The organism is Mesorhizobium sp. M2A.F.Ca.ET.043.02.1.1, from assembly GCF_003952405.1.
Lineage (GTDB): Bacteria > Pseudomonadota > Alphaproteobacteria > Rhizobiales > Rhizobiaceae > Mesorhizobium.
In genome coordinates this window covers 1,971,928-2,017,500 of the sequence record NZ_CP034445.1, presented here as the reverse complement: position 1 = coordinate 2,017,500, position 45,573 = coordinate 1,971,928, and the positions used below count along the sequence as shown (strand labels likewise).

Below are 45,573 nucleotides of genomic sequence, written 5' to 3'. Positions count from 1 at the left end.
GAAACCCACCTAAGGTACTTGGAAAATCAGAGCGGCAGGTTGCGACGATCTCTTTGAGGTCGCGCTGTTTGCCGCTGTGGTTTCCAAGTATCGCTAATAGGTAACTTATCCTGAATCCATAGGGATAAAGTGGCGAACGCGGGGAACTGAAACATCTAAGTACCCGTAGGAAAGGACATCAACCGAGACTCCGGAAGTAGTGGCGAGCGAACCCGGACCAGGCCAGTGGCGATTGAGAGACAAGCGGAACCTTCTGGAAAGTAGGGCCATAGCGGGTGACAGCCCCGTACGCGTAATGCGATCAATCGTCCTCGAGTAAGGCGGGACACGTGAAATCCTGTCTGAAATTGGGAGGACCACCTTCCAAGCCTAAGTACTCGTGCATGACCGATAGCGAACTAGTACCGTGAGGGAAAGGTGAAAAGCACCCCGACAAGGGGAGTGAAAGAGTACCTGAAACCGATTGCCTACAAACAGTGGGAGCCCGCAAGGGTGACCACGTACCTTTTGTATAATGGGTCAGCGACTTAGTGTGACGAGCAAGCTTAAACCGGTAGGTGTAGGCGCAGCGAAAGCGAGTCTGAACAGGGCGTTCAGTTCGTCGCATTAGACCCGAAACCGAGTGATCTAGCCATGAGCAGGCTGAAGGTAAGGTAACACTTACTGGAGGGCCGAACCCATAACTGTTGCAATAGTTCGGGATGACTTGTGGCTAGGGGTGAAAGGCCAATCAAACTCGGAAATAGCTGGTTCTCCGCGAAATCTATTTAGGTAGAGCGTCGACCGAATACCCCAGGGGGTAGAGCACTGGATGGGCTAGGGGTCCTCACCGGATTACCAAACCTAACCAAACTCCGAATACCTGGGAGTACTAGTCGGCAGACACACGGCGGGTGCTAACGTCCGTCGTGAAAAGGGAAACAACCCTGACCTACAGCTAAGGTCCCCAAGTTATGGCTAAGTGGGAAAGGATGTGAGGATCCCAAAACAACCAGGATGTTGGCTTAGAAGCAGCCATCATTTAAAGAAAGCGTAACAGCTCACTGGTCTAAATAAGGGTCTTTGCGCCGAAAATGTAACGGGGCTAAAGCCATACACCGAAGCTTAGGGTTCGTGAGCAATCACGAGCGGTAGCGGAGCGTTCTGTAAGCTGATGAAGCCGTACCCGTGAGGGGCGGTGGAGGTATCAGAAGTGCGAATGCTGACATGAGTAACGTAAGGGGAGTGAGAGACTCCCCCGCCGAAAGACCAAGGGTTCCTGCTTAAAGTTAATCTGAGCAGGGTTAGCCGGCCCCTAAGACGAGGCGGAAACGCGTAGTCGATGGGAACCACGTTAATATTCGTGGGCCTGGAGGTAGTGACGGATCACACAAGTTGTCCAATCTTATCGGATTGAACGGGCAGCGGAGTGGTTCCAGGAAATAGCTCCTCCTTATAGACCGTACCCGAAACCGACACTGGTGGTCAGGTAGAGTATACCAAGGCGCTTGAGAGAACTATGCTGAAGGAACTCGGCAAATTGCACGCGTAACTTCGGAAGAAGCGTGACCCTTTTCTGCGCAAGCAGGGGAGGGTGGCACAGACCAGGGGGTAGCGACTGTTTATCAAAAACACAGGGCTCTGCGAAGCCGCAAGGCGACGTATAGGGTCTGACGCCTGCCCGGTGCTGGAAGGTTAAGAGGAGGGGTGCAAGCTCTGAATCGAAGCCCCAGTAAACGGCGGCCGTAACTATAACGGTCCTAAGGTAGCGAAATTCCTTGTCGGGTAAGTTCCGACCTGCACGAATGGCGTAACGACTTCCCCGCTGTCTCCAGCATAGACTCAGTGAAATTGAATTCCCCGTGAAGATGCGGGGTTCCTGCGGTTAGACGGAAAGACCCCGTGCACCTTTACTATAGCTTTACATTGGCATTCGTAGTGGCATGTGTAGGATAGGTGGTAGGCTTTGAAGCCTGGGCGCCAGCTCAGGTGGAGCCACCCTTGAAATACCACCCTTATTACTATGGATGTCTAACCGCGGCCCGTTATCCGGGTCCGGGACAATGTATGGTGGGTAGTTTGACTGGGGCGGTCGCCTCCTAAAGAGTAACGGAGGCGCGCGATGGTGGGCTCAGAACGGTCGGAAATCGTTCGCTGAGTGCAATGGCATAAGCCTGCCTGACTGCGAGACTGACAAGTCGAGCAGAGACGAAAGTCGGTCATAGTGATCCGGTGGTCCCGCGTGGAAGGGCCATCGCTCAACGGATAAAAGGTACGCCGGGGATAACAGGCTGATGACCCCCAAGAGTCCATATCGACGGGGTTGTTTGGCACCTCGATGTCGACTCATCGCATCCTGGGGCTGGAGCAGGTCCCAAGGGTATGGCTGTTCGCCATTTAAAGCGGTACGTGAGTTGGGTTCAGAACGTCGTGAGACAGTTCGGTCCCTATCTGCCGTGGGTGTAGGAATATTGAAAGGATCTGTCCCTAGTACGAGAGGACCGGGATGGACGGATCTCTGGTGGACCTGTTGTGGCGCCAGCCGCATCGCAGGGTAGCTATATCCGGACGGGATAACCGCTGAAGGCATCTAAGCGGGAAACCCACCTTGAAACGAGTATTCCCTGAGAACCGTGGAAGACGACCACGTTGATAGGCCGGGTGTGGAAGAGCGGCAACGCTTGAAGCTTACCGGTACTAATAGTTCGATAGGCTTGATCGTTCTCATTACTTATATCCATCAAGGCGCAATCCGAAGGATTGTCGCCATTCTCACTCACGCTTGTTCCGCCCTTCGGGCGGCGCTACGTGGGTGCGGCGCATCGGCGCCGACGGTCGGTCGACCTTGCGAAGCTTCGCTTCGAAAGGCGCCGGGCTGAAATGAACATCCAGGGCACAACAAAGACCAGCGAATAGCTTGGAAAGCAGCAAATAGGGTCCCCTATTGGCTACTCACTATCGGCTATTCGCTCAAAAAAAGCTTCTCGATTTGAACATGCGTTTTGCCGACCTGGTGGTTATGGCGGAGCGGCTGCACCCGATCCCATTCCGAACTCGGCCGTGAAACGCTCCAGCGCTGATGGTACTTCGTCTCAAGACGCGGGAGAGTAGGTCGCTGCCAGGTCTGCCAAGCGCATGTTCACCCTCACATCCGGATCAAAAACCCGGATCGAGCTAAATCTTCTCTCTACGATAAAGGCCCGCCAACGGGACCACGGGCCGCGAAAGCGGCCCTTTCATTTGGTGAGCCATCTACCTATCTGTAGGCCAGCCTATTCCCAGGCTTGCGCTTACGTCCAACAACGCAAGCAAACGCTTGCTCGTAGTCGCAAGCAAACGCTTGCTCGTAGGTGACGCGGGGTGGAGCAGCCCGGTAGCTCGTCAGGCTCATAACCTGAAGGTCACAGGTTCAAATCCTGTCCCCGCAACCAAACAAACGCCCGCGAAAGCGGGCGTTTTGCTTTTTGGTGCCCGTCGCCGGATTGGAGCAGAAGGCAAATCCTGTTCCGCAGTCACTGATACGAGCACCCCGCGAGCCCAACTCGGAGATTTCCCTTTTATCGCCCTTCCAGCCGTTCGCTGCTTGATCCAACCGAGGATCTTGCAGTTCCCATAGAGTACCGGCCGCTCTCCTGCCCGCACTTCAGCTTGCCGGCGTCAAACGCTCTCGAGATAGGTCTCGATCTCGAAGTCGCTGACATTCAGCGCGAACGTGTTCAGTTCCTGGCGCTTGCAGGCGACAAAGGCGTCGCGCAGCACGTCCGGGAAGATCTCGGCGACACGCGGGCCAGCCTCGAAGGCGGCGATCGCCGAAGCCCAGTCCGGCGGCAGCTTAGCGAGCGTCAGCCCCTGGCCTTCGCCGCCGGTCGGCTCGCCGGGCGAGAGCTGGCGCTCGATGCCGATCAACGCCGCGCCGAGGATCGCCGCCAGCACCAGATAGGGATTGGCATCGGCGCCGGAGACGCGATGCTCGATGCGGCGCGCAGCCGAAGGTCCGCCTGGAATGCGGATCGCCACCATGCGGTTCTCGTAGCCCCAGGCGACGGCGGTCGGCGCGTAGGATCTCGGCCGCAGCCGGCGGTAGGAATTGAAATGCGGCGCGAATACCAGCGTGCTTTGCGCCATCGCGTCAAGCAGGCCACCGACCGCGTGGCGCATTGTTTCGGAGCCCTGGTCGGAACCGTCGTCGAAGATGTTGCGGCCCTGCCTGTCGAGCACGCTGAAATGGACATGGAAACCGTTGCCGGCGCGCTCGCCATAGGGCTTGGCCATGAAGCAGGCGGCGAAGCCATGCTTGCGGGCGATGCCCTTCACGGTACGCTTGAAAAGCACCGCATCGTCGGCTGCGCGCAAGGCGTCGGGCACATGGTTCAAATTGATCTCGAACTGGCCGACGCCGTTCTCGGCAATCGCAGTGTCGACCGGAATGTCCTGCATGCGGCAGGCTTCGTAGATATCGTGGATGAAGGCTTCGAAATCGTCGACCTCGTCGATCGAGAGCGCGGCGTCGGAATCGAGGCGCCTGCCGGTGACCGGCGAGACGGGGCCGACTGGCCGCTGCGAGGTCGGATCGACAAGATAGAATTCGAGCTCGGTCGCGGTGACGGGCGTCAGGCCGAGCGCGGCGTAGCGGTCGAGGATGCGGGCCAGCGCGCGGCGCGGATCGCCGAGATAGGGCGCGCCGCCGTCATCCGCCAGCCAGAGCGGCAGAAGCGCGGTCGGATGGGCCGTCCAGTTGACCGGCAGTATGCCGCGTCCGGTCCAGTGGCAAAGCCCGTCGGCGTCGCCGGTCGAGAAGACCTGGGCGTTGCCTTCGATGTCCTCGCCCCAGATGTCGAGGCCGATGGCCGAATAGGGCATGCGCAGCTTGCCTTTGAGCGCCTTGCGCGCCTGCTCGACCGGAATGCGCTTGCCGCGCATGATGCCGTTCAGGTCGCACACCGCCGCCCGCAGGCTCTGGATGTCCTTCCTGCTTTCAAGCCAGTTCAAAACGTCCGTGATTGCGTCGCTCAATTTCCAGCCCCTTTTTAGGTGCTGTAGCCCTTGCAGGCTACGATATCCAATTTTCAGCTTGTGAGTTTACGAAGGCCGCATCGGCTGGCGCCGAAAGGCTTTTCTTCATCTTTTCAAGTCACTAGCTGGGATATCGGGCGGCATTTTCCGGTTCATTTTCGCGATCTGCGATCGCAGCATAGCGATATGGTCAGCGAAAGCCAAGCCGGATTCGGCGTGTCGTCATCTTAGCTACCCGCGATTGATCGCGCAGTTACGCTGATAAAGCGTCCTCATGCTATCGAGCAAATGGGCTCAATATTCCACTGCCCCCGGGTCCCCGTGAGCACCTGGGTCTAGTCTTGATCGCTGGTTAATAGAGCGCTCATGGTATACTCGGTCTGAAATAATGGTTCTGCCTCGCGTGATTTTCGTTCACAATGAGTAATCCAAAAGGTCAACACTTTATTCCGCGCTTGCATCTCCAGCACTTTGCTGGGGTGCAGCCGAAAGGTCACGTCTGGACATATACGAAGGCCGACGGCAAGAAATTTTCCCGCATGCCCGAAGAGACGGCCAAGCAAACTCATTTCTATTCCGTTGAAGCGCCGGATGGCAGTTATGACCTTCGCATCGAAGAAATGCTGGCTCGGATCGAAAGCACGTGCGCTCCAATCTACATGCGGCTGATCAACGGCAAGATTCCGGAGCACCAGGACAAGATGGACATGGCGCAGTTCCTAGCCGTGATGGTGGTGCGTACACCTGGTTCCAGGAAAGACGCGGCCGAGATGGTTGGCCGCATGATTCAGATTCGGAACTATGCGACTGGTGTACACGACCGGGCCTTCAATTCGCTGGTGCATCGGATCGAGCAGGGCGAAGGCAGGCAGCTTACCGAAGAGAGCAGAACTTCCCTTCGGAGGAGCCTGATTGACCCTAGCGGCTACCGGCTCGAACTGGGGAAGGAGTGGGCGTTGCAGCACCTCACTGCTGCCGACAAGCTGACACCCGTACTTTTCCAGATGCGTTGGCGGACCATTGGGGCCGCTCAGGGTTTCTTTATCACCAGCGACGACCCGGTTGTTCGTTGGGTAGAACCTAAGACTTGGCACCCGATTTACGGCGACCACGGCTATCTGAACAAGACAGCCGTTGTGACCTTTCCACTCACACCGAAGGTCATGCTGGCAATGAGCTGGGAGGACGAAGGCGCCAATGCCTTCGCGGGTAGGCGAGGCGTAGATAGGCTGAATAGACTGCGTGCATTGCAGGCGGATTAGTACCTTTATGCTCATCTCGATCACGAGGTCATCAGGCGTATGGCAGTCGCGACCAAAGGCTCGCGTCCACGTATGACGACTGAGGGCTTCGGACCTAAGAAGTTTGCTGCGACGACTTTACGGCGAGGTCGAGCAAATCGGCCGAGTTGAGGAAGTGCCGAGAATCATCGAACAACCCGCCTGCTTACTCTAGTGGCGCATCTCCGGAAACTTCACCTGCCCGAGGATATGCGTGGCGCCCTCCTCGATGTCACGCACGATCGCCCGACGCGCCCGCTCGCCGTCGCCGGCCTCGATCGCCGCCACGACCTCCTCATGGTAGTCGATACCCAGAATGCCGGCGAGATCATCCTCGAAACCGATATGCAGGTTTCGCAGGAAAGGCCCAACCTGCATCCACACCGTCTCGATGAGGAAGATCATCTGTTCGTTGCCGCAATGGCGATAGACCCCGAATTTGAAGTCGTGGTTCTTGCGCAGATAGTTTTCGATGCCGCCATTGCGGGCGGCCTCGGTGAGTTCGGCGCAGTGGCGCCGGATCGCGCGCAGATTGTTGCCGTTGATGCGTTTCGTCGCGAGCTCGGTCGCGGTGCCCTCGAGGATGGTGCGCACCGCGGTCAATTGCGAGAAGCGATCGGCGGAGATCAGAGGCACCTCGACGCTGCCGTTCGGCATCGGGCTCAGCGCCCGCAGCGCTTGCAGTCGGGTGAAAGCGCTGCGCACCGGCATGTCGCTGGTGCCGAGTTCCTTGGCAAGCTTGCGCGAGGTCAGCTTCTGGCCAGGCTGCAACTGTCCGGACATAAGGGCCCGAACGAGCTCCAGATAGACTTTCTCATGCAGGGGAACGGTATCGACAGCGGTCAGTCCGATTCGCGATTTGTCGGCCATTGGCTCTGCGTTACTCGTCGTCCTGAAAGCTGCTTCGTCGCTGCCGCGGGGACAGGTTCCGATGGCATTGGGACGCACGATAGACGGTTAACGCGCGCTGCCGCAAGGGAGCGCGCGCCCGTCGCCCAACCGCGTCATTGCGACTGCGACGTTATCGAACCCCGATGCCCGCCAAAAGGCCGCCATCTATCCTGTAGTCGGCCCCGGTGCAGAAGCTTGCCTTGGACGAGCATAGGAACGCGATCAGGTCCGCCACTTCCTCCGGCTCGCCGATGCGGCCGAGCGGATGCGCTTCGCCGAAGCGTTTGAAGGCCGCCTCGACATCCGCATTGCGATCTTCGGCGCGGGCGGCGCGTTCGAGGATCGGGGTACGCACGGACCCCGGGCTGACGGAGTTCACGCGGATGCCTTTTCGGGCATAGTCGAGCGCCAGCGAGCGCGTCAGCGTGTGGATCGCGCCCTTGGTGGTGGCGTAGGCTGCGACATTCTCCTGGCAGGCGGTGCCCTGCACCGAGGCGACGTTTACGATGGCGCCGCCGCCGCGCTTGATCATCTCCGGTATGCCGAAACGGGCGGTGAGGTAGATCGATCCGACATTGACCGACATCGCCCGGTTCCAGGTCTCGAAATCCGTCGTCGTGGCCGTGCCGTAGGGATGCACGGCGGCCGAATTGACGATGACGTCCAGCCCGCCGAATTTCTCGACGCCGGAAGCGATCGCCCTCTCGACCTGGTCGGGCACGGCAACGTCCGTGGCGAGCACGAGGGCGGCGGCGCCCGCGCGGTTGAGCTCGGCCTGCAGCATCGCGTTGGCGGCTTGGTCGATGCCCAGCGCGATGATCGCGGCGCCGCCCTCGGCAAGACGGCGCGCGGTTGCCTCGGCGATCCCGGTCGTTCCCGTCACCAGGGCAACCTTGCCGTCGAAATCGTTCATGGACAAAACTCCTGCAATGATGAACGAAAGCGCCTGTCGGTGGTTCGTCGGAAGGCGCCGCGATCCCCTGATTTGACGGCCATTGTCATCCGACAATATGGTCGATCGCAACCACGCTGAAGCGCTCGCGCCGAAATGGGTTCGGTCCGATGCGGCTTTACGTCTTTGTTTTGATGCATGGCGGCCGTTCAGATACGACACGGATGAAAACGCATGCTTTGGGAGGCAGTCATGGAACAATGCTGGCGCTGGTACGGCCCGAACGACCCGGTCACACTCGACCACATCAAGCAGGCCGGGGCGACTGGTATCGTCACGGCGCTGCACGACATCTATGACGGCAACGCCTGGCCGCTCGACGCCATTCTCGAACGCAAGCGCATCATCGAGGCGGCGGGGCTGACATGGTCGGTGGTGGAGAGCATTCCGGTCCACAATTCGATCAAGACGGGGACGCCCGAGCGGGAGCGCTACGCCGGCTGGTACAGGGATACGATCCGGGCGCTGGCGAAGGCCGGCATTTCGACGATCTGCTACAACTTCATGCCGGTGGTGGACTGGACGCGCACCGACCTCATGTACCGGTTGCCGACCACCGGCTACGCGTTGCGCTTCGATGCGCTCGACTTCGCCGCCTACGACGTCTTCGTGCTGAAGCGGCCGAATGCCGAGGCGAGCTACGGTCCGGAGCGCCTTAAGGAGGCGGAAGCACGACTGAAGACTCTGAGCAACGACGACATCGAGAAAATAGAGCGCAATCTGATCGCCGGCCTGCCGGCCACCGAGCGCACCTACAATCGCGAGACGATGCGTCAGGCGCTTGCCGATTACGCCGCGATCGGCCCGGCCGAACTGCGCGCCAACCTCGCCTGGTTCCTGAAGGAGATCATTCCGGTCGCCGAGGAAGTCGGCGCGCGCATGTGCATCCATCCCGACGATCCGCCCTTCTCGCTCTACGGTTTGCCGCGCGTGGTTTCCACGGCGGACGACGCGCGCTTCATCGTGGGAACGGTCGACAGCCCGTCGAACGGACTGACCTTCTGCACCGGCTCCTACGGCGTGCGCGCCGACAACGACCTGGTCGCGATGATCGAGGAGTTCGGACCGAAGATCCATTTCGCGCATCTGCGCAACGTGACGCGCGAGGCGGATGGCTCGTTCTACGAGGCCGAGCATCTGGAAGGCTCGACCGACATGGCCGAAGTCATCCTGGCGCTGATGAAGGAGGAGGCGCGCCGGCGCAAGGAAGGCCGGTCCGACTGGCGCATCCCGATGCGGCCGGACCATGGCCATCTGCTCGCCGACGATATCGGCAAGACGAAGATCAATCCCGGCTATTCGCTGATCGGCAGGCTGAAAGGCCTTGCCGAGCTGCGCGGCATCATGCGCGCCGTGGAGCGGTTCGAGCTGGCCTGAGAGGCGGACGCCGAAGCGCTTGGCATGGCGGCCTGACCCGACGAGGTCGCCGCTGAACCGGGCCGCCGCTCAGTTGGAGGGAACGCTCTCCAATCTGCGTTGAGTCTCGTTCGTCCTGGCGACGTAGCTGCGCCAGCCGCCATAGGCCGAGATGTCCGTCGCCGCCAACAGGCCGACGCTCTCCGCCAGGAAACCCTTGGCCGAGGTGCCGTCGTCGAGCTCGATGGTGCCGATGCCGAGCGGCGGCGGGATGGCGGCGACGAAACGGCCGAAGGCATCGGCGCAAAGGCGCCAGACCTCGATCTCGATGGCGGTGCCGCCGTGGCCGACCCGGACAAGCCCGGGCTTGGGCGGGGTCTGGCCGGCGAGCTCATAGAGCTTGTAGGACGGCGTCGTCCGCGCCGACCTGCTGAAGCTTGCGCCGGCCTCCTTCAATTGGCCGTTGAGCGGCATTCCCGAAAGATGGGCGCCGACCACCACCAGTTCGATCGTGCCATCATCGGCCGGCGCGCCGACAGGCTGCGCGCTCGACTGCGGCCATCCGGTCGCGCCGAGAGCGAGGCCGCTCGCGGCATGGAGATCGCGTGCCACCGCTGCGACGAGGCCGTCGCGTCCTGCGGCGGCAAGCAGGGTCACGCTCATCGGCAGGCCGTCGTCGCGCGTGCCGGTCGGCACGGCGATGCCGCACATGTCGAGCAGATTGACGAAATTGGTGTAGGTGCCCAGCCGGCTGTTGGTGACGATCGGATCGGCGAGCACGGCATCGACGCTGTAGTGGGTCGGCGCCGTCGGCATGCAGAAAAGGTCGACGGAGGCGATGACGGGGGCCAGGCGGGCCTTGTAGGCCTGCAAGGCGTAGAGGCCGCGGAAAGCATCGGCGGCCGACAGGTTCCTGGCGCCACCGATGATCTTGCGCGTCACCGGATGGAGGGCTGCTTCATTCGCTTCGAAGAAATCGCGGATCGCCGCATAGCGCTCCGCCACCCAGGCGCCTTCGTAGAGCAGGTCGGCGGTGGCGTAGAAGTCGCCGAACGGGATTTCGACAAGCCGGGCGCCGAGCGTTTCCAGGGATGCGAGAGCTGCCTCGAAGCCTGCCTGCATCGATGCGTCGCCGAAGAACTTCAGATCGGCCTTTGCCGGGATGCCGATGGTCAGCACCGGCGGTCGGGCGGCGAGGGGCTGGACGGCGATGGCGCGCGAATAGGGATCGGCGGCGTCATGCGCGGCAGCGACCGAGAACACCGCATAGGCGTCATCGACCGTCAGCGCGAAGACCGAGACGCAGTCGAGGGTCCGGCAGGCCGGAACAACGCCCGTCGTCGACAGCGCTCCGACCGTCGGCTTCAGCCCGACAATGTTGTTAAGGCCGGCCGGAATGCGGCCAGAGCCGGCGGTGTCGGTGCCGAGCGCGAAGGAGACGATGCCGCGCGCCGTCGCAACCGCCGAGCCGGAGGAGGAGCCGCCGGGCACGAGTTTCGGATCGATCGCGTTCCTTGGGATCGGCCAGGGTGTGCGCACGCCGACAAGGCCGGTGGCGAACTGGTCGAGATTGGTCTTGCCGACGACAAACGCGCCGGCGGCCCTGAGCCTCGCCACGACCGTCGCGTCTTTGTCCGGCGTGTAGGCATATTCCGCGCAAGCCGCCGTGGTCGGCATGCCGGCGACATCGATGTTGTCCTTGACGGCGAAGGGGATGCCCCAGAGCGGCTTCGCCACGGGGTCAAACGAGCCGAGCGCCTCGGCCTCGGCCAGCAACTCCGCTTTCGTCGCTAGGTGGATGAAGATGCCGGGGTCGCCGGCCGCATCGATGCGGGCAAGGACCGTATCGATCACCTCGGCGATGCCAAGCCCGCTTTGGTAGGCCGCGCGCAGGCTGCCGATGTCGAAGCGGATGTCGTTCATTTCGTCTCCCCCAGGATGATCACCGGCAGGTCCCACTGGATCAGCACCACGCAGCCGTCCTTCGTCCACACAGAATGCTCCGTGCCGACCGGATTGAGGATCACGCTGCCCGCTGGATAGTCGCCGTTCTCGTCGCTCTGGGTGCCTTCCAGCACGACGATGGTTTCCAGCCCGGCATGACGGTGGCGCGGCACGCCGGCGCCCGGCTGATATTTGAGCAGCGCGACCGACGGTTCGACCGGGCCGCCCTTGAGCAGCCAATGCACGGTGACGCCGTCGCGGAAAGGCTCGAACGCCAGATCGCGCCAGCCGCCGTCAAGGAGGCCGGCAAAGGCAAGATTAGGCATTCGCAATTCCCTCGAGGACCTGATCGGTGGTCGCCGTCCAGCCGACGATGGCGCCCTGCGCCCGGATCATCGCGAGCGCGGCCGCCTTGAATTCGGGAAAGTAGCTTTCCGTCGCATCCTCGGCGACCAGGCATTCGTAGCCGCGGTCGTTGGCCTCGCGCATCGTCGTCTGCACGCAGACCTCGGTCGTCACGCCGGCGAACACCAGTTGCCGCGCGCCGAGCCGTTTCAGGTCGTCGCCGAGGCCGGTCGCGTAGAAGGCGCCCTTGCCGGGCTTCTCGATGACAATCTCGCAGGGCAGGGGCGCGAGCTCGTCGAGGATCGCGGTGCCCGGCTCGCCGGCGATCAGGACGCGGCCCATCGGGCCGACATCGCCGATCCGGATCGAGGGATTGCCGCGGTCGCGCTTGGCGGGAGGCAGGTCTGAAAGGTCGGGCTTGTGGCACTCCATGGTATGGATCACCGGCAGGCCCGCGGCGCGAAAGCCTTCGATCAGCCGCTTCACCGTCGGCACGATCGCCGTGACCCGGCTGACGTCGTTGCCGAGACTCGCTCCGAACCCGCCCGGCTCGGCAAAGTCGCGCTGCATGTCGATGACGATGAGCGCCGTCGTCTCGGGCCTGAAGGCAAAGGCGAAGGGCTGCGCTGCGATTTCCGCCATCAGTGATGCCCCGCCATGTGCTCGCCGATGGTCTGCACGCTCGCCTGCGCAATCGGCGTCTCATAGACCAGCGCGCCGTCGGACATGACGAGGATGCGGTCCGAGAGTTCCAGTAGCTCGTCCAGGTCTTCCGACATCAACAGCACCGCGGCACCTGCGTTGCGCGCCTTCATGATACGGGCGCGGATCTCGGCGACGGCGGAGAAATCGAGGCCGAAGCACGGGTTGGAGACGATCAAAAGGTCGACCTCGCCGGTGAGCTCGCGGGCGAGCACGGCGCGCTGCACATTGCCGCCCGACAGCGAAGCGATCGGCGAAGACAGCGATGCGGTCTTTACCTTGAACTGCTCGACCAGCCGGGCGCTGAAGGATTTGATGGCACCGGCGCTGATCCAGCTCACCGGCTTGCCGTTGCCGTCCACGTCGAAGGTGCGGAAAGCGATGTTCTCGGCCACTGTCATCCTCGGTGCACAAGCATTCTTCAGCGGCTCCTCCGGGATGAGGCGGACATTGAACGTGCGCGCTTCGGCGCGCGTCGCCGCGTAGGCGGCGCCGCGCACCATCACCTCGCCGCCATTGCGCGGGCGCTGCCCGGCCAGCACTTCCAGGAACTCCTTCTGGCCGTTGCCCGAAATGCCGGCGATGCCGACGATCTCACCGGAGCGCACGCCGAGATCGGCGATGTCGATCGACTTGAGCCCGGTGCGGTCCGGCGCCTTCAGCGCCTTCACTTTGAGCACGATCTCGGCGTCCTGCTTCTGCGCCGCGCGGCTGTCGAGCGCGGCGATCGGCTGGTCGCCGATCATCATCGCGGCCATGGCCTTGTGGGTGAGATCGGAGACCTTGCCGGTTCCGGTGAGCCTGCCCTTGCGCAGCACGGTGATGTCGTCGGCGAATGCGGTGACCTCGTGGAATTTGTGCGAGATCATCAGCACGGTGAGATCGCCGGCCTTGGTCATGCCGCGCACCAGGCCAAGCACTTCCTGCGCCTCGCCCGGAGTGAGCACGGACGTCGGCTCGTCCAGCACCAGGAAATTGCGGCCGAGATAAAGCTGCTTGATGATCTCCAGCTTCTGCTTCTCGCCGGCGGCTAGCTCGGCCACCTTGACGTCGAGCGGCAGCTTGAAGGGCATGCGCTCCATGAATTGGGCAAGCGCCGTGCGCTCCTTGCGCCAGTCGATGACGCCCGGCACTTTTTCGCGCGAGATGACCAGGTTCTCGGCGCCCGTCAGCGATGGCACCAGCGTGAAATGCTGGTAGACCATGCCGAGGCCGAGCGCCGAGGCATCCCTGGGGCTGGCGATCGCGACTTGGCGTCCATCGACCAGCATGTCGCCCGATGTCGGGTGGTAGAAACCCATCATGCATTTGACCAGCGTCGACTTGCCGGCGCCGTTCTCGCCGAGCAGCGCGTGGAAGGAGCCTTCCGGCACCTTGATGGAGACATCGTCCAGCGCGGTGAAGGCGCCGAAGCGCATCGTCATGCCGATGGTCTCGACGCCGGTCGCCTTTCCTTGCGTTCCGCTCATCGCCGGCTCCTCACGGCAGCTGCGCGACGAGCGCGGCCGAATTCGACACCGCGCCGAACACGCCGCCCTGCATCTTGATCATCTTGATCGCCGCCAAATGGTTGCCGTAGTCGGTCGCCCCGCAGCAATCCTCCAGCATCACGCATTCGAAGCCGCGGTCGTTGGCCTCGCGCATGGTGGTGTGCACGCAGACATCGGTGGTGATGCCGGTGAGCACGATGTTCTCGATGCCGCGCTGGTTGAGGATCAGCTCGAGGTCGGTGGCGCAGAAGGAGCCCTTGCCGGGCTTGTCGATGATCGGCTCGCCCTCGGTCGGATAGAGGTCGGGGATGATGTCCCAGCCCGGCTCGCCGCGTACCAGGATACGCCCGCACGGACCCGGATCGCCGATGCCGGCATTGATGCGGCGCGAGCGCCAGCGCTTGTTGGCCGGCAGGTCTGCGAGGTCAGGGCGGTGGCCCTCGCGCGTGTGGATGATGGTGTAGCCCTTGGCCCGCATGGCGGAGAGCACCGATTTGATCGGCTCGATCGGCGCGCGGACCAGCGACAGGTCGTAGCCCATATGGTCGACATAGCCGCCAGGCCCGCAGAAGTCGGTCTGCATGTCGATGATGATCAGCGCCGTGTTGTCGGGCCTGAGATCGCCATTGTAGGGCCAGGGATAGGGATCGGCGTCGATGTAGCGCTGGGTGATCTCGGCTCTGGCGTTCATGGCGAAAACTCCGGTCTCGCGAGCGGTGCGTGGTGCGCGGTCATTTGGTGATCGACAGTTCGCCGGGCGCGCCGGCGAGCGTGCGGCTCGGCGACGAGGTGGCGATCATGATGATGAGGGTGAGGATGTAGGGCGCGGCGTAGAAAAGGTAGTAGCCCTGCGTGACGCCCACCGACTGCAGCGCCGGGCCGAGCGCGCCGGCGCCGCCGAACAGGAGCGCTGCGGCAAAGCAGCCAAGCGGATTCCAGCGCGCGAAGATGACCAGCGCCACCGCCATCAGTCCTTGGCCCGACGAGATGCGCTCGGTCCAGCTGCCGGGATAGTAGAGCGACAGGTAGGCGCCGCCGATGCCGGCCAGCGCGCCGCCGACGCCTGTGGCGAGCAGCCGCACCGTGTTGGGATTGAGGCCCATGGCGCGCGCCGCGTCGGCGCTGTCGCCGACCACGCGCACGATCAGGCCGACGCGCGTGTTGCGGAAGGCCCACCAGAGGAAGACGGCAAGTGCGGCACCGATCAGGAACAGCACGTTGACGTTGAGCGCCGCCTGCACCTGCGGGATGTCGGACCAGTTGCCGAACCGGATCGCCGGCAGGTCGGGCGCCGAAGGCTGGATGAACGGCTTGCCGAAGAAGAAGGCGAGCCCGGTGCCGAACAGCATCAGGGCGATGCCGATGGCGATGTCGTTGACCTTCGGGAATTTGCAGATCCAGCCGTGGAAGAGGCCGAAGCAGAGGCCGGCGAGCGCCGCGGCCAGAAGGCCGAGCCATGGCGAGCCGGTCATTACCGCGATCGCGTAGGCGCTCATGGCGCCGAACACCAGCGTGCCTTCGAGGCCGAGATTGATGCGGCCGGAACGCTCGGTGATGGCCTCGCCGAGCGAGACGAAGATGAAGGGGGTGGAGACGCGGATAGCCCCGCCCAGCATGGCGAGCGGCACGCCCCACAGTCCGATGTCGGTCGTTTCCATCAGACATTTCCCTTCAAAAAATGGGGCCTCTGCCAGAGGTCCGGGTTGAAGAGCTTGAAGCGGCCGTAGAAGGTCTCGCTGAAAAGGATGACGATGAACAGCATGCCCTGCAGCACCAGGACAGTTGCGTCGGGCAGGTCCATGCGGCGCTGGATCAGTCCGCCGGACGCGTCGATGCCGCCAAGCAGGATGGCGACAGGGATGATGGCAAGCGGGTTGTGGCGGGCGAGGAAGGCGACGAGGATGCCGGTATAGCCGTAGCCGGCGGCAAGCGAGCCGTTGGCGCTGCCCTGCACCGCCGCGACCTCCAGCATGCCGGCGAGGCCGGCGAAACCGCCCGCCAGCGCGGTGAAGCCGACGATCAGCGGTCCGACGGCAAGGCCCTGGACCTGCGCGGCCCTGACATTGCCGCCGGCGATGCGGGCGGCAAAACCCCAGCGGGTCTTCTCGATCAGCAGCCAGGAGAGCACGCAGGCGAGGATGCCGACCACGAGACCCCAATGCACCTCCATGCCCGGTATGTTGCCGATGCGGTAGATGTCGGCCAGCGGCTGGGTCGAGGGTTTATTCAGCGAGGCCGGGTCGCGCAGCGGCCCTTCCACCAGATGGTTCATCAGCGCGATGGCTATATAGGCCATCAGCAGGCTGGAGATGGTCTCGTTGACGGCTCGGTAATGGCGGAGCGCGCCGACGACACCTATCCAGATGCCGCCGGCGGCTGCGCCCCCCACGCCCATGAGGAGGATTACGAGGAAGGACGGCGCGCCGTTCAGCGCGACGCCGATGGCGGCCGCGGCGACGCCGCCCAGCACGATCGCGCCTTCGCCGCCGATCACGACCAGACCAAGGCGCGCCGGCAGCGCCACGCACAGCGCCGCAAGCAGGAGCGGCGCGCCGCGCGACAGCGAGTTCTGGATCGAGAACCAGGAGCCGAAGCCGCCCCGCCACATCGTCTCATAAAGCTGCACCGGCGACTTGCCGACAGCCAGGATGAACAGGCTGAACAGCACCATGCCGACGACCAGCGCCGCGAGCGGAATGACGAAGGCCTCCGCCCGCCTCGCGGTCCATTCGAGCGCCGCCCGGTATCCTCCGGCGTCGAGGATGGTCCGCACGTCCGGGCTGCTCACAGTGTCCGCCATATCCCGTCTCCCTCGGCCTGCTTGAAGCGTGCCTCAAGCTCTTGCTCGGATGCATGTCGTCATCCCAAAACCGCCGCGCAGTTTTGGGCGACACGCAATGCCTCAGGCCGTCGAGCCGACGATGCCCTCGACGAGATAGTCCATGCTTTCGAGCTCGATGGCGGTCTCGACGAAGGCCTGGCCTTCGGTCGCGACGACGGCGCCCTTGTTGCTCTTCAACGGTCCCTTGATGACGGAGAAGCCGCCCTTCATCATTTCGGCCAGCGTGGCGTCGAACTGCTTGCGTGCCGCTTCGCCGACGGCGGGGCCGAGCGGGCTCATCTTGACGAAGCCGTCGGCCAGTCCGCCACGCGTGAAATTGGGCAGCGGCTTGCCGGCGATCAGGTCGTCGACGAACATCTTGTAGACCTTGGCCCAGTTCCATTCCGCGCCGGTCAGGTATTTTTCCGGCGCCAGCGGGCTCTGGTTGGCGTGGTAGCCGCAGATGAAAGCGCCGCGACCGGCGGCTGTCTCGACCACCACCTTGGGGCTGTCGACATGGCAGGTGACGACGTCGGCGCCCTGATCGATCAGCGCATTGGTGGCCTCGGCCTCCTTCACCGCCAGCGACCACTCGCCGGTGAAGATCACCTGGCAAGTGATCGCCGGATCGACTGAGCGGGCGCCGAGCAGGAAGGAGTTGATGTTGAGCAGGACCTGCGGGATCGGCTTGGCGGCGACGAAGCCGAGCTTCTTCGACTTGCTGGTGTGGCCGGCGACGACGCCGTTCAGATACTGGCCCATGCCGATATAGCCGAAATAGGAGCCGGCGTTCATCGGGTGCTTGTCCTTGTTCCACATGCCGCCGCAATGGCGGAACTGCACGTCGGGGAACTTGGCGCACATGGCCAGCATATGCGGATCGAAATAGCCGAAGGAGGTCGGGAAGATCAGCGAGGCGCCGTCGAGATTGATCATCGATTCCATCGTCTTCTGGACGTCGACCGTCTCGGGGACGTTCTCTTCCTCGACAATGGAGATGCCTTCGACCCCCTTCAGCGACGCCGCGCCTTCGGCATGCGCCTGGTTGTAGCCATAGTCGTCCTTCGGACCGACATAGATGAAGCCGACGGTGGCGGCGGCGGCGCGCGCCGCGCGGATCGGAAAGGCCGCCGAGGCCAGACCGAGCGCCGCCCCGGCGGCGGAGGTCTTGAGCAGATTGCGGCGGCTAAGCATGAATTTTCCGGTCATATCGAATGCTCCCCTTTCTTGGACCCTGATGGGGTCGGTTAACACCTCGTCAAGAAAGTGCATGCAATCGCTGTGCCAGTTCCTTTTTTTGATTTTCCGTAATAAAATCAATAAATGAATTTAGAGGGCATGCATAAACTAAAGGCAAGTGCATGCACTTTTTGCCTGATAAATGATCAATTTGACATTGAGGTCAAAATCTAGGCATACAGGGATGCGGCCTTGAGTCGAAACAGCCCGTGGACCGTCCACCTCGCGGGCCGTCGACAATAAACTGGGCGGAGGAGACGTGTCGGGAAAGCGTGGCTTGGTCAGGTCGGGCACGACCGTGGATCAGATGGTGCGGGCGATCGCGGACCGCATCGTCACCGGCTATCTGCGTCCCGGCGAAAAGCTCGACGAGGGCTCGCTCGCCGCCCGCTTCGACGTTTCGCGCACGCCGGTCCGGGAGGCGCTCAGCCAGTTGAGCGCCATTGGGCTGGTCGAGAGGCGGCCCAACCGAGGCGCCATCGTCGCCGTGGTCACGCAGGAGCATCTGGCCTCGATGTTCGAGAGCATGGCCGAGCTGGAGGCGATCTGCGCGCGCTTCTCCGCCGAGCGCATGACCGGCGCCGAGCGCCGCTCGCTGGAGATGGAGCATCAGGCGTCGGCGCGCATGGTGCAGCTCGGCGCCGAGGAGGACTACGAGTATTTCAACACCGAGTTCCACAGCAGGCTTTATCGCGGCGCCCACAACACGCATATCCACGAGCTGACGGTGGCGACCCGCAGCCGGCTGGCGCCGTTCCGGCGCGCGCAATTCATGCTGCCGGGCCGGCTGGCCAAGTCCTGGCAGGAGCATGATGTGATCGTCACCGCGATCATGCGCGGTGACGCGGCGGCCGCGGGCAAGGCGGCCCGGGATCATGTCTCGATCGTCAGCGAGGCGAGCGCGGTGTTCGCGACCGTCGATCCAATGGAGTCGAGGCTCAGCCGATCCGCGCGTCGATGATCTCGACCAGACAGGCGCTGGTGGTTGACGGCGGCGAGAGCATCGGCTGATCTGGTCCAGCAAAGCGGACTTGCGCCGGCGGCGATGATCGGTCAAATCATAAGCTCACTTTGACAGGATCAGTCATGCAAGCTGCAAAACAGCAATACCGCGCCAGGCATTTTGTCGCCTGCGGTATTTCTTTTGCGCGCGCCGGATATCACTGATCATGCGCTGCTGCCGCCACGAGAACCTGCAGCGCGCGGAGGAGACCAAGGTCGGCTCGCATGTCGTTCGCGACGGCTGGACCGAAGGGGTGCAAGGGACGCTGCACCCGGCCTTTCGGCCGGCCATCAGGCGGGCGTCCGTCCTCGGATAAGCAGCTTAGATAACGCCCTACCGGGAACGGACATGCCCGCCGAAGCGATTTCTCCTTCGTACGGACATGACCAATGCCTGACAATCTGAACACCTCATTCCCCGGCGCGGACACGCAAAGCTGGCTGAAGACGCACGCGATCAACGAAGTCGAATGCTTCGTGCCCGACGTCAACGGCGTGTTGCGCGGCAAGACCTTGCCGGTAGCCAAGTTCCTCAAGTCGCTCGACGACCGAGCGCTGTATTTACCGAGCAGCGCCTTCCTGGTGGCGATCGACGGCCGCTATTCCGGCTCCATCGATGAGGCCTTTGCCTATTCCGACCCGGACATGCGCATGGTGCCCGACGTTTCGAGCCTGTGCCTTGCGCCAGGCAGCGCCGGCCGAGCCTATGTTTTTGCCGATACGTTCCACATGGACGACCGGCCGTGGATGGCCTCGCCGCGCCATGTGCTGAAAGCCGTGCTCGGGCTTTATGAGCAGCGCGGCTGGCGCGCGGTGGTGGCGCCGGAGCTCGAATTCTACCTCACGGCGCCGAATCCCGACCCGGATCGTCCCATCACTGCGCCGGTCGGGCGCAACGGCCGGCCGGAAAACGTGCAGCATCCCTACGACATGCAGGCGATGGAGGAGTTCGAAGCGGTGACGCGGCGGCTCTATGAACATGCCGCCGTCGTGGGCTTGCCGGTGGAGACGCTGATCCATGAATCCGGCACGGCGCAGCTCGAGATCAATCTGCTGCATGGCGATCCGCTGACGCTCGCCGACCAGGTGCTTCTGTTCAAGCGCCTGGCGCGGCAGATCGCGCAGGCGAACGGCATGCACGCGACCTTCATGGCCAAGCCGATCGCCGCGCAGGCCGGCAGCGCCATGCATCTGCACATGTCGATCGTCGACCGGAAGGGCGAGCCCCTGTTTGCCGGCGAAGACGGCGAGGACAGCGCGATGTTCTCGCATTTCATCGGTGGGCTGCAGAAATACATCCCCGAAATCATGCCGCTGTTCGCGCCGCATGCGAATTCGTACCGCCGCATCCGCCCCGGCCACAGCGCTCCGGCCAACATCGAGTGGGCGCATGACAACCGCTCCTGCGGCCTGCGCGTGCCGCTGGGCGGGCGCGCCGCGCGCCGCATCGAGAACCGTCTGCCTGGTGCCGACGCCAATCCCTATCTAGCGATGGCCGGCTCGCTGATCGCCGGCTATCTCGGCATCGAGGAGAAGCTTGCGCGCTCGGATGAGGCCTTCGGCAATGCCTATAAAAACAAGAGCACGCTGCCGAAGACGATGGAGGAAGCGCTCGATCGTTTCGCCGCCTGCGAGCCCGTGCGGGCGCTGCTCGGCGAGGATTTCTTCCAGACCTATCTGCGCGTGAAGAGCGTCGAGCTAGACCTGTTCCAGAGCGTCGTGACGTCCTGGGAACGCGACCACCTGCTGCTCAAGGTGTGACCATGACTTTGCGTTCGACAGGTTTCAATTCCGGTCTCGGTATCGGCAAATCCTATTACGTCGCCACCGCCAATTCGGAGCCCGACCATCCGGCACTTGCCGGCGATGTCGAGGCCGATCTGGTGGTGGTGGGCGGCGGCTGCACCGGCCTTTCGACGGCGCTGCATGCCGCCGAGCGCGGTCTTAAAGTGGTGCTGCTCGAAGGCGGCAAGATCGGCTGGGGCGCCTCGGGCCGCAATGGCGGCCAGATGATCCCCGGCCTGCGCAAGGGCGCCAAGGGGCTGGTCAAGTCCTTCGGGCCGGAACGGGCGAAGGCGCTGTTCGACCTCGCCTTCGAGGCGCGCGGGCTGGTGCTCGACATCATCGAGCGCCACGGCATCGAATGCGACTTGCGCCTTACCGGCCACCTGGTCGGCGCGGTCAGCGCTTCGGATGTGCGCGACTTCGAGGAAGAGGCCGAATGCCTCGCCAAGGTGATGAAGTTCACCGATGTCGAGATCCTGTCGGCGGCCGAGGCGCGGCAGATGGTCGACACGCCCTATCAGGGCGCGGTCTATGAAAGGCTCGGCGGACACATGCATCCGCTCAACTACACGCTGGGGCTTGCGCGCGCCGCGGTTGGCGCCGGCGTCGTCATCCATGAGAACTCGGTTGCGGTGCGGCTGGAGCGGGAGCCGTCGATCCGGGTGTTCACCGACAACGGGGCGGTCCGCGCCAGGCATGTGGTGCTGGCCGGCGATGCGCTGCTCAAGGGACTGGAGCCGCGCGTCAATAGCCGCATCATGCCGGTCGGCAACTACATCGTCGCCACCGAGCCGCTGGGCGAGCGCAATGTCATCCCGGCCAATGTCGCGGTCTCGGACACGCTGTTTGTCGTCAACTACTACCGCATGTCGGCGGACGGCCGCCTGCTGTTCGGCGGCGGCGAGCGCTACACGCCGTCGCCGCCGGCCGACATTGCCGGCTTCGTGCGGCCGCATATGGAAAAGACCTTTCCGCAGCTCAAGGGCTGCCGCATCGACCACGCCTGGGGCGGGCTTGTGTCGGTGACGACGTCGCGCCTGCCGCACATCGGGCACTATGGCGAGGTCTATTTCGCGCATGGCTATTCCGGCAAGGGCGTCATCCTGTCGACGCTGTCGGGCAAGCTCCTGGCGGAAGCGATCACGGGCGATGCCTCGCGGCTCGACCTGTTCTCGATGCTGACGCCGCTGCCGTTTCCCGGAGGCACGGCGCTGCGCGGCCCGCTCTACGTGCTTGGCATGTTGTGGTATGCGATGCGCGATCGGCTGCGTCACTGACGCTGGTTTCCTTTCCCTGGCGTAGCTAATGTCTCTGCGACGGGAAGGAAATCCCGAGAAGGAAAAGCGGATGAACATCGAGCCGGGCCGACTGACGAAGAAGGAGCGCCATGAGCTGATCCTGTCGGAGGTCCGGCGCTCCGCCTCGATCCGCATCTCGAAGCTTGCGCGCCGCATCGGCGTGGCCGGCGAGACCATCCGCCGAGATCTCATCGAGCTCGGCGAGGCGGGGCTGCTCAACCGCACCTATGGCGGCGCCACCATTTCGCTGGTGACGTCGGAACCGGTGATTGCCGAGCGCGGCCTCACAATGGTCGAGGAGCGGGCCCGCATCGGGCGTGGTGCGGCCGGACTGGTGGAGAAAGGCTCGATCGTGATGATCGACGGTGGATCGACCACCTACGAGGTGGCGCGCAGCCTCTCGCAGCACGGCCGGGACCTGACGATCATCACCAACTCCATCGGCGTCGCCTCTGTGGCCGGCGCCAATCCCGGCTTCCGCGTCATCCTCTGCCCCGGCACCTATGACAGCCGCGAGGCCGCGGTGCTCGGCGAGGACACGGTCGAATTCGTGCGCCGCTACAATGCCGACGTCGCCATCATCGGCGCCTCGGCGCTGAACGCCGAAGGGCCAAGCGACATGATCTCGGGCGCGGCGGCGGTGAAGCGGGCGATGATGAGGCGGTCACTGTCGACGATGCTGGTCGTCACCAACGACAAGTTCGGCCGCAGCGGCCTGGAGCGCGTCTGCGCGCTGAGCGAGATCTCGGACATCGTCACCGACAGCGAGCCGGCAGCGGAACTGCGCGCCGCGATCGACGAAGCAGGCGGCGAGCTGCACGTCTTTGCCGAAGGTTAGGCTGTACCGGCTAGTCTCTTTGTTTTTGCGCAATTCCGGACGGAAAACCGCTGCGCACTTTTCCTGGAATTGCTTAGGCGTCGCGATTGGTCAGCGCGATGTGGCAGCAGCCGGAGCCGTGGCCCGGCGTCCATGTGACATTGGCGAAGCGAACGCCGGTCGCCTCGAACAGGCCGCGGTCGAAGGCGCCGGCGATGCGGCAGAGCGTGGCGAGTTTCTCCTCGCCGACGCCTGCTTCCACCCACGCATCCTTCAACGGGCAGCGCTTCACCTTGAAGGCGATGTGGTCCGGACCGCGCTCGATGTCGGTCGGATACATGCGCCCACCATCCGGACTGACGGCGAGGAACGCCTCGCCGATCGCCGGCGCGTCGTTTGGACCGAAGCCGGCGAAGGCCGCCGCCGCGACTTCCCGGCCGCGCTTCTCGATGCTGCGGATCATCACCGCCTCGGCCTGCTCGGCGCCGAGCTCGGCGGTCAGTTCGTCGAGGAAGAGGCGGTAGAGGTCGGCGCGGTTGCGGAAGGCGGAATCGAGCTCGCGCGACAGTTTCTCGGCTCTGGCTGCTTCGGGATCGGTCATCGTGCGTCCTGATCTTGTTGTTTGACCATGATCTTGTCCGCAAATCGGTTGCCACTTTGCGGGATCATGGCCGGTTCCTGTTCAATCTCGGTGCCGCCTCGACAAGGGCCTTGCCGACCGGCGATTGCGGGTTGGCGATGACGGCGCGGGCATCGCCGCTCTCGGCGATCCGGCCGGCGTCGAGGATGATGACGCGATGCGCCACGGCGCGGATCACGCCGAGGTCATGCGAAATGAACAGATAGGCGATCCGTTCCCGCCGTTGCAGGTCGAGCAGCAATTCCAGGATCTGTCCGCGCACCGAGACGTCGAGTGCCGACACTGCCTCGTCGAGGACGATCAGCGACGGCCGCGTGGCGATGGCGCGAGCGATCGCGACGCGCTGTCGCTGGCCGCCGGAAATCTCGTGGATGGCGCGCGCGGCGAGGCCGGTATCGAGGCCGACGCGCTCCAAAAGCGCCGCGATGCGGCGCGGACGCGCGGCACGCGGGGCGATGTTGTGGATGCGCAAAGGATCGTCCAGCACGCGAGCCACAGTTGCGCGCGGGTTGAAGGCCGCGAGCGGGTCCTGGAATACCATTTGCAGGCGGGCACGGCGGGCGCGCAAAGCGGCGCCCGACAAAGCGAGGAAGTCGCCGCCTTCGAAGTCGACGCGGCCGGTATCGGGCTCGACCAGCCGCAGCACCAACCGTGCGAGGGTCGATTTGCCGCTGCCGGACGGGCCGGCAAGCGCCAGCGTCTCCGCCGGGCCGATCTCGAAGGATACGTCATCGACCGCCGCGAAAGCCTTGCCGCCGCGATGGTAGCGCTTGGTGAGATTGGAGACGGCAAGCAGGATCATGCCGAGATGCCCTGTCGGTCAAGCGGAGGCTCGGCGTCGAGGCCAAGATGAGCGTCGAGCAGGGCGCGCGTATAGGCATGCTGAGGCGCGTTGACGATTTGACTGGTCTCGCCGAGCTCGACCAGTTCGCCATGGCGCAGCGCCGCGATGCGATTGGCGAGCGAGGCGGCGAGCGCGATGTCGTGACTGACGAAGATGAGCGTCATGCCGTCCTCCGTGACCAGCCTGCGGATCAGGGCGACGATCTCGGCCTGGACGATGGTGTCGAGCGCGCTGGTCGCTTCGTCGGCGATCAGGAGTTTCGGTCCGGCGGCGATTGCCGCAGCGATGGCCACTCGCTGCTTCTGCCCGCCGGAGAGCTGGTGGGGGTAGGCGTGGAGAGTGGCGTCGGGATTGGGGAGGCGGACGCGTTCGAGCAGGGTTTTGGCCTTGGCGATGGCTTCGCGCCAAGTGAGGTCGAGATGGGTGCGCGCCACCTCGGCGATCTGCTTGCCGACTGGCATGACCGGGTCGAGACTGGAGGAGGGGTCCTGGAAGACAAAGCCGATGTCACGGCCGAGGAGGGGGTGGCTTGTGGCAGGTGCGGACGGTTGGCGATCCTTCGCCCCCCTCTTTGTCCTGCCGGACATCTCCCCCGGGGAGGAGATTAGGTCGTGATCTCCGCCTTCGCCAATTTTCAAGGTCGCAAGATGAGAGCCGGCGACGGAGCTGCCAATCTCCCCCCTTGAGGGGGAGATGGCCGGCAGGCCAGAGAGGGGGGCCTTGGCGCCAACCCTAGCCGGCAGGGACCAATCCATGCGCCCGCCAATCTCGGCACCCCGCGCCAACAACCCCGCAACCGCCAGCGCTAGCGTGCTCTTGCCCGAACCGCTTTCACCGATGATCGCCAGGCGCTCGCCTTCGAGAACGTCCAGGCTCACACCTTTCAGCGCCACCACCTCGGCGCCGTCGCGCCGATAGGCAACTCTCAGATCGCGAATGGAAAGCAACGCCGTCACGACAGGCTCCTGCGCACCGCGGTGCTTTCCACCACACCTTCGCCGGCGAGATGGACGCCGAGCACCGTCAGCACGAGCGCTACGCCCGGAACGATCGACAGGAACGGCGCGGTGCGCAGCACCGTGCGGCCTTCGGCGATCATGCCGCCCCAGGTGACGCGGTTGGGATCGCCGAGGCCGAGGAAGGAAAGCGCGGCCTCGGTGAGGATCGCAGCCGCGACGATCACCGAGGATAGCGCCAGCACCGGCGGCAAGGCATTGGGCAGCACCTCGCGAAAAGCGATCTCAAGCGGGTGCATGCCGATGACGCGGGCGCCGGCGACGTAGTCGCGCTCGCGGATCGACAGCACTTCCGCGCGGGCGACGCGCGCGGGTCCGGTCCAGGCGCTGAGCGCGATCGCCGCGACGACCGCGCCCAGCGAAGGCCCGACGATGCTTACGAAGGCGAGCGCCAGCAGGAAGCTCGGCACGGTCTGGAAGGCGTCGGTGATGCGCATCAGCACCTCATCGATCAGGCCGCCGGCGAAGCCGGCCAAGGTGCCGACCACGGCGCCGATCAGGAGCGCGGCGGCAGCCGCCGCCAGGCCGACCGCCAATGAGGTACGGGCGCCGTGGAACAGCTCCGCCAGCACGTCGCGGCCGAGCCGGTCGGTGCCGAGCGGCAGCCGCCAGTCCTGGAACGGCGGCAACAGCGCTGGGCCAGCGATCGCCTGCGGGTCGCCGGGAAAGAGCATCGGCGCCGCCAGTGCCATGACGACGAGCAAGGCGAGGATCGAGGCACCGGCGATCGCTTCCGGGGTGCGCAAGAAACGGCGCAGGCGGTTCATGCGCTTGCCTCGCCGGCGCCGACGCGTGGATCGAGGACAGCATAGGCGAGGTCGACCAGGAGATTGATGACGACGACCAGGACGGCGCTGACCAGGATGATGCCGAGCAGCAGCGGCGTGTCGCGTCCGGCGACGGCCTCCTGCGCCAGCCGGCCGAGGCCGGGCACGGCAAAGACGCTTTCGATGACGACGCTGCCGCCAAGCATTTGCGCCGATTGCAGGCCGAGCATGGTGACCAATGGCAAAAGCGCGTTGCGGGCGACATGGGCAAGCACGACGCGGCGGCGGGGCAGGCCCCTGGCGCGGGCGGCGAGGACAAAATCCTGCCGCCAGGCTTCGGCCATGCCGGCGCGCATCATGCGCAGATAGAGCGCGAGATAGATGAAGCCGAGCGCCGAGACCGGCAGCACCAGATGGGTGGCGATGTCGGCGGCGCGGGAAAATCCGGTTTTGCCGGAGGCTATGGTCTCGATGCCGCCGATCGGCAGCCAGCGCAGGTCGACGGCGAAGACGACGATCAGCACGAGGCCGAGCCAGAAGCCCGGCACGGCATAGAGCGCCAGCGAGCCGATCGACAGGAAGCGGTCGCGGAAGCTGCCGGGCGCAGCGCCGGCATAGATGCCGAGCGCCGAGCCGAGGCCGAAGGAGAGCGCGGTGGCGCTGCCCATAAGGACCAGCGTGGTCGGCAGGCGTTCGAGGATCACGTCACGGATCGGCCGCGAGAAGGTAACGGATTGGCCGAGGTCGAGATGCAGCAAGGCCCAGAGGTAGTTGGCGAGACGGGTGAGCTCCGACTGGTCGAGGCCCCAACGATGGCGCAGCAGTTCGATCATGCCGGCGTCGCCGCCGGTCGAGACGATGTAGGCGTCGACCGCGTCGCCCGGAGCGGCTTCGAGGAGGAGGAAGCTGCCGATGACGACGATGAGCAGCACGAAGAGGCTGCCGACAAGACGGCGACGCAGGAGGGTGAGGGCGCGGGTCATGCGCGCCTCGAAGGGTTGGCGATACGCTGGCTATTGAAAAAGCCGAGCCCAGGCCGGGGGTGACGGAACGCGGCCTCCGACCAAATTCCGATTTGTTCGCGAATTTTCATCCGCGCGAATGTGTCACGATTCCAAATAAGTGTCCGCCCAGTTCGACACAGCCCAGCGCGGGTTGTTGGCGATGTTGCCCACCGTATCGCGAGCCACGCTAATGAAACTCCACTCCGCAACGTTGATCAGCGGCAGATCGGCAGCGACCTTCTTCTGGAACTCCTTGTAGAGCTCGGTGCGAGCCGAGGTGTCGAGCGTCTCGGACGCCTTGACGATGAGCGCATCGAGCTCGGCGTTCTTATAGCCGCCCTGGTTGGAGAAGGGCACGCCGTCGGGAATGCCGCTCTGCACCAGGATGGTGGTCGAGATCGCCGGGTCGCCGCGGAACACGGGCGGGCCGACGGCGAGGTCGAAGGCATGGTCGGTGTAGACGGCTTTGATGTGGGCTGCCGAGTCGTTGTTGACGATCTGGGCGTCGATGCCGATCGCCGCCAGCGCCTGGCGCAAATAATCGCCGAACTGCTTCGTCTCGTTGAAATAGGGTGCCGGCAAAAGCTTCAACGCAAAGCGCTTGCCGTCGTCGGCGCGCTTGTAGCCGGCTTCGTCCAGCAGAGCGTTGGCCTTGGCGACGTCGAAAGGATAGGTCGGCACGTCGGCGGTGTAGAATTGCGGATCGTTCTTCGGCACAGGGCCAGTGGCGGTCGCGGCGTAGCCGAGGAAGATCGTCTTGACGACGAAATCCTTGTCGATTGCATGGGCGATCGCCTGCCGCGCCTTGAGGTCGGCCAGCTCCTTGCGGCGGTGGTTGATCTCGACGACGAGCTGGTAGGTCAACCCCTCATAGCCCTTGGTGATGACCTTCAGGCCCGGCACTTTGGAGATGCGGTTGAGGTCGGCGAGCGGCACGGCGGAGAAGGCGGCGAGCTGGATCTCTTCGGCTTCCAGCGCAGCGGCGGCGGACGTGCGATCGGGAAGCACCTGGTAGACGATCTCGTCGAGATAGGGCTCGTCCTTGCCCCAATAGGCGTCGTTCCTCGTCAGCCGGTAATATTGGCCGGCCTTGTATTCGGCGAATTTGAATGGACCGGTGCCGACCGGCGCATTGTTGGCCGGGTTGTCCTCGATCTTGCCGTTTTCATAAACGTGCTTCGGCACGACGCTCGACAGCGCCGGCAGCGCGTTGCGGATGAGCTGGAACGGCGTCGGCTTGGCGAATTTGAAGACGGCCGTCAGCTCGTCCGGCGTGTCGACAGCCTCCAGGTCCTTGAACACGGTGCGGCCGAGATTCTGCAGCGGCTTCCAGATCTGCAGCGCCGAGAAGGCGACGTCGGCGGAAGTGAAGGGCTTGCCGTCATGCCATCTGACGCCGTCGCGCAGCTTGAAGCTCACCGACAGGCCGTCGGCCGCACCTTCCCAGGAAAGCGCGAGCCGCGGTTGAAGCCCGTCCTTGGCGTCGAAGGAGGCTTCGGCCAGCGTCTCGACGATCTTGCTGGAAATGAAGAAGACGCCGTTCGATGCAACGATTGCCGGGTTGAGGTTGCGCGGTTCGGAATCGGCGGCCAGCACGAGGCGGCCGCCCTTCTTCGGCGTCTGCGCGAAGCCGATGGTCGGCAGCGCGTTCGAGGCCAGCAGCAGCGCCGAACCGGCCAGCAGGCCGCGGCGTGAAATCGTCAATTCGGACATCGTTCAAACTCCCCTCTTCGCACCGTGGCAGGCGCGCCAATCGCGTGATTATGGGCCTTGGCAAAGGTTTCGCCAGAGACGGTTTTGGCGCAGCATGGCTTGGCTTTGAAATTTCCGTCCGCTGGACCAGCCGGCCGAAAGAAGCTCTCATACCTTTATCTGGTAGGACCAGATTATAGCGAAGCGGGATAGGGATTCGGACATAAACCGCCTTTGGCGCGAAAGTGATCAGTTCTGGCTGGACCAGAGCGGCCAAAATGATGCAGATTTGGCCGACAGCCATAAATCATAACGTTCGGTGCTCCTGCGACCGATGAAAAACAGGGAGAGGCAGATGAACATCGCTCCGGGCAAGACCGAGGTCAGCAGTATTCCCTTCGACCAGGCGCGGGTGGACCGGCTGATGGAAGAGGCCGGCATCGACGTGCTCTTCGCCACCTCCAAGCACAACACGCAATATCTGCTCGGCGGCTACAAGTTCATCTTCTTCGCGGCGATGGATGCGATCGGCCACAGCCGTTACCTGCCGATCGTGCTTTACGAGAAGGGCGGGCCGGAACACGCAGCCTATATCGGCAACAAGATGGAAGGGGGCGAACACCAGAACCATCCGTTCTGGACGCCGACCTTGCACGCCGCCTGCTGGGGCACGCTCGATGCCGCAAATCTGGCGGTGGAGCATCTGCGCCAGATCGGGAAGTCTGCGGCGCGCATCGGCATCGAGCCCGGCTTCCTGCCGTCCGACGCCTATATGCTGATCCGCAAGGCGCTGCCGGATGCCAAGCTGATCGATGCGACCGGCATGCTCGAGACCATGCGCGCCACCAAGACCGAGGCGGAGCTGGAACAGCTGCGCATCGCTTCCGAACTGATTACCGATTCCATGCTGGCGACGATCGCCTGGGCGCGCGAGGGCACGAGCAAGACCGATATCATCGAACGGCTGAGGCGCGAGGAGACCAATCGCGGCGCGCATTTCGAATATTGCCTGCTGACGCTGGGCTCCAGCCACAACCGCGCTGCCTCAAGTCAGGCGTGGAAGAAGGGCGAGGTTATGTCGATCGATTCCGGCGGCAACTATCACGGCTATATCGGCGACCTTTGCCGCATGGGCGTGCTCGGCGAGCCGGATGCCGAGTTGGAGGATCTGCTGGCCGAAGTCGAAGCGGTGCAGCAAGCTGCCTTTTCCAAGGTCAAGGCCGGCACGCTCGGCGGCGACATGATCGCGCATGCGGAAGGCGTGCTGAAGGCATCCAAGGTTGCGGCCTATACGGATTTCTTCGCCCACGGCATGGGCCTGATCACGCATGAGGCGCCGTTCCTGATGACCAACCATCCGGTCGCCTATGAGGGCACCTACGCGGCAAAGCCGCTGGAAAAGAACATGGTGCTGTCGGTCGAGACGACCATGCTTCACCCGACGCGCGGCTTCATCAAGCTGGAGGATACGGTCGCGGTGACCGACAGCGGATATGTGATGTTCGGCGACCGCGGGCGCGGATGGAATAGGGGTGGGGCGGCAGCTTAGCTTCGACGGCGCTCCCCCTCACCCGGATTGCCAGCCGAATTGCGAAGAGCAATTCGGGGCAATCCGACCTCTCCCCGAGGGGAGAGGAGCCTGCCGGCGCCAGCGCCACCTCTTCTCCCCGCCGGGGAGAAGGTGGCCGCGCAGCGGCCGGATGAGGGGCTGCGACGCTGAAAATTATGTGCCCGCCGGCAGCAGCTTGAAATCCGGCAGCTCCCGCAACACCAGCTCAGGCCCAGTTGGCGAATAGACAACAAACAGCTGCATCGGCTGGTCGCCGGTGTTGAGCGTCGAGTGGAAGCGGCTTTCCGGCACGTAGATGGTGCAGCCGGGACCGACCTTGGCGACGACCGGATTGCCCTTCGCGTCCTCCACCATCTGCTCGCCATGACCGGAGATGACGAAGATGATCTCCTCGGCGCCGGGGTGGTTGTGGCGGGTATGCCCTTTGCCCGACGGCAGATCGACGACGCCGCCTGAAAAGCGTTCGGCGCCGTTCACTTCCGGCGCGACGGTCAGCGAGAGCTTGCCCCAGTCGAAGCCGAAGGCGCTGACATCCTTCGGGTAGACGAACACTTTGCTTTTGTCGGCCATCGCCTCATCCCTTCCTTTTCATGATCGCCTTGAAATCCGCCGTCTGCCTGGCGATCGCCGCTTCGGCCGGCAGCCGTTCCATCGAGCTTGCGCCATAGAAGCCGTGCAGCCCCTCGCAGCGCTCGAGGATGTAGCGCGCGTCGTCGGGCATCGAGATCGGCCCGCCGTGGCACAGCAGGATGACATCCTCGCGCACCGAGCGCGCGGCATCGGCGATGGCGTCGATCTCCTTGACGCAGGCGTCGAGCGTCTTCGCCGAGGTGGCGCCGATCGAGCCGCCGGTCGTCACACCCATATGGGCGACGACGATGTCGGCGCCGGCCCTGGTCATGGCGCGCGCCTCATCGGGATTGAAGACGTAGGGCGTGGTGAGCAGATCGAGCTGATGCGCCTCGGCGATCATGTCGACCTCGAGACCAAAACCCATGCTGGTCTCCTCGAAGCTCTGGCGCATGGTGCCGTCGAACAGGCCGACGGTCGGAAAATTCTGCACGCCGGAAAAGCCCATCGTCTTCAGCTCGGAAAGCAGCAGCGGCATGATGACGAAGGGATCGGTGCCGTTGACGCCGGCCAGCACCGGCGTCTTCTTCACCACCGGCAGCACCTCATAGGCCATCTCCTTGACGATCTCGTTGGCGTTGCCATAGGCGAGCAGGCCGGCGGCCGAGCCGCGCCCGGCCATGCGATAGCGGCCAGAATTGTAGATGATGATCAGGTCGATGCCGCCGGCTTCCTCGGCCTTGGCCGACAGGCCGGTGCCGGCACCACCGCCGACGATCGGCACGCCGTCGGCGATCATCCTGCGGAATTTCTCCAGGATTGTTTTGCGCGGGATGGCGGCCATGCTTGTCTGTCTCACTTCCTGGCGATGTCGAGGAACGCCTCGGCCGCAGCCTTGGCGAAGGCGGGATCGTTGATGTGCAGCGGCAGGCGCGTGACGGTGCGGTCTTTCGTCGGCTCGATCGTGCGCTCGATCGCATCGAACAGCGCCGCGTCGGCCTCCGCGTCGAAGAAGGCGCGGCCTTCTATATCGAGCGCCGAGACGCCCTTTTCCGGGATCAGGAAACGGACCGGGCCGTCGCAGCGGGCGAGGCGGTCGCCGATCCATTCACCGATCCGGCGGCATTCATCGGCCGTGGTGCGCATCAGCGTGACATTGGGATTGTGCTCGTAGAACAGTCGCCCACGATATTTGTCCGGGATGGTCGGTGGCGCCCAGAAGTTCACCATGTCGAGCGCGCCGACCGAGCCGACATAGGGCAGTTTGGTGCGGGCGATGGCGCCGAAGCGATCCTCGGTCGCCGGCAGCACGCCGCCGAACAGCAAATCGCAGACCTCGGTCGTGGTGATGTCGAGGACGCCGGCCAGCAGGCCGCTGTCGGCGAGCTTCTCCATCGAGCGGCCGCCGGTGCCGGTGGCGTGGAAGACCATGCAGTCATAGTCGGCGCGCAGGCGCTCGACGATCGCCGTCACGCAAGGCGTGGTGACGCCGAACATTGTGAGCCCGAGCGCCGGCTTGCCGGCCGCGATCGGCGCCGGTTTTGCCGCCATGCCGGCGATCGCCTGGGCGGCATTGTGCAACACGACGCGGGAGAGCCTGTTCAGTCCCGCCATGTCGGTGACCGACGGCATCATGATGATGTCGGACACGTCGACATAAGGCGCGGTGTCGCCGGAGGCCAGCGTCGAGACCATGATCTTCGGCAGGCCGAGCGGCAGCGCGCGCATGCCGGCGGTGACGATCGAGGTGCCGCCGCCGCCGCCGATGCCGATCATCCCGGCGATGTCGTCGCGCGAGCGGATGAAACCGGCGAAGGCGACGCCCATGCCGGCAACGGCGGCACCGCGGTCATCGATGCCGAGAACCGCACCGGCTCCCTTGGGATGATGCGCGGCGACCTCGCTGGCCGGGATATCGACCGGGACGGTCGCGCCCCGCGTGCCGATATCGACACGCACGACGGCGCCGCCCGCAGCAGCGACGGCATCGGCCAGGAAGGCAAGCTCCTCGCCTTTGGTATCGGCGGTGCCGACCACATAGATGCGCTTCATGCGCGTTTCCCCGTCGTCCGGCATGGTCGGCTTTGCCGCCTGCCTTCTTGCCCCACCCTTAAGCTCCTCGGCAAAGGCCTCGTCGCTGGTGGGGACCTAATTTTTTGCCCCACCCGTAAGCTCCTCGGCAAAGCCTCGTCGCTGGTGGGGACTCCGTCATTTGCCCGGCGTTGCGCCATTGCAAATTTTTGAGACGCGCGTATCGTATTGATATGGATGTCTCACGTCAACAAGCCGTCGCCAAGGATGAGGTCGCCCAGGCGCCTGCCGTCGAGAAGGGGGCGCGCGCCCGCACCAGGCGGCTGATGCTGGAGACGGCGACGCGGCTGATGCAGTCCGGCATGACACCCTCGGTCAGCGAGGTCGCGGAGGCGGCGGAGGTGTCGCGCGCAACCGCCTACCGGTATTTCCCGAGCCAGGCGGCGCTGGTGCAGGCCGTGGTCGATGAAGGGCTCGGCCCGATCCTCACCTGGAAGTCGGCCTCCGATGATGCCGAACGGCGCGTGGCGGATCTGTTCGCCACCGCGATGCCGCGCATCGAAGCCTTCGAGGCGACGTTCAAGGCGGCGCTGAAGCTGTCCCTCGACCAATGGGCGCGGCGCCAGGCCGGCACGCTCGGATCGGAGCCCGCTTTCACGCGCGGCCATCGCGTTGACCTGCTGAAGGATGCGATCGCGCCGCTCAAAGGCCGCTTGAAGCCGCGTCAGTTCCGGCGCCTGGCGCAGGCGCTGTCGCTGGTGTTCGGCGTCGAAGTGGTCACGGTGCTGAAGGACATCTGGGGACTGGACAGCGCCGAGATGATGTCCGTGGCGCAATGGGCGGCGGGCGCGCTGGTGCGGGCGGCAATGGCGGAATCAGGGCCGAAATGAGCAGTAAAGTCGGCGCCGCCGAAGGCATCAGCCGTCTAAATCTGGTTCGACCAGATTGTAGGATCAGGTGTGAATGCTAAGTGTCGTAGGCAGCTCGTGACAAGGGTCTTGCATATCAAGGAGTAGGAAAAACAAGGGAAAACAGCCAGATATCGCAAGGATCGGTTCATTCGGCTGCTTTCCGTCACTCAAGAAAGCGCTTGACGCCAAGCTGAAATTGGTAATACCAGATTATAGTCAAATAAAGCGGATCAAAAGTGACGGCCGCGTTCCATTTCCGGCAGGGTGAGGAGGCCCGGAACCGGCGAGGGTGCCGTCACAGGAGGAACTACCGCAGCCGGCTTCGCTGCCGGTTCGTATGACACGGTAGAATGCGCACAAGGGAGGAAAACTATGCGCAAGATAGTGACCAGCGTGCTTGCTGGTGTCGGACTGGCGCTTGCCTGCGGGACGTCTGTCCACGCGCAGGAAAAATCGCTCACCATCTTTTGGGCGGAATGGGATCCGGCCAACTACCTGCAGGAACTCGGCAACGAGTATGAGAAGGAAACCGGCGTCAAGATCACGGTCGAGACCACGCCGTGGTCCGACTTCCAGACCAAGGCCTTCACCGAATTCAACGCCCATGGCGACGCTTACGATCTGGTGGTGGGCGACTCGCAGTGGCTCGGCGCGGGTTCGACCGGCGGTCACTATGTCGACCTCAGCGACTTCTTCAACAAGCATAAGCTCAACGACGTGATGGCGCCGGCGACGGTCAAGTACTACGCCGAATATCCCGGCAACAGCGGCAAGTATTGGGCAATCCCGCTCGAGGGCGACGCCGTCGGCTGGTCCTACCGCAAGGACTGGTTCGAGGACCCGAAGGAGAAGGAAGCCTTCAAGGCCAAGTATGGCTACGACCTCGACGTGCCAAAGGATTTCAAGGCGCTGCGCGACATCGCCGAATTCTTCTACCGGCCGGACCAGAAGAAATACGGTATCGCCATCTACACCGACAATTCTTATGACGCGATGGCGATGGGCTTCGAGAATGCGCTGTTCTCCTATGGCGGCGAACTCGGCGACTACACGACCTACAAGGTCGATGGTATCGTCAACTCCGACAAGGCGGTCGCGGCACTGGATGCCTACAAGGAATTGTACAAGTTCACGCCTCCGGGCTGGGCCAAGTCCTTCTTCGTCGAGGACAACCAGGCGATCACGGAGAACCTGGCGGCGATGAGCATGAACTACTTCGCCTTCTTCCCCTCGCTGATCAACGAGGCCTCGAACCCGAACGCCAAGAACACCGGGTTCTTCGCCAATCCTCCAGGCCCCAATGGCGACCAGTTCGCGGCGCTTGGCGGCCAGGGCATCTCGATCGTCTCCTATTCGCAGAAGCAGGACGAGGCGATGAAGTTCCTGGAGTGGTTCATCAAGGATGAGACCCAGAAGAAATGGGCGGCGCTCGGCGGCTATACCTGCAGCGCCGCGGTACTGAAGTCGGCCGAATTCCAGAACGCCACGCCCTATAACAAGGCCTTCTACGAGACCATGTTCAAGGTGAAGGATTTCTGGGCGGTGCCGGAATATGCCGAACTGCTGCAGCAGCTCAACCAGCGCGTCTATCCCTACATGATCGGCGGTCAGGGCACCGCCAAGGAAACGCTGGACGCACTTGCCGCCGACTGGAACGCGACCTTCAAGAAATACGGCCGCGTGAAGTAATCGACATGCCTCGCGGAGGAGGCTTCAAGGGCCTCCTCCGTCTGTTTTTCAAGCATCCGGAGCAGGGTTTTGGCGACCACGATGATCACCACGCTCGACAGGTCCTCGCGGGCCGCGGCGCGCGGCCTCAGCGACATTTCGATCCGCAATCTATTCATCATCCCAACGATCCTGTTCCTGATCGTCTTCAACATCTTCCCGCTGATCTATTCGCTGGGCTACTCGTTCACGGACTTCCGGGCCTCGACCAATGCGCCGGCTAATTTCGTCGGATTGCAAAATTACCGCGACCTGCTCAACGATCCCTATGTCTGGTCGAACTTCGCCATCACGGCGAAATACGTCATCATCTCGGTCGCCGGACAGCTCTTCGTCGGCTTCGGCGTGGCGATGCTGCTCAACCGCGACATACCGATGAAGGGACTGCTGACGACGCTGCTGCTTCTGCCAATGATGCTTTCCATGGCGGTGGTGGGCCTGTTCTGGAAGCTGCTCTACGATCCGTCCTTCGGTATCATCAATTATGCGCTGGGACTCGGCACTTTCGAGTGGCTGGCCGATCCCAAGATGGCGCTCTACGCGGTCGCGCTCACCGACATCTGGATGTGGTCGCCCTTCGTCATGCTCTTGTCGCTTGCCGGCCTCTCGGCGGTGCCGAAGCATCTTTACGAGGCCGCCGCGATCGACCGGGCCGGGTCTTTCTACACCTTCTTCCGCATCACGCTGCCGCTGGTCGCGCCGATCCTGATGATCGCGGTCATCTTCCGCACCATGGAAGCCTTCAAGACCTTTGATCTCGCCTACATCCTGACCAGCCAGCCGACGGCGGAGCTGATCTCGATCAGGCTCTACAAGATGGCCTTCCAGGAATGGCAGACCGGGCGTTCCTGCGCCATGGCCTACATCGTGCTCATCATGGTGCTGGCGATCACCAATATCTACGTCAAGTATCTCAACAAGGTGAAGGAGCGCTAAGATGGCTGCCGTCCGCACTTCTTCCGAGGTCGCCTTCAACCGCATCGCCATCGTTGGTGTGCTGGTGGTGACGATCATCTTCCTGGCGCCGATCTATTGGATCGCCTCGACGGCCTTCAAGCCGCGCAACCTCGCCACGACGATCCCGCCGACGATCGTGTTCCAGCCGGAGATTTCGCCCTTCGTGAAGCTGTTCACCAAGCGCTCGCAGCTGCGCAGCCCGCCGACGCCTGAAGAATACGCGGCCGCCCCATGGTGGGAACGCGTCGTCTTCGACGGCGGCGAGAAGATCGTGCGCGACGGCAAGGGCGCCGTGCAGTGGTCGGGCTATCCGAACCGGTTCATGAATTCGCTGATCGTGGCGATCACCTCGACCGTGCTTGCCGTCGGCATGGGCACGTTCACCGCCTACGGTTTCTCGCGCTTCAGGGTGAAGGGCGAGGCGGACCTGCTCTTCTTCATCCTGTCGACGCGCATGCTGCCGCCGGTGGTGGTCGCGATTCCCATGTTCCTGATGTACCGGGCGGTGGGGCTGAACGATTCCCATCTCGGCCTGATCATCCTCTATACCGCTTTCAACCTGTCCTTCTCGGTCTGGCTGATGAAGGGCTTCATCGACGAGATCCCGAAGGAATATGAGGAGGCGGCGCTCGTCGACGGCTACACGCGCATGGAAGCCTTCTTCAAGATCGTTCTGCCTGAGGCCGCGACCGGCATCGCCGCGACGGCCGTGTTCTGCTTCATCACGGCGTGGAACGAATATGCCTTCGCGCTGATCATGACCAACCGCCGCGCCCAGACCGCGCCGCCCTTCATCCCGAGCCAGGTCGGCGCCGGCCTGCCCGACTGGACCGTGATTGCCGCCGGAACGTTCCTGTTCCTGCTGCCGGTCGCGATCTTCACCTTCCTGCTCCGCAACCATCTGTTGCGCGGCATGTCCTTCGGAGCGATCCGCAAATGAGCTTTCGCGCGATCAACGAGAAATATCTGGAGCCGGGCTCGCAGATCCTGATGGTGCTGGGCATCGTCGCGCTCTGCCAGCCGTGGAACATGCCGCTTCATACCTATGGCGTGACGATCATCCTGATCGGGCTGATCGGCTTCAACGTCACCTCCAAGATTCCGCGCGAGGAGCAGGCCGGCACCGGGCATGGGGCCGACCAGCAGGCGCATAATGCGGGGGCGCAGCATTGACCCAGATCGAGCTTCGCGGCGTCCAGAAATTCTTTGGCGCCGTCCAGGTCATCAAGGACCTGAACCTCAAGATCGACGACAACGAGTTCATCGTGCTGCTCGGGCAGTCCGGCTGCGGCAAGACGACGACGCTTCGCGCCATCGCCGGGCTGGAGACCATCGACCAGGGCGACATATTGATCGACGGCAAGCCGGTGCAGCACCTCAAGGCAGCCGACCGCGACATCGCCATGGTGTTCCAGTCGTTCTCGCTCTATCCGCACATGAATGTCTACGAGAACATCGCCTTCCCGCTGCGCGCGACGCGCAAGAGCAGGAGCGAGATTGACACCGAGGTGCGCTCGGTGGCCAAGACGCTGCAGATCACCGATCTCATCAACAAGAAGCCCTCGGCGCTGTCGGGCGGCGACATGCAGCGCGTGGCCATCGGCCGGGCGCTGGTTCGGCGCCCGAAGGCGATGCTGATGGACGAGCCGATCGGCGCGCTCGATGCCAAGCTGCGTGAGGAAATGCGCGCCGAGATCAAGCGGCTGCATATCAAGCAGGGCTCGACCAGCATCTATGTGACGCATGACCAGATCGAGGCGATGAGCCTCGCCGACCGCATCGTCATCATGCATGAAGGCGTGCTGCAGCAGGTCGGCACACCTGACGAGGTCTATTCGCATCCGGCCAACCTCTTCGTCGCGCAGTTCGTCGGCAGCCCCGTGATGAACGTCGCCGAAGCAAAGGTCTCCGAGAATGCCTCGGCTGTGTCGGTCACGGTCGGAGATGCGGCGGCCGGCTTCGAGTTTCCACGCGCGCTGCTTTCCCAGCTCAACGGCCATGCCGGCGACCAGTTCACCTTGGGCGTCCGGCCGGAAGGCGTGCTGGTGCGCCGCGAGGCGGCGGAGGGCTTCCTGCCGGTCGAAACGCAAATCGTCGAGCCGCTCGGCTCCTTCGATATCGTCGACCTAAAGGTCGGCTCCAGCATGCTGCGCGCCCGCACCAAAAGCGGTTTCGTCAGCGGTGCCGGCGAGAAGGTCTATGTGCGGATCGATCCTTCGCAGACGCATTTCTTCGACGCGGCGAGCGGCAAGGCGCTCGGAGTGAGACTGTAATGGCCCATATCCAGCTTAAGAACATCTCCAAGACATTCGGCAACCACACCGCGCTGTCCAATCTCAATCTCGACATCGCCGACGGCGAATTCTTCGTGCTGCTCGGCGAGACCGGGGCTGGCAAGACGACGACGCTCAGGATGGTCGCCGGTCTTGAAAAGCCGACCGAGGGCCAGGTCTTCATCGACGGCGTCGACGTCGCCGACTGGGGCGCGGCCGAACGCGACATCGCGCTGGTGCTGCAGCAATATTCGCTCTATCCGCGCTACACGGTGCGGCAGAACCTCGAATTCCCGCTGAAGCCGAAGATCCGCCGGCTGCCGGATGCCGAGATCAAGGACCGCGTCGCGCGCGCCGCCCGCACGCTTCGTATCGAACATCTGCTCGACCGCAAGACCGACCGGCTTTCCGGCGGCGAGATGCAGCGCGTCTCGATCGGCCGTGCCATCGTGCGCAAGCCGCGCGTGTTCCTGATGGACGAGCCGCTGTCGGCGCTCGACGCCAAGCTGCGCGAGGCGCTGCGCACGGAGCTGAAGAACCTGCAGATGCAGCTTGGCGCAACGTTCCTGTTCGTCACGCATGACCAGATCGAGGCCATGTCGATGGGCGACAAGGTCGGCGTGCTCAATCACGGCCGCATCGTCCAGGCCGGCACGCCGCATGAGATCTACAACAATCCGCGCGACACCTATGTCGCGAGCTTCGTCGGCTCTCCGCCGATGAACCTCATCGACGGCAAGCTGGTCAACGACCGCGCGGTGATGGCGCCGGTGAATTTCGAGCTGCCGCTTTCAACTGGGGCAAAGAGTTTTGGCGGGGGCAGGACGAGCGGCGCGACCGACGGTCGGCCGCTCGTCTTCGGCATTCGTCCGGAGGATGTCCATCTGGAGAGCGGCGCACCGGTCGAGGCGCGCGTCCACGATGTCGAGAACCATGGCGTGGAAAAGATCCTGACGCTCAGGGTCGGCGACACGATGCTGCGCGCCACCGTCCCGGCCAGGACCGATATCGCGATCGAACAGGCCGTGCGCTTTGCCTGGAACCCCGACAAGGTGGTGCTGTTCGACAAGGGCAGTGGCGTCAGCCTGCGGCATGCGGGATAGCGGCTTCGCCTGCCGCCTTATCGCACCGCGCCCGACCAGGCCGAGAGCCGGCGGGCAGCCTGGCTGACGGGTCAACCGCCTCTGACCATCTCGACCATCATAGGACGACCGAAGCCACCGGCCTCCTTGGCGAAAACGGCAAGGCCGGTCCATATCCGAAGCGCATCACAATATCCGGCCTGCGGGTCTCGCCGACAATCCCCGCCAGGTCGGCGCGCAGGCGGGCGACCTCGACAGGCTGGTTGATGAAGGCGAGCTTAAGTCCCAAGCTCGTCGCGGCCAAAGCGAAGCGCTGGCACGCCTGACCGACCCTGACCCAGTGGTCGTGGTCCGGCCGCTCGGCAAAGAAGATCGCCACCCCTGCCGATGAGTCGATCTGACGGGCGTATTTCTCATTCTCCTGGGCGGCGCTGAACAACCGGTCCAAGGCGATCCGGCCAAGGCCGCTCGGCAGCACCGGGCTGCCGCTCGCGGCTGAGAAGAGCCCATCGCCTCGAGCCATTGCGCTGCGCGGGTTGAAGCGGATCCACTGCTTCAGCTCATGCATGAATGCGGGGTCATTCATCTGGTCTTCATTGCCGGCGAGGACGAGATCCCGCACCTGCTTCATCCGCCCCTGATCGGTGACAAGCGCCAGGCTCACACCCGGTATCGCGGCTGCGCGCTCAAGCTCGACGAGATCCGCGGCAGGGGTGGCGCGGCCATCATATTCGGCACGCGTCGATTGGCGTTTCGGAATGGCGTTGGCCAACGGGTCCGCTTTCGCCTCGCCCATGAGGTAGTCGTAACGGATTCCGTTGCCGTCGGCCGTAAGCGAAGCCTCGCCGGTTCGGCCAGTCGCCGCCGCGGCGAGCATGAGATTGGCCGCGGCGCATCCCAGGCTGACATAGAGATGATGATCGTCAGGGTCGACGATCGGAGTCCGCCTCTGAAGGTCAGGCCGGATCTCGATTGCATGCCCTTCAAGCTGGAACCGCCAGGGCTGCGTATTATGGCTATTGGCCGCCAAGGTTGCGTAACGGACGATGGCCCCAAGATCGGGCGTCAGGCGGTCACGCAATCCGGCGGCGAAGACCTCATACTGGGCCATGGACCCGACCGCCGATCGCCAACCGGCAACACCGGTGCCCGCCGCGACAAGCGCGGCGCCTGCGCCCACGAGCATCGTTCGCCTGTTCATCGTGCCCTCTCGAATAAACTTGCAGGCAAGATAGCGGCGGCTCGGGAATAGCCCTTGATCTCAATCAAGGCCTTTGATCGACCCGCCGCCTAGGCGGCGCGACCGTCGAACTCGAACACTTCGATGCCGGCGACGTCGACGTCGTCGAGGCAGTTGATGTTGATATAGGCCGTGCGTTCGCCGCTTTCGCCGACATCCTCGGCGAAGGGGTGGATTCCGCAGGTCCGGCAGAAGCGATGCGCGATTTGAGCCTTGCCGAAGGTGTAGCGGCCGAGGTCGTCGCCCCAGGCGACCAGACTGAGCTTCTCATGCGGCACCGCCCACAGCAGCGCGCCCTTGCGCGCGCAGATCGAGCAGTTGCAGCGCACCGCGCCGCCGATCTCACCCTTGACCTCGAATGCCACCTTGCCGCAGTGGCAACTGCCTTTGTACAGCATCAGCATCTTCCCATCGCTGGCAGGGTGCAAAGGCACGCTTGCCGGGTTATCTCTTTGCCGGGCCCAACATCAGGCCGCGCGTCTAAAAGACGTTGCAAATTTGCAAGGTCCGACATCGAAAATGCAATCCGTCCGCGATCGTCTCGAAACCATCCTGTCACGTCTTGCCAATCGCGCGGCCGAGGAGCGGGTCTACACCAAGCTCTATGCCGCGGCCGCGCGGGCAGCCGCCGATGCGTCCGACGCTCGCCGCAAGGCCGGCGTCAGCCTTGGCCCGCTCGACGGGCGCATCGTCTCGATCAAGGATCTGTTCGACGTTGCCGGCGAGCCGACCACGGCCGGGTCGCTGATCCTCGCCGGCACCGCGCCGGCGACGCGGGACGCGGCCATCGTGGCGCGGCTCCGGCGGGCGGGCGCCGTGATCGTCGGCAAGACCAACATGACCGAATTCGCCTTCACCGCGATCGGCGACAACCTTCACTATGGCACGCCGGGCAATGCCGCCGACGCCAGCCTGATCCCGGGCGGCTCGTCATCGGGGGCGGGCGTTGCGGTCGGCGAGGGCACAAGCGACATCTCGATCGGTTCGGACACCGGCGGCTCGGTGCGCATCCCGGCCTCGCTCAACGGCATCGTCGGCTTCAAGCCGACGGCGGGGCGCGTGCCTTTGACGGGCGCCTTTCCGCTGTCGATGACGCTGGATTCGATTGGCCCGCTTGCCCGCAGCGTCGCCGATTGCGCGATTGCCGATGCGATCATGGCCGCAGATGAGCCGGCGGCCCTTCAGCCGGTCCCGCTTGCGACCTTGCGCATCGGCATTCCGCGCGGCGTCTTGTTCGGCGAGACGCAAGCCGAGGTCGCGGAAGCTTTCGAGGCCTGCATCGACAGGATCGGGCAGGCTGGCGCCGGCGCCGTCGATTTGCCCATCGACGATCTCATCGCCGAAATGCGCGCCGCGACCAGACGCGGCACGATCGCCTCAATGGAGGGCGCCGAAGTGCATGCCGACTGGCTGGCGAGCGGCGCCTCCGTGCCGGTCGATCCGCATGTCACCGGGCCGTTGTCGCGCGCGCTGTCGGTTCCCGCCTCGGCCTACATCCGCACGATCCGCCGTCGCGGCGAGCTTGCGACGGCGATGGCGGAACGGCTGGAGGCGGTCGACGTGCTGGCGTTGCCGACCGTTCCGATCGTCGCGCCTTCCATTGCCGCCATGGCCGGCGACGAAGCGTTGCGCGACAGGACGGAAGGGCTGCTCTTGCGCAACACGCAGGTCGCCAACCAGTTCGACCTCTGCGCCATCTCGCTGCCGATGCCGGGCACCAAGTTGCCGGCCGGGTTGATGCTGGTGGGCAAGCATGGGCATGATCGCCGGCTGCTCGCCATCGCGGCGGTCGTTGAGGCTTTGCTCGGCCGTTGACAGGGACGCGGCGAACCAAGGCAAATTTGTCGTCAGAGAGGATTTGCCCCGAGTTCCTTCGCGCCCCCCTCTGTCCCGCCGGCGTCTCCGGTCTGCATCGTCGCAATGGTCTCGGCGAATTAATCGCCAGCTGGAAAGCGTCGCCGGTAGTGCTCGATCACTTCCGGATTGCGCAGGTTGACGGGCAGCTTGCCGGCGAGCACCAGCAGCGCCTCGCCGGCGGCGCCGACACCCATGCGCATCATCGATTCCTCGGTGATGCCGGCCATGTGCGGGGTGACGATGACATTGTCGAAGCCGAAATAGGGATGGTTGGGCGGCAGCGGCTGCACGGAAAAGACGTCGAGCGCGGCGCCGCCGATGCGGCCTTCTCGCAAGGCTTCGATCAGCGCCTCGTCGTCGACCACCGGGCCGCGCGAGACGTTGATCAGCAGTGCGCCGGGCTTCATACGGGCGATGCGCTCGCGGCTGATCAGGCCGCGCGTCTCCGCCGTCAGCGGGCAGCAGAGCACGATGACGTCGCTCTGCTCGACCAGCGCGTCGATCGACAGGAAGCCGACGCGCTCGGGCGCCGGGCGCAGGCTGCGCGTCGTTGCCACGACATTGAGGTCGAAACCGTGCGCGGCGATATGCCCGACGGCCTGGCCGACCGCGCCGAGGCCGACAATGCCGATCGTCTTGCCGGCAAGCTCGCTGGTCGAATTGGCATGCTCGCGCCCGGCAAGCCAGCCCTTGGCGCGCAGGTCGCGGTCCATCACGCGGAAGCGCCGCAATAGGGCGAGCGCTGCGAACATCACATGCTCGGCGACCGAGCGAGCGTTGACGGCGGGTACGTTCGCGACAAGCACGCCGGCGGCGGTCGCCGCCTCGACCGGGATCATGTCCAGCCCGGCGCCGTGGCGGATAGCGGCTCGCAAATTCGCCGCGCCTTGAAACAGTTCCGGCGGCAGCGGCGCGCGCACGATGACGATGTCGGCGTCGCGGGCCTCAGTGGTCAATGTCTTTGGATCGAGCGCGGAAGCGACGGCCAGCCGCCCTGCTCCGGCCAGCATGGCCGTGGCGCGGGGGTGCAGCGGATGCGTCGCCAGGATCTTGCGCATTGCACTCAGACCTTCTCGAGCGCCGCGCTTTTCGGTTCTGTTGCGTGGCCTTCGATGATCCCTTTCCAGTAGCTCTCGGCGCCCTGCAAATGGGCGCTCATCAGAGCCTGGGCGAGGTTGCCGTCGCGGCGCAGCAGCGCTTCGTAGATCTGGATATGCTCGGCATGCGAGCGCACGCTGCGTTCGGGATCGTTGAAATAGATCGGCAGGCGCTGCTCGCCCATCAGGTAATAGACGCTGCAGATGTTGTGGAAGACGCTGTTCTTGGTGGCGCGCACGATCTCGAGGTGGAATTCGCGGTCCTCCTTGGCGAGGCCTTCACCGGCGGCGATGCGTTCTTCGGAGGCTTTCAGGATCTCGCGCAGGCGTTCGAAGTTTTCTTCCGTTGCGCGCGAGCAGGCAAGCTCGGCTGCCTTGATCTCGTGGATCTTGCGCAGTTCTACCGTCTCATAAATCTGCACCGGATCGAGCGGCAGGCCGGCGCGGGCGAACAGCGCCAGCGCTTCCACGCTCGCCTGCTTGGTGTCGATATAGATGCCGGACTTGGCGCGCCGCTCGACGATGCGCATGGCTTCCAGGATGGCAAGCGCCTCGCGGATCTGGCCGCGGCTGACGGCGAAATGTTCAGCCAGCTCGCGTTCCGAAGGCGTGCGGCCGGACTCCTTGTCCGAGTTGGAGAAGAGATAGGCGGCGAGTTCCGCGAGAAGGTTCTTTTCTTTCATCGTCAAATACGTTGCGCGTGCGCCTCCAGGAATCGCTCGGAGATGGTGAAACCCAATCCAGGCTTTTCAGGGATCGCTATCATACCGTCCTCCGCTTCGACAGTCTCCTCGACCAGGTCGTGGATCATCGGGTTGGCGCCGAGCGAATATTCGATGATGAAGGAGGCGGGCGAGGCGGCGCACACATGCAGCCCGGCGAAGAAGCAGGGCGCGCCGGCCCACAGATGCGGCGCGAAACGCAGGTTGAAGGCGCTGGCGATGGTGCCGATCTTCATCGCCTCGCTGATGCCGCCGCAGAAAGCGGGATCCGGCTGGAAGATGTCGGCCGATTTCAACACCGCCAGGTCGCGGAAGGCGTAGCGCGTCGCCTCGCTTTCGCCCGTGGCGATCGGCGTTGAGCCCGAGGCTCGTACCTCGGCCATGCCCGGCTTGTCGTCGGCGATCACAGGCTCCTCGAACCAGGCGAGGTCGAGATCGGCGGTGAGCTGGATGAAGCGCTTGGCCTCGGCGACGGTGTAGGTGCCGTGCGCGTCGACCATCAGGTCGACCTCCGGACCGATCGCCTGCCTTGCGGCGCGCACGCGCGCGGCCGAAAGATGGGGCGCGCCGTCCATGGCGCCGACGCGCATCTTCAGCGCCTTGAAGCCGCCCTTGGCGATGTAGGATTGCAACTGCTCGCCGATGGCGTCGGGGGAGG

General features: G+C 64.0%; 40 protein-coding genes, 1 tRNA gene and 2 rRNA genes (2 of these 43 cut by a window edge). 18 read left to right on the top strand and 25 right to left on the bottom strand.

Annotated elements, in window-relative coordinates:
- From EJ068_RS09575 to EJ068_RS09565, 3 genes are all read left to right on the top strand, one after another.
- Window positions 1–2,701: ribosomal RNA gene (locus EJ068_RS09575) — 23S ribosomal RNA — on the top strand (it extends 123 nt beyond the left edge of the window).
- Window positions 2,702–2,988: 287 nt separating this feature from the next.
- Window positions 2,989–3,103: ribosomal RNA gene (gene rrf / locus EJ068_RS09570) — 5S ribosomal RNA — on the top strand.
- A 230-nt stretch (window positions 3,104–3,333) separates the two neighbouring features.
- Window positions 3,334–3,410 (top strand) — tRNA-Met (locus tag EJ068_RS09565).
- A 226-nt stretch (window positions 3,411–3,636) separates the two neighbouring features.
- On the opposite strand, the gene EJ068_RS09560 is transcribed toward EJ068_RS09565, so the two are convergent.
- A complete protein-coding gene (locus EJ068_RS09560) occupies window positions 3,637–4,992 on the bottom strand; it encodes a glutamine synthetase family protein (RefSeq protein ID WP_127250393.1) in 1,356 nt (451 codons plus the stop codon).
- 419 nt (window positions 4,993–5,411) lie between these two features.
- Between EJ068_RS09560 and EJ068_RS09555 the strand changes: the two genes are divergently transcribed.
- Window positions 5,412–6,254: a DUF4238 domain-containing protein gene (locus EJ068_RS09555; protein WP_127250394.1), complete on the top strand. Its 843-nt coding sequence runs from the start codon at window positions 5,412–5,414 to the stop codon at window positions 6,252–6,254.
- A gap of 189 nt (window positions 6,255–6,443) precedes the next feature.
- On the opposite strand, the gene EJ068_RS09550 is transcribed toward EJ068_RS09555, so the two are convergent.
- Together EJ068_RS09550 and EJ068_RS09545 are read right to left on the bottom strand one after the other, a co-directional pair.
- The gene (locus EJ068_RS09550; RefSeq protein WP_126081104.1) at window positions 6,444–7,142 is read right to left on the bottom strand and encodes a GntR family transcriptional regulator; all 699 of its coding nucleotides are present in this window, start codon (window positions 7,140–7,142) and stop codon (window positions 6,444–6,446) included.
- Between the two features lie 151 nt (window positions 7,143–7,293).
- Window positions 7,294–8,076: an SDR family oxidoreductase gene (locus EJ068_RS09545; protein ID WP_127250395.1), complete on the bottom strand. Its 783-nt coding sequence runs from the start codon at window positions 8,074–8,076 to the stop codon at window positions 7,294–7,296.
- A gap of 231 nt (window positions 8,077–8,307) precedes the next feature.
- Between EJ068_RS09545 and uxuA the strand changes: the two genes are divergently transcribed.
- Entirely contained in the window at window positions 8,308–9,492 is a 1,185-nt protein-coding gene (uxuA, locus tag EJ068_RS09540) for a mannonate dehydratase (protein ID WP_127250396.1), read from the top strand.
- A gap of 69 nt (window positions 9,493–9,561) precedes the next feature.
- On the opposite strand, the gene atzF is transcribed toward uxuA, so the two are convergent.
- The 8 genes from atzF to EJ068_RS09500 form a co-directional block, all read right to left on the bottom strand.
- Complete coding sequence (atzF, locus tag EJ068_RS09535) at window positions 9,562–11,394, bottom strand: allophanate hydrolase (RefSeq protein WP_127250397.1); 1,833 nt, start codon at window positions 11,392–11,394, stop codon at window positions 9,562–9,564.
- A complete protein-coding gene (locus EJ068_RS09530) occupies window positions 11,391–11,741 on the bottom strand; it encodes a cupin domain-containing protein (protein WP_127250398.1) in 351 nt (116 codons plus the stop codon). The genes atzF and EJ068_RS09530 overlap by 4 nt, the downstream gene beginning before the upstream one ends.
- Entirely contained in the window at window positions 11,734–12,402 is a 669-nt protein-coding gene (locus EJ068_RS09525; protein ID WP_127250399.1) for an isochorismatase family cysteine hydrolase, read from the bottom strand. Before EJ068_RS09525 ends, EJ068_RS09530 begins: the two co-directional genes overlap by 8 nt.
- Window positions 12,402–13,931, bottom strand: a complete 1,530-nt coding sequence (locus EJ068_RS09520) for an ABC transporter ATP-binding protein (RefSeq protein ID WP_127250400.1) — start codon at window positions 13,929–13,931, stop codon at window positions 12,402–12,404. Before EJ068_RS09520 ends, EJ068_RS09525 begins: the two co-directional genes overlap by 1 nt.
- Before the next feature lie 10 nt (window positions 13,932–13,941).
- Window positions 13,942–14,643, bottom strand: coding sequence for an isochorismatase family cysteine hydrolase (locus EJ068_RS09515; RefSeq protein ID WP_127250401.1), 702 nt, complete (start codon window positions 14,641–14,643; stop codon window positions 13,942–13,944).
- Between the two features lie 40 nt (window positions 14,644–14,683).
- Window positions 14,684–15,610, bottom strand: a complete 927-nt coding sequence (locus EJ068_RS09510; RefSeq protein WP_127250402.1) for an ABC transporter permease — start codon at window positions 15,608–15,610, stop codon at window positions 14,684–14,686.
- A complete protein-coding gene (locus EJ068_RS09505) occupies window positions 15,610–16,752 on the bottom strand; it encodes an ABC transporter permease (RefSeq protein ID WP_127250403.1) in 1,143 nt (380 codons plus the stop codon). Before EJ068_RS09505 ends, EJ068_RS09510 begins: the two co-directional genes overlap by 1 nt.
- A 102-nt stretch (window positions 16,753–16,854) precedes the next feature.
- Window positions 16,855–17,982 carry a BMP family ABC transporter substrate-binding protein gene (locus EJ068_RS09500; protein ID WP_127250404.1) on the bottom strand — a complete coding sequence of 376 codons (1,128 nt, stop codon included), beginning with the start codon at window positions 17,980–17,982 and terminating at the stop codon, window positions 16,855–16,857.
- A gap of 337 nt (window positions 17,983–18,319) precedes the next feature.
- Here EJ068_RS09500 and EJ068_RS09495 point away from each other — a divergent pair, with 337 nt between their 5' ends.
- The 4 genes from EJ068_RS09495 to EJ068_RS09480 all read left to right on the top strand — a co-directional run bounded on the left by EJ068_RS09495 (window position 18,320) and on the right by EJ068_RS09480 (window position 22,935).
- On the top strand, window positions 18,320–18,973 hold the full coding sequence (locus EJ068_RS09495) for a GntR family transcriptional regulator (RefSeq protein ID WP_245463451.1): 654 nt from the start codon (window positions 18,320–18,322) through the stop codon (window positions 18,971–18,973).
- A gap of 431 nt (window positions 18,974–19,404) precedes the next feature.
- Window positions 19,405–20,775, top strand: coding sequence for a glutamine synthetase family protein (locus EJ068_RS09490; protein ID WP_127250405.1), 1,371 nt, complete (start codon window positions 19,405–19,407; stop codon window positions 20,773–20,775).
- 2 nt (window positions 20,776–20,777) lie between these two features.
- Window positions 20,778–22,076: an FAD-binding oxidoreductase gene (locus EJ068_RS09485; RefSeq protein WP_127250406.1), complete on the top strand. Its 1,299-nt coding sequence runs from the start codon at window positions 20,778–20,780 to the stop codon at window positions 22,074–22,076.
- Window positions 22,077–22,146: 70 nt separating this feature from the next.
- On the top strand, window positions 22,147–22,935 hold the full coding sequence (locus EJ068_RS09480; RefSeq protein WP_245463388.1) for a DeoR/GlpR family DNA-binding transcription regulator: 789 nt from the start codon (window positions 22,147–22,149) through the stop codon (window positions 22,933–22,935).
- Window positions 22,936–23,008: 73 nt separating this feature from the next.
- On the opposite strand, the gene EJ068_RS09475 is transcribed toward EJ068_RS09480, so the two are convergent.
- The 6 genes from EJ068_RS09475 to EJ068_RS09450 form a co-directional block, all read right to left on the bottom strand.
- Window positions 23,009–23,515 (bottom strand): L-2-amino-thiazoline-4-carboxylic acid hydrolase, encoded by a 507-nt coding sequence (locus EJ068_RS09475; protein ID WP_127250407.1) that lies wholly within the window; start codon window positions 23,513–23,515, stop codon window positions 23,009–23,011.
- 64 nt (window positions 23,516–23,579) lie between these two features.
- On the bottom strand, window positions 23,580–24,356 hold the full coding sequence (locus EJ068_RS09470; RefSeq protein WP_127250408.1) for an ATP-binding cassette domain-containing protein: 777 nt from the start codon (window positions 24,354–24,356) through the stop codon (window positions 23,580–23,582).
- Entirely contained in the window at window positions 24,353–25,354 is a 1,002-nt protein-coding gene (locus EJ068_RS09465) for an ABC transporter ATP-binding protein (protein ID WP_145964947.1), read from the bottom strand. Before EJ068_RS09465 ends, EJ068_RS09470 begins: the two co-directional genes overlap by 4 nt.
- Window positions 25,351–26,181: an ABC transporter permease gene (locus EJ068_RS09460; protein WP_127250409.1), complete on the bottom strand. Its 831-nt coding sequence runs from the start codon at window positions 26,179–26,181 to the stop codon at window positions 25,351–25,353. Before EJ068_RS09460 ends, EJ068_RS09465 begins: the two co-directional genes overlap by 4 nt.
- On the bottom strand, window positions 26,178–27,164 hold the full coding sequence (locus tag EJ068_RS09455; protein ID WP_127386304.1) for an ABC transporter permease: 987 nt from the start codon (window positions 27,162–27,164) through the stop codon (window positions 26,178–26,180). The genes EJ068_RS09460 and EJ068_RS09455 overlap by 4 nt, the downstream gene beginning before the upstream one ends.
- A gap of 123 nt (window positions 27,165–27,287) precedes the next feature.
- Window positions 27,288–28,898, bottom strand: a complete 1,611-nt coding sequence (locus EJ068_RS09450) for an ABC transporter substrate-binding protein (RefSeq protein WP_127386305.1) — start codon at window positions 28,896–28,898, stop codon at window positions 27,288–27,290.
- A 334-nt stretch (window positions 28,899–29,232) separates the two neighbouring features.
- On the opposite strand from EJ068_RS09450, the gene EJ068_RS09445 reads away from it, so the two are divergent.
- On the top strand, window positions 29,233–30,426 hold the full coding sequence (locus tag EJ068_RS09445) for a Xaa-Pro peptidase family protein (RefSeq protein WP_127252693.1): 1,194 nt from the start codon (window positions 29,233–29,235) through the stop codon (window positions 30,424–30,426).
- Window positions 30,427–30,600: 174 nt separating this feature from the next.
- On the opposite strand, the gene EJ068_RS09440 is transcribed toward EJ068_RS09445, so the two are convergent.
- From EJ068_RS09440 to EJ068_RS09430, 3 genes are read right to left on the bottom strand one after another with little or no spacing between them, the layout of a single operon-like run.
- Window positions 30,601–31,017 carry a cupin domain-containing protein gene (locus EJ068_RS09440; RefSeq protein ID WP_127252692.1) on the bottom strand — a complete coding sequence of 139 codons (417 nt, stop codon included), beginning with the start codon at window positions 31,015–31,017 and terminating at the stop codon, window positions 30,601–30,603.
- A 4-nt stretch (window positions 31,018–31,021) separates the two neighbouring features.
- Entirely contained in the window at window positions 31,022–31,861 is an 840-nt protein-coding gene (locus EJ068_RS09435) for a phosphoenolpyruvate hydrolase family protein (protein WP_127252691.1), read from the bottom strand.
- Window positions 31,862–31,872: 11 nt separating this feature from the next.
- The gene (locus tag EJ068_RS09430; RefSeq protein ID WP_127252690.1) at window positions 31,873–33,069 is read right to left on the bottom strand and encodes a Tm-1-like ATP-binding domain-containing protein; all 1,197 of its coding nucleotides are present in this window, start codon (window positions 33,067–33,069) and stop codon (window positions 31,873–31,875) included.
- Window positions 33,070–33,281: 212 nt separating this feature from the next.
- Here EJ068_RS09430 and EJ068_RS09425 point away from each other — a divergent pair, with 212 nt between their 5' ends.
- The 7 genes from EJ068_RS09425 (at window position 33,282) to EJ068_RS09395 (ending at window position 40,020) form a co-directional block, all read left to right on the top strand.
- Window positions 33,282–33,938 (top strand): TetR/AcrR family transcriptional regulator, encoded by a 657-nt coding sequence (locus EJ068_RS09425; protein WP_127252689.1) that lies wholly within the window; start codon window positions 33,282–33,284, stop codon window positions 33,936–33,938.
- Between the two features lie 393 nt (window positions 33,939–34,331).
- Window positions 34,332–35,648, top strand: coding sequence for an ABC transporter substrate-binding protein (locus tag EJ068_RS09420; protein ID WP_127252688.1), 1,317 nt, complete (start codon window positions 34,332–34,334; stop codon window positions 35,646–35,648).
- A gap of 69 nt (window positions 35,649–35,717) precedes the next feature.
- Window positions 35,718–36,623: a sugar ABC transporter permease gene (locus tag EJ068_RS09415; RefSeq protein WP_127252687.1), complete on the top strand. Its 906-nt coding sequence runs from the start codon at window positions 35,718–35,720 to the stop codon at window positions 36,621–36,623.
- A gap of 1 nt (window position 36,624) precedes the next feature.
- Window positions 36,625–37,584, top strand: a complete 960-nt coding sequence (locus tag EJ068_RS09410; RefSeq protein ID WP_127252686.1) for a carbohydrate ABC transporter permease — start codon at window positions 36,625–36,627, stop codon at window positions 37,582–37,584.
- Entirely contained in the window at window positions 37,581–37,817 is a 237-nt protein-coding gene (locus EJ068_RS09405; RefSeq protein ID WP_127252685.1) for a hypothetical protein, read from the top strand. Before EJ068_RS09410 ends, EJ068_RS09405 begins: the two co-directional genes overlap by 4 nt.
- Complete coding sequence (locus EJ068_RS09400) at window positions 37,814–38,917, top strand: ABC transporter ATP-binding protein (protein ID WP_127252684.1); 1,104 nt, start codon at window positions 37,814–37,816, stop codon at window positions 38,915–38,917. Before EJ068_RS09405 ends, EJ068_RS09400 begins: the two co-directional genes overlap by 4 nt.
- Window positions 38,917–40,020, top strand: a complete 1,104-nt coding sequence (locus tag EJ068_RS09395) for an ABC transporter ATP-binding protein (RefSeq protein WP_127252683.1) — start codon at window positions 38,917–38,919, stop codon at window positions 40,018–40,020. The genes EJ068_RS09400 and EJ068_RS09395 overlap by 1 nt, the downstream gene beginning before the upstream one ends.
- Window positions 40,021–40,117: 97 nt before the next feature.
- Here EJ068_RS09395 and EJ068_RS09390 read toward each other — a convergent pair whose 3' ends face one another.
- Both EJ068_RS09390 and EJ068_RS09385 read right to left on the bottom strand, forming a co-directional pair.
- Window positions 40,118–41,080, bottom strand: a complete 963-nt coding sequence (locus tag EJ068_RS09390; protein ID WP_348639310.1) for a nitroreductase family protein — start codon at window positions 41,078–41,080, stop codon at window positions 40,118–40,120.
- Between the two features lie 209 nt (window positions 41,081–41,289).
- Complete coding sequence (locus EJ068_RS09385) at window positions 41,290–41,637, bottom strand: GFA family protein (protein ID WP_127252681.1); 348 nt, start codon at window positions 41,635–41,637, stop codon at window positions 41,290–41,292.
- 121 nt (window positions 41,638–41,758) lie between these two features.
- On the opposite strand from EJ068_RS09385, the gene EJ068_RS09380 reads away from it, so the two are divergent.
- The gene (locus EJ068_RS09380) at window positions 41,759–43,054 is read left to right on the top strand and encodes an amidase (RefSeq protein ID WP_127252680.1); all 1,296 of its coding nucleotides are present in this window, start codon (window positions 41,759–41,761) and stop codon (window positions 43,052–43,054) included.
- A gap of 119 nt (window positions 43,055–43,173) precedes the next feature.
- Here EJ068_RS09380 and EJ068_RS09375 read toward each other — a convergent pair whose 3' ends face one another.
- The 3 genes in view from EJ068_RS09375 to EJ068_RS09365 are tightly spaced (at most 5 nt apart) and all read right to left on the bottom strand, a layout consistent with a single transcriptional unit that may run on beyond the window.
- Window positions 43,174–44,154 (bottom strand): hydroxyacid dehydrogenase, encoded by a 981-nt coding sequence (locus EJ068_RS09375; protein ID WP_129554520.1) that lies wholly within the window; start codon window positions 44,152–44,154, stop codon window positions 43,174–43,176.
- Between the two features lie 5 nt (window positions 44,155–44,159).
- Window positions 44,160–44,876 carry a FadR/GntR family transcriptional regulator gene (locus EJ068_RS09370; protein ID WP_127252053.1) on the bottom strand — a complete coding sequence of 239 codons (717 nt, stop codon included), beginning with the start codon at window positions 44,874–44,876 and terminating at the stop codon, window positions 44,160–44,162.
- A 2-nt stretch (window positions 44,877–44,878) separates the two neighbouring features.
- Window positions 44,879–45,573: the 3' portion of a mandelate racemase/muconate lactonizing enzyme family protein gene (locus EJ068_RS09365; RefSeq protein WP_127252052.1), read on the bottom strand. Its footprint extends 475 nt past the window's final position; only the last 695 of its 1,170 coding nucleotides appear in the window; its start codon lies beyond the right edge, outside the window; it ends in the stop codon at window positions 44,879–44,881.

Excerpts from the sequence above, each read along its gene's own strand:
- EJ068_RS09555 (WP_127250394.1), top strand. The coding sequence starts at position 5,412 with ATGAGTAATCCAAAAGGTCAACACTTTATTCCGCGCTTGCATCTCCAG.
- EJ068_RS09550 (WP_126081104.1), bottom strand. The coding sequence starts at position 7,142 with ATGGCCGACAAATCGCGAATCGGACTGACCGCTGTCGATACCGTTCCC.
- EJ068_RS09545 (WP_127250395.1), bottom strand. The coding sequence starts at position 8,076 with ATGAACGATTTCGACGGCAAGGTTGCCCTGGTGACGGGAACGACCGGG.
- uxuA (WP_127250396.1), top strand. The coding sequence starts at position 8,308 with ATGGAACAATGCTGGCGCTGGTACGGCCCGAACGACCCGGTCACACTC.
- atzF (WP_127250397.1), bottom strand. The coding sequence starts at position 11,394 with ATGAACGACATCCGCTTCGACATCGGCAGCCTGCGCGCGGCCTACCAA.
- EJ068_RS09530 (WP_127250398.1), bottom strand. The coding sequence starts at position 11,741 with ATGCCTAATCTTGCCTTTGCCGGCCTCCTTGACGGCGGCTGGCGCGAT.
- EJ068_RS09525 (WP_127250399.1), bottom strand. The coding sequence starts at position 12,402 with ATGGCGGAAATCGCAGCGCAGCCCTTCGCCTTTGCCTTCAGGCCCGAG.
- EJ068_RS09520 (WP_127250400.1), bottom strand. The coding sequence starts at position 13,931 with ATGAGCGGAACGCAAGGAAAGGCGACCGGCGTCGAGACCATCGGCATG.
- EJ068_RS09515 (WP_127250401.1), bottom strand. The coding sequence starts at position 14,643 with ATGAACGCCAGAGCCGAGATCACCCAGCGCTACATCGACGCCGATCCC.
- EJ068_RS09510 (WP_127250402.1), bottom strand. The coding sequence starts at position 15,610 with ATGGAAACGACCGACATCGGACTGTGGGGCGTGCCGCTCGCCATGCTG.
- EJ068_RS09505 (WP_127250403.1), bottom strand. The coding sequence starts at position 16,752 with ATGGCGGACACTGTGAGCAGCCCGGACGTGCGGACCATCCTCGACGCC.
- EJ068_RS09500 (WP_127250404.1), bottom strand. The coding sequence starts at position 17,982 with ATGACCGGAAAATTCATGCTTAGCCGCCGCAATCTGCTCAAGACCTCC.
- EJ068_RS09495 (WP_245463451.1), top strand. The coding sequence starts at position 18,320 with ATGGTGCGGGCGATCGCGGACCGCATCGTCACCGGCTATCTGCGTCCC.
- EJ068_RS09490 (WP_127250405.1), top strand. The coding sequence starts at position 19,405 with ATGCCTGACAATCTGAACACCTCATTCCCCGGCGCGGACACGCAAAGC.
- EJ068_RS09485 (WP_127250406.1), top strand. The coding sequence starts at position 20,778 with ATGACTTTGCGTTCGACAGGTTTCAATTCCGGTCTCGGTATCGGCAAA.
- EJ068_RS09480 (WP_245463388.1), top strand. The coding sequence starts at position 22,147 with ATGAACATCGAGCCGGGCCGACTGACGAAGAAGGAGCGCCATGAGCTG.
- EJ068_RS09475 (WP_127250407.1), bottom strand. The coding sequence starts at position 23,515 with ATGACCGATCCCGAAGCAGCCAGAGCCGAGAAACTGTCGCGCGAGCTC.
- EJ068_RS09470 (WP_127250408.1), bottom strand. The coding sequence starts at position 24,356 with ATGATCCTGCTTGCCGTCTCCAATCTCACCAAGCGCTACCATCGCGGC.
- EJ068_RS09460 (WP_127250409.1), bottom strand. The coding sequence starts at position 26,181 with ATGAACCGCCTGCGCCGTTTCTTGCGCACCCCGGAAGCGATCGCCGGT.
- EJ068_RS09455 (WP_127386304.1), bottom strand. The coding sequence starts at position 27,164 with ATGACCCGCGCCCTCACCCTCCTGCGTCGCCGTCTTGTCGGCAGCCTC.
- EJ068_RS09450 (WP_127386305.1), bottom strand. The coding sequence starts at position 28,898 with ATGTCCGAATTGACGATTTCACGCCGCGGCCTGCTGGCCGGTTCGGCG.
- EJ068_RS09445 (WP_127252693.1), top strand. The coding sequence starts at position 29,233 with ATGAACATCGCTCCGGGCAAGACCGAGGTCAGCAGTATTCCCTTCGAC.
- EJ068_RS09440 (WP_127252692.1), bottom strand. The coding sequence starts at position 31,017 with ATGGCCGACAAAAGCAAAGTGTTCGTCTACCCGAAGGATGTCAGCGCC.
- EJ068_RS09435 (WP_127252691.1), bottom strand. The coding sequence starts at position 31,861 with ATGGCCGCCATCCCGCGCAAAACAATCCTGGAGAAATTCCGCAGGATG.
- EJ068_RS09430 (WP_127252690.1), bottom strand. The coding sequence starts at position 33,069 with ATGAAGCGCATCTATGTGGTCGGCACCGCCGATACCAAAGGCGAGGAG.
- EJ068_RS09425 (WP_127252689.1), top strand. The coding sequence starts at position 33,282 with ATGGATGTCTCACGTCAACAAGCCGTCGCCAAGGATGAGGTCGCCCAG.
- EJ068_RS09420 (WP_127252688.1), top strand. The coding sequence starts at position 34,332 with ATGCGCAAGATAGTGACCAGCGTGCTTGCTGGTGTCGGACTGGCGCTT.
- EJ068_RS09410 (WP_127252686.1), top strand. The coding sequence starts at position 36,625 with ATGGCTGCCGTCCGCACTTCTTCCGAGGTCGCCTTCAACCGCATCGCC.
- EJ068_RS09405 (WP_127252685.1), top strand. The coding sequence starts at position 37,581 with ATGAGCTTTCGCGCGATCAACGAGAAATATCTGGAGCCGGGCTCGCAG.
- EJ068_RS09395 (WP_127252683.1), top strand. The coding sequence starts at position 38,917 with ATGGCCCATATCCAGCTTAAGAACATCTCCAAGACATTCGGCAACCAC.
- EJ068_RS09385 (WP_127252681.1), bottom strand. The coding sequence starts at position 41,637 with ATGCTGTACAAAGGCAGTTGCCACTGCGGCAAGGTGGCATTCGAGGTC.
- EJ068_RS09380 (WP_127252680.1), top strand. The coding sequence starts at position 41,759 with ATGCAATCCGTCCGCGATCGTCTCGAAACCATCCTGTCACGTCTTGCC.
- EJ068_RS09375 (WP_129554520.1), bottom strand. The coding sequence starts at position 44,154 with ATGCGCAAGATCCTGGCGACGCATCCGCTGCACCCCCGCGCCACGGCC.
- EJ068_RS09370 (WP_127252053.1), bottom strand. The coding sequence starts at position 44,876 with ATGAAAGAAAAGAACCTTCTCGCGGAACTCGCCGCCTATCTCTTCTCC.